Raw genomic sequence first — 54,650 nt, forward strand, 5'->3', positions numbered from 1 at the left:
CGATAATGGCGGGTCACGGTGCCATGCGCCGCTTCGGCCTCGACGATCTTGCCGTCGGGCGTCATCAGCTGGCTGGTCATCAGCCCGAGGCTGCCGAAGCCCTGCGCGACCGTGTCGGACTGCACGTCGCCATCGTAGTTCTTGCAGGCCCAGACGAAGCCGCCGTTCCACTTCATCGCGCAGGCGACCATGTCGTCAATCAGGCGATGTTCATAGGTGATGCCAGCTTCCTTGAACTTGTCCGCGAATTCCTCGTCAAACACCTTCTGGAACAGGATCATGAACTGGCCGTCATACTGCTTCAGGATAGTGTTCTTGGTCGAAAGATACAGCGGCCAGCCCATCGACAGCGCGTAGTTCATCGAGGCTCGGGCAAAGTCGATGATCGACTGGTCGAGGTTGTACATCCCCATGTAGATGCCCGAGGACGGCGCCTTGAACACCTCTTCCTCGATCACGGTGCCGTCCTCGCCCACGAATTTCATCGACAGCGTGCCGGGGCCGGGGAATTTCATGTCCGTGGCGCGATACTGGTCGCCATAGGCGTGGCGGCCGATCACGATGGGCTTGGTCCAGCCCGGCACCAGGCGGGGCACGTTCTTGCAGATGATCGGGGCGCGGAACACGACGCCGCCCAGGATGTTGCGGATCGTGCCGTTGGGGCTGCGCCACATCTTTTTCAGGCCGAATTCCTCGACGCGGGCCTCGTCAGGCGTGATCGTCGCGCATTTCACGCCGACGCCGATTTCCTTGATCTTCTCGGCGGCGTCGACGGTGATCTGGTCATCGGTGCGGTCGCGCTCCTCGATGCCCAGGTCGTAATACAGCAGATCGATGTCGAGATAGGGCAGGATCAGCTTCTTCTTGATGAAGTCCCAGATGATCCGGGTCATCTCGTCGCCGTCGAGCTCGACGACCGGGTTGTCGACTTTTATCTTCGTCATTTGGCCCCTCGTTGTTGGTATCGGGAATCGCGCCTCGCCTGCGTGATAGCCGATTTCCAAGAGTTCGGCCAGAGCGGTATGCGTTGGTATACAGGAGGGTCTGCAAGGGTCCTCTATCGCTGCCAACGGCGCGGGTTCGCCAGAGCCGACCAATGTCTCTGACGGCGCATTCGGCGCATCAGTGGCCCTGTTGCGCGGTTCAGGCCCGATCGCGCCCCAGGTCGGACGCAGGGCGGGTATCCGGCCGGACATGTTCCGGGGACGGGCCGTGCCGGTCGGTGGGTATTCACCGTTTGATAACCCGTTCCGCTCATTCTCCAGACCTATGACGCGCGTGCGACCCTCCGATGCCGTTCTTCTCGGGCTGACGCTGCTTGTGACGGCGGCGACGGTCCCCGTCAGCCTGGTCATGGCCGGACCGGCCGCGTCGGGCCGGCCGGCGCTGGTCGTGGTGCCGCCATGGGGGGCACGGGCCGCGCAGGTGATTGCAGCGGGCCAAGGATACGAGATCGGCCCTTATGTCGCGCCGATTGCGCGCTTCGCGGTGTTGCAGAATCCGCATGCCGCCCGTGCGGCGGGGGCCTGGGCGGTTCTGGATGCAGAGGCGTTGTTGACGCTTTGTGGATTCGAAGGAACTCTTCCATGACAAGCGAAGCTCTTGGTGCCGAACGCGGTGTCTGCAAACTGTCCGAACGCGTGCTGATCTGGATGGCACCGGTTCCGGTCTTGGCCGCGTGGCATGCGGGAAATGCGGTCACGCCGATGCTGGTGATGGCGGTGGCACTGGCCTCTGCCGGGATCGCCGCGCGCCAGATGCGCAGCGCCTTTCGACGCGAGGTGATCGCGACCGGGCTGATCGGCCAGTCGGCGCTTTTTACCGCCGCGATGGCTGGCCATCCTTGGCAGATCGACACGCACATGATGTTCTTCGCGCTGCTCGCGGTGGTCTCTACGATGCGTAGTGTGCCGGCACTGATCCTTGCCTGCGGGGTGACGGCTGTGCATCACCTTTCGCTCAGTTTCCTGATGCCGGCGCTGGTTTATCCCTCGGCGGACCTGGCCGCCAATCTTGCACGCACGACCCTGCATGGCACGATCGTCGTAATCGAGGGGGCGATCCTGACGCTGTCGATGCTGCATGCCCAGCGCCAGCGCCAAGAGTTGGTGACCCACCGGCACGAGGCCGAGACATTGGCGCGCGAGGCCGAGATTGCCAAGCAGGCGGCCGAGCGGGCCGGCGCGGACACCGAAACGGTGGTCCAGACGCTGAGTACGGCGCTTGAAAGGCTAGCGGCGGGTGATCTGCGCTGTGCCATCGACGCGCCTCTGCCGCTTGCGCATGACGCGCTGCGGCGCGATTTCAACACCGCGGTGGCAATGCTGGCCGAAAGCCTGTCCGACGCGGTGGCCGCCGCGTCCGAATTCCACCGCGAGGCGGACGCGATCGCCGAGGCGGCGGGAAATGTCTCGCGCCGGGTCGAGGGCCAGGCCAATGACGTGACCGAGGTGGCGCAGGTGTTGCGCGACCTGACCGCAACGCTCGCCCACACGGCCGATGGCGTCAGCGAGGTCAGCGAAAGCGCGTCGACCGCCTCACGCAGCGCTGCCGAGGCGGCGGCCGTGGTTCGCGACGCGATCGCGGCGATGGCCCTGATCGAGAAAAGTTCGGGCGAGATTTCCTCGATCATCCAGTTGATCGACGACATCTCGTTCCAGACCAACCTGCTGGCTTTGAATGCCGGTGTCGAGGCGGCAAGGGCCGGTGAGGCGGGCAAGGGGTTCGCCGTGGTCGCCTCCGAGGTGCGGGCCCTGGCCCAGAGCACCGGGAACGCGGCGCGCGACATCAAGACGCTGATCCAGACCTCGGCGGGCCATGTCGCCAGCGGGGCGGAACTGGTGATGCGGGCGGGAAGCGCGTTGGAAGGCATCGGCGCCGAGGTCGACCATGCCAGTGCGCGCGTCACCGAAATCGACCGGACCGCGCGGTCGCAGGCCGACGCGTTGTCCGAGATGAACGGGACCGTGCAGCGTATCGACACCAGCCTGCAGGCCAATGCCGCGCTTGCCGAAGAGATGTCGGCGATGGGGGCGCGGATGGCACGCGGGGCGGGTGCGCTTGACGATGCCCTGTCGGGCTTCGGGCTTGGGTCGGCCGGGGCCGTGCCGCGGCGCATATCGGCCTTGGGCTGACCGGGTTCGCCGGGTGCGGTACGCTCGGGACGGAAAGCGGGTCGCAAACGGGCATGGCGGGATCCGGCAGTTGCGTGACAGTGAACTCTGGCCCGCGATCTGCCTCAATCCGCTCTTCGAAAGCAGGGCGTATGTCCGGGGGCGGCTAGTGGCACCCGTGAGGCACCGCAAAGACGTACACCCTTGCGGGCGAGCCGTCGTCCTGTACTGAAAGAGCGTTGAATAATGGCCCGCCCCGGCTTGTCCGGCGTCATGAACATGTTCGGGGTGCGCCAGCGGTCGGTCGGTGCGGCGGCGGAACGCCGCACCGTCGAGGAGGCATAGGGCTAGTCCGTGCGAGGCGCAGCGGTCCCGCCGTCCGGGCTTGGCCCCGGTGCAGGCAGGGCGCGTTCCGCCTGCTTGCGCTCCATCAGTACGCGGCCCCGCCCCAGCGCGCGCCGGATGCGCACTGCGGTCATGAACGCCTCTTGCGTGGTGGGTGAGGATTCTCCGATGGCCTTCGACATCTCGTCGATCAGGCGCTCGTCGCCAAGCTGTTCGGCCGCCTCAATCGCCTCGCGCGCCAGCGCATCGGCAAGATCCTCAAGCAGAGCCATCGGCCGATCCTTTGCTAACGGGTGCCTTCGGTCAGGCGGCGTTGCACATAGCCTGTCACGTGTTCGATCAGCGTGTCCATGTGCGGGTCCTGGAAGAAATGATCGGCGCCCTCGATCTCGTCATGGGTGATCGTTATGCCCTTTTGTTCGTGCAGCTTGTCGACAAGCGCACGGGTATCGGCGGGCGGTGCGACGCGGTCGGCCGACCCGTTGATGATCAGCCCCGACGAGGGGCAGGGCGCGAGGAACGAGAAATCGTACATGTTCGCAGGCGGGCTGACCGACACGAAGCCGGTGATCTCGGGGCGCCGCATCAGCAGTTGCATTCCGATCCAGGCCCCGAAGGAAAAGCCAGCTACCCAGCAATGCTTGGCGTTCTGGTTCATCGACTGCAGGTAGTCGAGGGCCGCAGCGGCATCGGACAGTTCCCCGATGCCTTGATCGTATTCGCCCTGGCTCCGGCCGACACCGCGGAAATTGAACCGCAGCACGGTGAAACCCATCCGGTGAAAGGCGTAATGCAGATTGTAGACGACCCGGTTGTTCATCGTGCCGCCGAATTGCGGATGTGGATGCAACACGATGGCGATCGGTGCGTCCTTGTCCTTCTGGGGGTGGTAACGGCCTTCGAGGCGGCCTTCGGGTCCGGGAAAGATGACCTCGGGCATTTTTGTTCTTCTCGTTCGCGGGGCCCGGTTTCTTGACGAAATCGGTCGGGCTTAATAAGGACAGGGTACCCGGCGCGCGCGGGCCGGAGGGTGCATTTCGAGGTAATGGGCCGTCCGCGCGCCGTCAACCGTTTGCGGGAGTATGGCGATGAAGTTGAGCACCAAGGGCCGCTACGCGATGGTGGCACTGGTCGATTTGGCGTTGGCGCCCGAGGATGCCTTGGTGTCGTTGTCCGAGGTCTCGCGGCGCCAGGACATTTCGCTTCCATATCTCGAGCAGTTGTTCGTCAAGCTCCGGCGCGCGGGGCTTGTCGAGTCCGTGCGTGGGCCGGGTGGGGGGTATCGCCTCGCGCGGCCGGCTTCCGAGATCCGGGTGGTCGACGTGCTGGGCGCGGTCGATGAGACCGTGAGCGCGATGCACAAGGGGGCGGGCGTGTCGGGCGGGCTGTCGGGCAGCCGGGCGCAATCCCTGGCGAACCGGTTGTGGGAGGGGCTCTCGGCCCATGTCTACGTCTTCCTGCACCAGACGCGGTTGTCGGATGTGACGTCCAACGACCTTGCACCGTGCCCGGCAGTGCCGGCGCTGTTCGAGGTGGTGGACGACAGCTAGGGCTTTGCCCCCGTCCACAGATGCGAGGGCCCCGGGGCTATTTCGGGCCAAGAGGAAGGACAGTGCATGGCTGGCCGGGTCTACCTGGACTGGAACGCGACGGCGCCGCTGCGCCCCGAGGCACGGGCGGCGATGATCGCGGCGATGGACGTGGTGGGAAATCCGTCTTCGGTGCACGCCGAGGGCCGGGCCGCGCGGGCGCTGGTGGAAAAGGCCCGCGCGCAGGTTGCCGCGGCGCTTGGGGCCGAGGGCGCGGAGATCGTTTTCACCTCGGGGGCAAGCGAGGCGGCGGCGCTGGCTTGTGCGGGGCGCGGTCTGGAGGCGCCTGATATCGAGCACGATTCGGTCGCGGCCTGGGTCGACCCCTGCCTGCCGGTGGATCGGGATGGCCGGGTCACGGTGCGCGACCCGGGGCGCACGGCGCTGCAACTTGCGAATTCCGAGACCGGCGTGATCCAGGACCTGCCAGCGGGCATTGCGGTCTGCGACATGACCCAGGCGTTCGGCAAACTGCCCGTGGCGTTCAAATGGCTGGGTTGCGACATGGCGTTGGTTTCCGCGCACAAGATCGGCGGGCCGAAGGGCATCGGCGCGCTGGTGATGCGGCCGGGCAGCGAGATCGTCGCGCGAATCCGTGGCGGCGGTCAGGAGAGCGGGCGGCGGGCCGGAACCGAGAACATCGTGGGAATCGCCGGGTTCGGTGCGGCGGCGAGCGCGGCAGCAGGCGACCTTTCCTCTGGAAAATGGCTAGAAATCGAGCAATTTAGAAATATTCTAGAAAATATCGTTGAGGCCGGCGCAAAAGAGACTATTTTTGTCGGGAAAGCTGCGCGAAGGTTGCCCAACACCGCTTGTTTTGCCACTCCGGGTTGGAAGGGCGAAACCCAGGTGATGCAGATGGACCTGGCCGGGTTCGCGATTTCCGCGGGCGCGGCCTGTTCCTCGGGCAAGCTGCGCGCCAGCCGCGTGCTGGTCGCGATGGGCTTGGGTGAGGCAGCGGCCGCGTCGGCGATCCGGGTGTCACTTGGGCCCGGGACGACAGAGGAAGACGTGACGCGCTTTGCCGAGGCATGGGTTTCGGCGGCGGCGAAATTCAGGGCCCGTGCGGGCTGAAAGAAGAAGGGACCGGGGCGCCCGTTGGGGTCCGGCAGGAAAAGGCGGAAGGATCACATGGCTGCTTTGGACAATTCCGATCACGACGAGATCACCGAGGTGCGCGAGGGCGTCGATCGCGAGACCGTGGAAACCGTCCAGTCGATGGCCGGCAAGTACAAGTACGGCTGGGAAACCGAGATCGAGATGGACTATGCGCCGATGGGCCTTACCGAGGACATCGTGCGGCTGATCTCGGCCAAGAACGAAGAACCCGAATGGATGACCGAGTGGCGGTTGGAGGCGTTCCGCCGCTGGCAGAAGATGGAAGAGCCCGACTGGGCGATGATCGACTACCCCGAGATCGACTTCCAGAAACAGTATTACTATGCCCGTCCCAAGAGCATGGAGACCAAGCCGAAGTCGCTGGACGAGGTCGACCCCAAGCTTTTGGAAACCTACCAGAAACTTGGCATCCCGCTGAAGGAGCAGATGATCCTAGCGGGCGTCGAGGGCGCCGAGGACGCGCCCGCCGAGGGCCGCAAGGTCGCTGTCGACGCGGTGTTCGACTCGGTCAGCGTGGGCACCACTTTCAAGAAGGAGTTGGAGAAGGCGGGCGTTATTTTCTGCTCGATTTCCGAGGCGATCCGCGAGCATCCCGAACTGGTCAAGAAATACCTCGGATCGGTCGTTCCGCAGACCGACAATTTCTATGCCACGCTCAACAGCGCGGTCTTCTCCGACGGCTCCTTTGTCTACGTGCCGCCTGGCGTGCGCTGCCCGATGGAGTTGTCGACCTATTTCCGGATCAATGCCGAGAACACCGGCCAGTTCGAGCGTACGCTGATCATCGCCGACAAGGGGGCGCATGTGTCGTACCTGGAAGGCTGCACCGCGCCCCAGCGCGATGTTGCGCAGCTGCACGCCGCGGTGGTGGAAATCGTGATCCTCGACGATGCCGAGGTGAAGTATTCCACCGTCCAGAACTGGTTCCCGGGTGACGAGAACGGCAAGGGCGGCATCTACAACTTCGTCACCAAGCGCGCCGATTGCCGGGGTGCCCGGTCCAAGGTGATGTGGACGCAGGTGGAAACCGGCTCGGCGGTGACGTGGAAATACCCTTCGTGCATCCTGCGCGGCGACGATGCCCAGGGCGAGTTCTACTCGATTGCCATCACCAACAACTGGCAGCAGGCCGATACCGGCACCAAGATGGTGCATCTGGGCAAGAACACGCGAAGCCGGATCGTGTCCAAGGGGATTTCCGCAGGCCACGCCCAGAACACCTATCGCGGTCTGGTCAGCATGCACCCCAAGGCCAAGAACAGCCGAAACTACACCCAGTGCGACAGCTTGCTGATCGGCAGCACCTGCGGGGCGCATACGGTGCCGTATATCGAAGTGCGCAACAATTCCTCGCGGGTCGAGCACGAGGCGACCACGTCCAAGGTGGATGACGACCAGCTGTTCTATTGCCGTTCGCGCGGGATGGACGAGGAAGAGGCCGTTGCGCTGGTGGTGAACGGGTTCTGCAAGGAGGTTCTGCAGGCGCTTCCGATGGAATTCGCCATGGAGGCGCAGCAGTTGGTGGCAATTTCGTTGGAGGGAAGCGTCGGCTGATGGGCTCGTCGTGGTTTGTGCCAAAGACGCATGGCTATGGTGCCTTCCCGGCAAACTGGAAGGGCTGGGCGGCGGTGGCTGTCTTTTCGCTGCTGCTGGGGCTTGTGGCGATTGCGGTTTTCGCCCCGTTGGGGCGGCTGGGTGTGGCGCTGTTCTGGCAGGTGGCGCTGTATTTGCTGCTGACCGCCGTTCTGGCGCTTGGGTTTATCGTGATCGCCCGGCGCAAGACGGGCGGTAACTGGCGCTGGCGCTGGGGTGATGATGACTGAGGAAGATACGATGATCGTGACCACCACTCCTTCGGTCGAGGGCAAGACCATCTCCGCCTATCATGGCGTCGTCGTGGGCGAGGCGATCCTCGGCGCGAACGTTTTCCGGGATATCTTCGCCGGGATCACCGACATCATCGGGGGCCGCTCCGGCGCCTACGAGGCGTCGCTGGGTGAAGCGCGCGAAACCGCTTTGCGCGAACTGGAAGAGCGGGCGCGGGCTGTGGGCGGCAACGCGGTGGTCGGCGTCGACCTCGATTATGAAGTGATCAACAATATGCTGATGGTGTCCGCTTCGGGGACTGCCGTCACTCTCGTGTAAAGGAATAAACATGCTGGAAATCAAAAATCTGCGGGCCTCTCTTGAAGAAGAGGGCAAGGAAATCCTCAAGGGCGTGAACCTGACAATCGAGGCCGGCAAGGTGCATGCGATCATGGGGCCGAACGGCTCGGGCAAGTCGACGCTGTCCTATGTTCTCTCGGGCCGCGACGGCTACGAGGTGACCGAGGGTTCCGTGACGCTCAATGGCGAGGATATCCTCGGGATGGAGGCCGAGGAACGTGCCGCCGCGGGCCTGTTTCTTGCCTTCCAGTACCCGGTAGAAATTCCCGGCGTCGGCAACATGACCTTCCTGCGCACGGCGGTGAACGCTCAACGCAAGGCCCGCGGCCAGGAAGAGATGGACGCGGCGAGCTTTCTGAAGGAGGTGCGCGCCAAGGCCAAGGAGTTGAAGATCGACGCCGAGATGCTGAAGCGGCCGGTTAACGTGGGCTTTTCGGGCGGCGAGAAGAAACGCAACGAGATCCTGCAGATGGCAATGCTCGAACCCAAGGTCTGCATCCTCGACGAGACGGACTCGGGTCTGGATGTCGATGCGATGAAACTTGTGGCCGATGGCGTGAACGCTATGCGCAGTTCCGACCGTGGCTTCCTCGTCATCACTCACTACCAGCGCCTGTTGGACCATATCGTGCCCGACGTCGTGCACATCATGGTGGATGGCAGGATCATCAAGACCGGCGGGCCCGAACTGGCGCTGGAAGTCGAGAAAAGCGGTTATGCCGACCTTATCGGGGAGGCGGCGTGATGGGGCTGCCGCAGGCGAAACTGACCGCGACCGAGGCGCGGCTGGCCGCGCTCGACATGCCGAAGGCGCCGGGCTGGTCCAGTCTTGCGCGGGCCGCGGCGCTGGCCCGAGTGGAATCGATGGGCCTGCCGGGGCGGCGGGATGAATACTGGCGGTTTACGGATCCGGCCGAGCTTTTGGCGCCGGCGCCGGTACCGGCTGCGCTGTTCCGGGGCGAGGACAAGCCCGTTTTCGACGACATGGACCGGGTCAAGCTGGTCTTCGTGGACGGCGTCTTTGATGCGGAAGCCTCGGATGACCCCGCGCTCGCGGGCGTCGAGATCAGCCGGCTGGCCGAGGCGCAGGCGCTGGACATTCACTGGGCCGCCGATCTTTACGGTGTGCTCGAGGCGCGCGCGCAGGAACCGGTCGAACGCCCCTTCGCGGCGCTGAACACCGCCTTTGCGACCGATGGTGTGTTGATCCGCGCCACAGGCCGCGCCGAAAAGCCTGTGAACCTTGTCTACCTTCATCACTCGGAGTCGTCCGACGCGGTGCTGCATCACGTGATCAAGGTCGAGGCGGGGGCCGATCTGACCGTTCTGGAAAACGGTCCGGCGGCGGCGCGCTTCAACAAGGTCATGGAGGTTGACATCGCCGATGGCGGCGCCTTCCACCATGTTCGCGTGCAGGGGCGCGACCACGAACGGCGCGCGGCCACGCATCTCTTTGCCCGGCTCGGGCGTGAAAGCACGTTCAAGTCCTTCACGATGACGGCGAACGGCGCGCTTACGCGCAACGAGTGCATCATCGAGTTGACCGGTGACGATGCGGTGGCCCATGTCGCGGGGGCCTGCGTCGGCGATGGCAGTGATTTCCACCATGATGACACCGTGTTCATCACCCATGACGCCGAACGCTGCGAAAGCCGCCAGGTGTTCAAGAAGGTGCTGAAGAACGGTGCGACGGGTGTCTTCCAGGGCAAGATCCTTGTCCAGCCGGGCGCGCAGAAGACGGATGGCTACCAGATTTCCCAATCGCTATTGCTGGACGAGGACAGCCAGTTTCTTGCCAAGCCGGAACTGGAAATCTATGCCGACGACGTCGCCTGTTCGCATGGATCGACCAGCGGTGCCATCGACGAGACAGCGTTGTTCTACCTACGCTCGCGGGGCGTGCCGCGGTCCGAGGCGGTGGACCTGATGGTGCTGTCGTTCCTGGCCGAGGCGATCGAAGAGATCGAGGCCGAGGCGATCCGAGAAGAGATCACCGAACGGCTTGCCCAATGGCTGGCCCGTCATCGGAGGTAAGATGCCGATCACGCAAGAAATTATCGCGACATGGCGCGGTCCCCGCGCCGCGATGCGCCGCCAGTTGAAAGCGGGCCAGCGCGAGGACCGGGCGCTGGCCTATCTGATGCTGGCCTGCTTCCTGATCTTCGTGGCACAATGGCCGCGCCTCGCACGCGAGGCCTATCTCGACTCCGAGATACCTCTGGAGGCGCGGCTTGGGGCGGCGCTTTTCGGTTGGATGGCGCTTGCGCCGCTTTTCTTCTATGGCATCGCGGCGTTCAGCCACCTCTTCGCCCGGATGATGGGCGGCGAGGGCAGCTATTTCGGCGCGCGTTTGGCGCTGTTCTGGACATTGCTGGCGGTGTCGCCGGCCTGGCTGCTTTACGGGCTTGTGGCGGGGTTCCTCGGCGCGGGCGCCGCGCTCAACCTTGTCGCATCAGTTCTGACGGTTGCCTTCTTCGCGATCTGGATGTTGTCTCTGGCCGAGGCCGAGGCGTTCGGCCGTGCCTGAAAGCCAGAGAAATCACTCCATGCCCCACAGCTTTCCGTCGTTGATCGCGCTTGCGCGCGAGACCCTGAGCAATCCCCGCGGCGGCGCCCGGGCGGTTCTGTCCCTCGGGCTACCCGAGGGCGTGCTGTGGCAGATGCTCGTCGCGATTGTCTCGATCAGCGTGCTGCTGACGCAATTGGGCGAATATCTTGTGCCTGCGCCGATGGACCCGCTGACACCGGTATTCCGCGCGAACCCGCTGCTGACGGCGGTCGTGCAGGGCGGGCTTTTGGTGGTGACGGTCTACGCGATCCATGTGATCGGGCGGCGGTTTGGCGGGCGGGGTGATTTCGCCGGTGCGCTGGCGCTGACCGTGTGGCTGCAGGCGCTGATGGTTGGCCTACAGGTCGTGCAAACCCTGTTCCTGGTGGCCTTGCCGCCGGTGGCAGGCCTGGTCGGGTTGTTCGGAATCGGGCTTTTCTTTTGGCTTCTCAGTCATTTCGTCGCTGAACTTCACGGGTTTTTCTCGGCCATCAAGACCTTTGCCGCGATCATCGCCTCGATGGTCGCCATCATCCTCGGCATGAGCTTGTTCATGTCGATTCTCGGCATCACCTTTGGCGGAGCGCTCAGCGATGTATGACGTGGACAGGATCCGCGCGGATTTCCCGATTCTCTCGCGCAAGGTCAACGGCAAGCCGCTGGTCTATCTGGACAACGGCGCCTCGGCGCAGAAACCCAAGGTGGTGATCGACGCCGTCACCCGTGCCTACACGGAAGAGTACGCGAACGTCCATCGCGGCCTGCACACGCTGTCCAACATCGCGACCGACAAGTACGAGGCCGTGCGGGGCATCGTCGCGCGCTTCCTCGGTGCGCGGGACGAGGACGAGATCGTGTATACCACCGGTGCGACGCAGGGCATCAACCTTGTGTCCTACGCCTGGGCGGCGCCGCGGATGGAACCGGGCGACGAGATCGTCCTGTCGGTCATGGAACACCACGCCAATATCGTGCCGTGGCATTTCCTGCGCGAACGCCAGGGCGTGGTGCTGAAATGGGTCGACGTGGATGGGGCCGGCAACCTCGACCCCCAGGCGGTGGTCGACGCGATCGGGCCGCGCACGAAACTGGTCGCGGTCACCCACATGTCGAACGTGCTGGGCACCGTGGTGGATGTCGCCGCCATCGTGAAGGGCGCGCATGACAAGGGCGTGCCGGTGCTGGTCGATGGCAGCCAGGCCGCGGTCCACATGCCCGTGAATGTCGACGCGATCGGCGCCGATTTCTATGTCATCACCGGGCACAAGCTTTACGGCCCTTCGGCATCGGGGGCGATCCACATCCGCAAGGAGCGTTTGGCCGAGATGCGGCCCTTCATTGGCGGGGGTGACATGATCCGCGAGGTCCACAAGGACGTGGTCACCTATAACGATCCGCCGATGAAGTTCGAGGCCGGCACGCCGGGAATCGTCCAGCAGATCGGGCTTGGCGCGGCGTTGGAATACATGATGGGCGTGGGCATGGATGCGATCTCGGCGCACGAGGCCGATCTGGGATCCTATGCGATGTCTCGGCTCAAGGGGCTCAACTGGCTGCAGGTCCAGGGCCATGCCCCGAAACGGGGTGCCATTTTCTCGTTCACGCTGGAGGGGCCGGCACATGCTCATGACATCTCGACCGTGCTCGACAAGAAGGGCGTGGCGGTGCGTGCGGGCCAACATTGTGCCGGGCCATTGATGGATCACCTTGGCCTGACCGCGACCTGTCGTGCGTCCTTCGGAATGTACAATACCCGGGCCGAGGTCGATACTCTGGTCGACGCGCTGGAACTGTGCCGAGATCTTTTCGCCTGAGGCCAAAGCCAATTCCGCGCCCGGCCCGCAGGTCTTGCCCTTACACGCGCTGCGCGTGACTTCGTCCATCCAGGGTCTTGACGGCCAGGGGACTCGATGATCAGCGCGCGGCGCAACTGGCGGTCAGTCGAACAGGTTGCCCAGGCCCACCAGACGATCGATCGGTGCGAAATCGTCGGTCAGGATCGTCGGGTCTTTAGCGGCCATCAGGCGGGTCACGAAGGCGTCGTCCAGCGGCGCGAAATCGGTCGGCTCCGGCGCCGCAAGGGTCAGCGCGTCGACCGGGCTTTGCGACTGGCCCGCCAGCAGAACGAAGACGCGACGTTCTTCGGGTTCGGGCGGCCGCATCTCGGTCCAGACCTCGACGGACGGAAACACCGTTTTCAGCGTCGCGACCAGCGCGGTCAGCGCCTCCAACCGGTCGACATGGTCGATCACGTTCATCGCATAGATACCGTCGGGCGTCAGCCTGTCGTGTACCAGTTCGAAGAATTCGCGCGTGATCAGGTGTGAGGGGACGGCGATATCGGTAAAGGCATCGCCCACGATCACGTCATAGCGGGTGTCGGGCCTGTCCAGCAGCGCCCGGCGCGCATCCTCGTGCAGAACCGTGGCGCTTGCCGGGTCGAACCAGAAATCGCGCGCGGCGATCCGGGTCACCTCGGGGTCGATCTCGGCCACTGTAATTCCGCCGATGCCCCGCGCCGCCCAGGCCCGCGGAACGGAATAGCTGCCGCCGCCGATGAAGAAAGACCGGAATGGCCGCCCCGCCATCCTCATGCGCGGCAGCCCGTCCAGCATCGCCCCGTGCTGAGTCTGCATACGCAGCGGTTCGTCCCGGGCGGTAATCCCGTGGGCCAGATGATCCAGCACCATCAGCCGCACCGTTCCGGGTCGTTCGGGAGTCATTTCAACGGTTCGTATACAGAAATAATGGCTTTCGCTGTCGCAGATGCGCGGCAATCCAAGGCCGCCCACGGCCAGACCCAGGGCGGTCGCCAGCACCACCAGCATCGGCGTGGCGCGAACTGCCCCAATGCCGGCTAGTTGGAACAACGCGAGCGCGATCATGGCATAGGTCGCGGTCACGGCTGACAGGGTGGCCACCGAGCCCAACCAGGAGATGAACAGGAACCCGGCCAGCAAGGTACCCGCGATCGCTCCGATGGCGCCGGCGGCGAACATTGCGCCCAGCGCATGGCCGGACTGGCCGTCCCTGCGGATCGCGACGACAGCCAAAACCGGGGCAGGGACGCCTGCAAAGAACGACGGTAGGAAGAAGACCAACGCCGTCAGAACCGTGATCGCGGCCAGCGGATCGGGCACACCGTGCAGCACCGGCTCTGCCAGCTGGCGCAAGACAAGCGCCGCCCCCCCGGTGGTCAGCGCCGCGCCCACGATCGCCCAACCGGTGCGCTTCAAGGCGGCCGTGCTGTCGCGTTCGGCGATGCGTCCGCCCCACCAGTGACCGGCGGAAAACCCGGCCAGGACAACCGCGATGATCGATGTCCAGGTATAAAGCGACATGCCGACATAGGGGGCGATCATGCGTCCGGCGACGATCTCGACCACGAGGCTCGCGGCCGAGACGGTCGCCTGCAAGGCGACAAGCAACCAGAGCGGTGCAGATCGGTCGGTTTGGGTCATGGCTGGGCCTGAAAGCGTCCTGTCGCAGCCATTAACGGTTCGCCCGAACCGCCCGGCAAGTGAAATCTCGCGAGGATTTCCGATTGCGGGCACTGATTTGCACGGCTATACCGCGCATGGAAGCACCCGTAGCTCAGCTGGATAGAGCGCTGCCCTCCGAAGGCAGAGGCCACAGGTTCGAATCCTGTCGGGTGCGCCAATAAAATCAATAACTTGACCGCAATGCGGGGCTGACTAAAGCTGATTGGGTAAGCGATGGGTAAGCGAGCGCTAGCGGTAGTTGTCTTGATGACTCGCATTTGCCGCGCCGCAACGTATCCGGGTGATCCACGTTCGTCGGTGGGTCGTGGACGCTGAAATATCGGGAGTCGCCACGCGACCTAGCCTCGATGTGCTGGCGCAGGACTGGCCGGACCGGAAGGGCGCTGCGCTACGCGTTCCTTGGCGAGCCTGTCACGCGCGGTGCATGCCCGGATGCAGACGCGAAGGGCTGACCAAGTTGGGGGTCGGCGACCCAATTCAAGCTGTGCCCCCATCCGCCCTTGCAGCGCCCCGGAGAGCGCGAAGGGGGAGGGGGTCAATCGCGAGGTGGGCGGGGGTAAAATCGCGCCTCACTAGGCAGTGTGTCCACCCTCGTGCGAGCAAGTTCACATTTTTTTCTGTTTTGGTAAGAATGATGCCCAGACACATGGAGATGCCATGAGACGTTTGGCCCTCGTAGCGGTGTTTTCAGCGATCCCGGTTTCAGGTCTCAGTCAATCTGAGCCTGAGCCATTGCCTACGCGCTACCTGTGCGTGAGGTCCGCGACGCCAGACCCTGACGAGATGCCGACGACGGTCCTTGAGATGCTCGACTATGTCAGGCGCCAACTGAGCGCGGCGCGCATTCTTGAATTTAATGGAGCAACGGCGGACTTCGAGCAATCCCTGCCTGCTGACCCCTATCATGTGCAAGCCCGTCACAACGAAGTGTCAATCATGAGCCGTGGGTATCTCATGGACGGGGGACCGCAATGCGCCGCGCATAGCGCCGCAGACCCTTTGCGCGCCTGCAATTGGAGCTTTCGAGAGATCACCGATCAGGACCAGTCGTCCGACAGTGTTCGTCTCGTGTGGGAGACTGCGGTTTTGGATGGAAACACGCTTAAAATCACAAGCATCGTCAGCGGCCAAGTCTCGGACACGGTTGAAGTTTTCGACTGCGAAGAAGCTGATGAGGTTGAGCGCCATCTGAATCGCTGAATGGTGCGGTGCCTTTCTCGCGGGCTCTCGGTGGTGCATCTTGCCCCCATGCCCAACGTTCGCGCGCTCCATACCCCGACACCCCGCATCTCCGCGAAAGTCCGTGCCGCCGTCGAAGCCCGCGTGAGGCAGGGCGCCAGTCTTGCCGAGGCGGCCAAGGCGGCTGGCATGTCCAAGAACGGCTTCCACAAGGCGCTGAAGCGTCCCGCGGTGCAGGACTACATGCAGGAGGTGCAGCGCGCCTTTGTGGCCGAGGTCGAGGCCAGCCGCGCAGTCTACAAGGCGCGGGCCTTGGAGGCGGCGCTAGAGCTCATGCAGAACGCCAAGAGCGAAGCGGTTCGCGCCCGGATGGTCGAGTTCCTGGCCGGTGACGGGAAGGCGCCCCAGGTGGCGGTGCACGTCGATGCCCGGCAGGTTGGTGGTTACGAATATCCGCGACCGGGCGAGCGTGTGGTCGAGATAGCCTCTGCCTCTAACACACTCGCGGAGTGTTCTAAGCACCTGCCCATCCGGCTGCCTTAAGGTCGCTTTGCGCCTCAAAAATCATACGCATGCGACGCTTGTTCTGCACGCGGGCGTGTAGGTAATAAAACGCGCTAGCGGCCAAAGCGCACAATAGGCCCGCACCGTTCGCTGCAGGGAATGCAATCGCCAAGACCATTTCGTTGAGTGTCGTAAGCGCGAGTGCGATGGGAACTGCGGCTGCCTCTTCTAGATATGCTGGCGCCCCCCTTGCGTTCGCCAGTTTCTCCGCTTCGGTATATAGATCATGCGAGGAGAGTTCTGGCGAGAAGCGTGATTCGACCTGCTCTTCAACTTGAGGCTCTGCCTTGCCAACTGGCGTGTCAAACCTCGTGAGCATCTGCGCCACGCCATCCCGCACCCTTATCGCTTCCCGCCTCTTGCTGTCTGAGAGGTTGGGATCGGACAGGATGTCCTCCATGCGCTTGTAGAGACGCTGAAGCCGAATTTGTTGCGGTTTCATTGCTCCTCTCCCCGGGTCCAGACCGCGCGTGTTCTTCGCCTATTCACGCGAGAGACCCTATCACAAAGCGAAGGTTGTCGTGTCGGGGTTTCGAGGGTGCTGTTGTCGCTGGCTTTGATGCCCGATAAAGCCGCGACGGGGCGGCCCATACTATGCGGCGGCGTCCACAAGGCTGCCCAGGCGTCTCCATACGGCGTTCTAACGGAGCCCAAAGCATCGAGAGCGTTGTTCGACGTGCCCAGACATTTATCCCCTGATAATCGAAGTTGACCGAACGGGCACCGCGAGAGGAAGAAGCCGGGAAGCGGAAACGCCCGAAATACAAAGGTCATGCTGACACGGGCTGGTTCGCCAAAGTGGGAAAGAGTGGAGTTCTTCGCGGGCGAGCGACAACGACTTTGCCCCGTGTCGATGCTGTACCCTTCTGATGTTCCGCTGTGGCTTGGGAAAGGGTTCAGCGGGACCCCTTCGGTGCGGTTCTGAGCGCAGCGCTGGTGCTGGCTCTATTTCTCAGCAAACTGCGGGACGTTTCAGCCAAGGCGACGAGCGTGGGTCGCGGTCACGGTGGCCACAGCGAAATGACTTTGGCGGATGAGCGATGCGCGTCGGCGTCCTCGATCACCTCGGGATGGTCAACGGGCCAATCAGGGCCACGGCTCGGGGGGGGCTCCCCTTTAGAGGATTCTCTACTTAATGGGGTTGAATTTGAACCGGTTGAAAAACGACCCCTACAACCCCGAATATCGGCGGTTTCTAAGGGTTGCTTTTTGGCCCTTAGAGGGGAGAAGTCTGTGCGCACTCGAAAGCCCACAATTTCCTGCTTTCCGGTATCGGAATTTGGCCCCCGAACGCGGGTCGTCTCAAGATAACCGCCGAGAACGAGTTCCTTCCGATATTTCTTGTATCTCGCGCGGCCCCACCCGAGGTGGCGGCAAACGTCCTCGATGCGCAACACCCAGGCCGGGTCGTGGCTGGAAAGATAGATGAGCAGAAAACGTGCCTCGCTGGAAAGTTCGTGCTCGTCCAGAAGTTCGCGGGGCACTTTGTGGAAGCCGGGCCTTGCCTTGCGTGTCTTCGTCATCTCCGCCCCCCGCTAGCCACCAAGGCCAGCCAGAGGCGCAAAGCCATTCGCAGGCTGGAGCAACCGCACAGAGACAGCGCACGCCCGTCTGCGGCGCTCTCCGCGCCTCTCAGGGCCATGACGCGCCAGTAGCCATTGCGGCGTTCGAGGCGGTAGTGCCGATCCAATTGCTCGGCCACGAAAGGCGAGATGTCGGACGCTTCGCGGTGATCGCCGCTACCATGGTGTTCGGGGGCGACGTCAGCTATGAAAGGGAAGCCCGGTTTTCCGACAGAGCATCCCCGCCCCGTGCGCCGCGTCGTCGGCGCCGGGGCGTTCTCTTCTTTGGCCATGGCCTCACGCTGCGTCGTTCGTGTGACGCTGGACAGGTCCGAGCGCCTCGGCGGCCCAGGCATCAAGGGCTTCCACAGGATAGACCGTCCGCCGTGCTCCGAACCGCCGGAAGGCCGGTCCTCCACCTGTCGAGCGTTTCTTGGCCAGCGTCTTTGGGCTGATCGGGATACCGTGTCGCTGGCTCAGGTAGAGGGCCGCCAAGTCGGGGGACAGCATAGGCGGCAGCGGCGAGGGAAGGACGGTCGGAATGGGGTTGTTCTCAGTATTCGTCATCTTAGACGACTCCTTTTCAGAGATGTGCGCCTAAGGCTGGGGTGATCGCGCTCCGAGTGGTATGCACACTCGCCGATTGGTCCCGATCCCGCTCTATCTGGGCCTTCGTTTTGCTTTCATAACAAAGACTTCCGCTTCTAGCGGGCTGTCTCCAAGAGCCATTGCGATGTGCTCGGCAACCCGATCGGCAGCGGCGATCAAGACTGAATCAACCCGGCCGATATAGCCCTCGGTCACGCTGCCAGAAGAATGGCCCAAAAGGGCCTTCACGGTTGGAAGGGTCAGGCCCAGCCCGTTGGCCGTGGTCGCGAGGGCATGGCGCAGATGGTGCAGTCCGAAGCCTGTCAGCGCCTCGCGATCTTCCTCGGCAAGTTCGGGGTCGTTGACGATCCGTGCTAACGCTCGCGGCATACCCCCGAAGGAACCACTGCCCGAACGAACGGCGGGAAACACGAAGCCCTTGCCATCGGAGTAGGGCCGCACGCCGCCCAGAAGGTCGGAGACACGTCGCGCCATGGGGCGGGTGCTGTCGCCGGTCTTGGTCGCGGTCAGTCGCAGCGCGCGGTGTTTCTCGTCAACTTCGGACCAGCGCAGTCCAACTGCCTCTCCCGCCCGCATCCCCGTGAGTGCGACAAGTCGGATGATCGCCACCGCCTGCCACGTCTCCCCCTTCGCCTCTGCCAACTGGATCGCGTTTCCGAGGGCAGCATAAAGACGATCAGGATCATTCACGGAACGGCGCCCGTCCTTGGGAAGGCGGACCCCTAGGGCCGGGTTTGCGTCGATCACGCCCTGCTCTACGGCATAGGTGAGGATTGCGGAAAGCAACCCGGTTGTCCGCTTCGCCGTGCCCTGTCCGCCTTCGACAATGGCTCGGCCCCGCGGCTTGCCCGTCAGGACGTCCGCGGCGGTCTTGCCCGTCTTTACAGCAGCGAAAAAGGCGGCAACGTCCTTTCGGGAGAGGTCGCGCACCGGTTTCTTGGCTAGAAGAGGCAGAATGTGTCGTTCGATCCGCCCACGATCCGTGGCGATGGTGCTTTCGGATTTCGGCGCCCCACGTCGGGTAATGAGATTCCCGGTCTCGACGGCTTGCATGTAGTCCGCGCAGAGGTCCGCCACGGTCCAGGCATTGCGGATAGCATCACGTTCTGCACGCGGATCGCCCCCGAGGCGCACGCGGGCGAGTTCCTTGCGCGCAGCCGTCCGGGCTTCGTCCACCGTTAGGACCGGAAAGCGGCCCAAGGTGACGCGCTTCGATCTTCCGACAGCGTCCCGATACTGGATGACGAAGCTGCGTGTGTCGGGCGCCTTCACTCTCAGTCCGAAGCCCGGAAGGTCGGTGTCCCAGATGAACAGGTCCGCATTGTCGGTCTCGGCCTTGCTGACAAGCCGTGTCGTGATCTTGGCTTTTGGCATAGGGTGCCCCTTTTGAAAGAGGGTAAGCGTAAGGTAAGCATGGGTAAGCAAGCTCGGGCGCGCTTTAGTAACGACTAGAGTACGGCGTTTGCCATAAAATACAAGCTAAAACGGCACTATAGTATGAATAGGGCGGGATCAGAAATGATGGGGAATACCTTGTGTTCTGCCCTCCGAAGGCAGAGGCCAGAGGTTCGAATCCTCTCGGGTGCGCCAGCGTATTCTTGGCCTTCGTAGAAGCAAATTCCGTGTGGACCCGTTGCGAAAATCGGCAGCCGGGGACGAATTGGCACGGGCGACAGCGACGGGACGAGGTTTGGCGGTTATTGGTGAAAGGGCGGCTCCAGGTCAGCCAAGCCCTGAACCCTGCCAATTCGCGTGATCCGGCGTGTGGTGATGACGGGCCCTGTTGGGGTGTGCCCGTGGTGTCTCACCGCATCAGCACCACCGGGACTTTGCATGACCGGATCATCTCGGTCGTGGTCGAACCTATGACCATCGTGCGGATCCGCGAGTGCCCATAGGCGCCCATCACGAGCAGATCGACTGTGCCGCCCTCGACCATCTGGGCCAGTGCCTTTTCGGGCGCGCCCTTCAGCACTTTGATTTCTGCTTCGTGGCCGCCGGCCTGCAGGGTGGCACGCGCATTCTCAAGTGCCTTGCGCAATTCGGCCGTACCCTGGCCGGCCGTGGCCACCGTGACCTTGAGACCGGCAAAAAGCGGGTCACGCGCCACGTAATCGACCGCTTTCATGGACGATACGCCGCCGTCATATGCGATCAGCACGCGTTCGATGGGCCGAAACGCGCGGTTCGCGACGAACACGGGTTTGTGGCTGGCGCGTACGATCCGTTCGAAATTCGATCCCAGATGCGCTGCGGCATTTCCGGCGGCTTCGCCGCGCTTGCCGATCACGATCATGTCGGCGATCGCTTCCTTGGCCTCGACAGTGGCGACGATGTCATCGTTTCGCAGTCGAGTTATGACCTCGTCGACGCCGTCGGCCTCGATCAGCGCCTTGGCGTCTTCGAGGATCGCTCGGCCTTGCGCCTGGGCCAGCTTGGCGTGTTGCTCGTCCAGCGCGCTGAGTTGTTCCATCAGCTTGGATCGCGCGCCCAGTTTGATCGAGCCCGACAGGTCACGCCGGCCGGGCGTGCGGCGCGGATCGAGCACATGGTACAGTTTGACCTGCGCGCCCGTGCGCCTGGCGATCCAGGCGGCGTGGTGGCAAACGCTTTCCGAATAGGCCGACCCATCGACCAGTGCCATCAGGATTCCCGACATCTCTTGCCCCCTCAGTGGCCCAGCAATTCATCAATCGCGCCCGGCTTGTCGTGTACGGCCAGCTTGTCGACGATTGTTTCGGATGCGGCGTTCATGCCCTTTATCTCGACCTCGGCGCCCTCGCGGCGGAACTTGAGCACGGCCATGTCCAGCGCCGCAACGGACGAAACGTCCCAGATATGGGCGCGGCTGACGTCGATGGTGACGCGCTCCAGCGCCTCCTTGAAGTCGAACGCCTTCATGAAGTCCTCGGTCGAGGCAAAGAAAAGCTGGCCTTCGACGGTGTAGGTCCGGGTGCGCCCATCGGGCGAGATCTCGGAGGTGACGCGGAATAGCTGTGCGATCTTGCCCGCGAAAAAGATGCCCGACAGCAATACGCCGACCAGCACCCCGATAGCGAGGTTGTGCGTGTAGACCACGAAGAAAACCGTCGCGAGCATCACGACGGACGAGGACCGGGGGTGATCGCGCAGGTTCCGTATCGACGACCACGAGAATGTCCCGATCGAGACCATGATCATGATCGCCACCAGCGCGGGCATCGGGATCTGGCCGACCAGGTCGCCCAGCACCACGATCAGGAATAGCAGCATCGCGCCCGCGGTGAAGGTCGACAGTCGCCCGCGGCCGCCGGATTTCACGTTGATCATGGATTGGCCGATCATCGCGCAGCCCGCCATCCCGCCGATGAAGCCGGTGCAGGTGTTCGCGATGCCCTGTCCGATGCATTCCTGATTGCGGTTGCTGGGCGTGTCGGTCAGGTCGTCGACGATGGTTTGCGTCATCAGGCTTTCCAAAAGTCCAACCGTGGCCACGCCGATGGAATAGGGCAGGATGATTTGTAGTGTTTCCAGCGTCAGAGGGATGTCGGGGATCAGGAACACCGGCAACGTGTCGGGTAGTTCGCCCATGTCGCTGACCGTGCGCACGTCCAGTCCCAGTGCCATCGTCACCGCGCTGAGCACGATGATCGTGACCAGCGGCGAGGGCACCGCCGTCGTCAGAAGCGGAAACAGGTAGATGATCGCAAGCCCCGCCGCGACCATGACATAGGTGATCCAGCTCACGCCGATCAGTTCAGGCACCTGGGCCAGGAAGATCAGGATCGCCAGCGCGTTCACGAACCCGGTGATCACCGACCGCGAGACGAACCGCATCAACGCCCCCAGCCGCGCCAGTCCCGCGCCGATCTGGATCAGCCCCGCCAGCACAGTCGCGGCCAGCAGGTATTGCAGCCCATGTTCCTTGACCAGCGTCACCATCAGGACCGCGGTCGCCGCCGTCGCCGCCGAGATCATACCGGGTCGCCCGCCGGTGATTGCCACGATCACCGCGATCGAAAACGAGGCGTACAGCCCCACCTTGGGGTCGACGCCGGCGATGATGGAGAAGGCGATCGCCTCGGGGATCAGCGCCAGCGCCACCACCAGCCCGGCGAGGATGTCGCCGCGGATATTGCCGACCCACTGGTCGCGATAGGCATGGATTGCGTTCATAGGTCACCCCGATGGCGGCGCGTCTAGGGCGATCCGCGGCAGACGCGGAGCACGCGTGCTGATGTTGGTTTTCCGGAAGAATGGCGGCGAAAGGCACCACCCGGCAATGCGCCGGGCCCGGGCGAGTCGCGCCTTGGATACAGAAAAACCAGCCGTTGGAAAACGATCAATACAGCGCAGGTCGTGCGCGCTGCCTCGATCGTAACGGGGCTCGGCCAGCCCGAATTGCGGGGTCCGCGACCTCCGGCAAATAAACGGTCAGGGTGCGGAAACAGGCCGCAGTCTGGCCGTTCGGTCAGTGGACTCCGCGTTGCTCGAATGCCCCGCGCCCGGGGGCGGTCACTGCCGCTGTCGAATTGATTATCCGAGGTGCACAGGTTCAGGTGGCCATCCCCTTGCGCGGCATGCTGCGGAACCGTCGGGCCGCAGGCAGAGACGGCTTATTTTTTGTGCACAAAGGGCCATGCAGGCGCCGTCATCGGGGTCGAAAGCTGTGCATAACGTCACATCGTCGTCATCCATCGGTGTTAGCCCTTGGTCTTGACATACCCTTCATGTTGCGGGGCTTGCCAGGCGGGAAACGCCATATATAGTTAAAGTCATGCAGGGGCGGGCGCGTCCCGCTCCGAGGTCGGGACAGGCGGACGGAGCGGAGGCCGAGTCAGAGATGGATGGCGATTTCAGGACCAGTTTTGTCCGCGAACCGGGCAGCCTCAGGCATCATCCTGCGCTTGTGCTGAACGCCGATTACCGCCCTCTTTCCTACTACCCTTTGTCGCTTTGGCCCTGGCAAGAGGCTGTAAAGGCTGCGTTCCTTGACAGGGTCGATATCGTGGCCGAGTACGACAAGGTCGTGCGCAGCCCCTCGATGGAAATCCGAATACCTTCGGTGGTGGTTCTGAAGGATTATGTCCGACCGCAGAAGCGCGTGGCCTTCACGCGCTTCAATCTTTTTTTGCGGGATGAATTCACCTGCCAGTATTGCGGGACAAGGGGCGATCTGACTTTCGATCATGTCGTGCCGCGCGCCGCGGGCGGAATCACGAGCTGGGAAAATGTCGTCGCGGCCTGTGCGCATTGCAATCTCAAGAAGGGGTCGAAAAGCCTGCGCCAGGCGGGTATGAGTCTGCGTCGAGCGCCGCGGCGGCCGGGTGCCGAGGAACTGCGGAACACCGGGCGAAAATTCCCACCAAACCACCTGCACGAGACCTGGCTCGACTTTCTGTACTGGGACGCCGAACTGGAGGCCTGAGGCAGCGGGATTGTTGCGCCGCAGTCCGGGCGTGGTAGACAGGACAGGGTCGGGGGAAACGCCCCGGTTGGCGTTCCGGCGAGGGCATCCATGGTATCACGCGTTATCCCGGTCGATCCTTTCGACCTTGTGATTTTCGGTGCGACCGGCGATCTGGCCACGCGCAAGATCCTGCCCGGGCTTTACCGGCGTGACCTGGCGGGCCAGTTGCCCGAGGCGGCGCGTATCATCGGCGCGGCCCGCTCGGAGTTCGACGACGGCGCCTGGCGCAGCGAGGTGCGCGCCGCCATTACAGAACACGTGCCCGCGGACCGGGTCCACGCCGCTGCGCTGGATCGTTTCATGGCAAGGCTTTCCTATGTCCGTGTCGATGCCACTGGTGAAGACGGCTGGCAGGAACTGGCGCAAAAGATGCGGCCGGGCATGGTGCATGCCTTTTATTTCTCGGTCGGACCCGGGCTTTTCGGCGATCTGGCCCATCGCCTGCACCGCCACGGCATGAACAGCGACGGCTGCCGGATCGTGGTGGAAAAGCCCTTTGGTCATGATCTCGCTTCGGCGCGTGCACTGAATGCGACACTGGCCGCCCATTTCGACGAACAGCAGATCTATCGCATCGATCACTACCTCGGGAAAGAGACGGTCCAGAACCTGATGGCGGTGCGCTTCGGCAACATGCTGTTCGAGCCGCTTTGGAACGCACAATACGTGGATCACATCCAGATCACGGTGGCCGAAGCCGTGGGCGTGGCAGGGCGCGGTGGGTATTACGACAAGTCCGGCGCGATGCGGGACATGGTTCAGAACCACATGATGCAGCTTCTGTGCCTGATCGCAATGGAGCCGCCCTATGCCTTCGAGCCCGACGCCGTGCGCGACGAAAAGCTCAAGGTGATCCGCGCTCTAGACCCGGTAGCGCCGGCCGACATCGTGCGCGGGCAATACGGCGCGGGGAACGGCCATGCCAGCTATGTTGACGATGTCGACAATCCGAAGAGCTTCACCGAGAGTTATATCGCGCTCAAGGCGCACGTCTCGTCGTGGCGCTGGAAGGGCACGCCGTTCTACCTGCGCACCGGCAAGCGGTTGCGTGCGCGCACCTCGGAAATCGCCATCACCTTCAAGGACCCGCCGCATTCTATCTTTGGCGAGCAGGAGGGGCAGCGGTCGAATGCATTGGTGATCCGGTTGCAGCCGAACGAGGGGATCAAGCTCAAGGTGACGATCAAGGAGCCCGGTCCGGGCGGCATGCGTCTGATCGAGGTTCCTCTGGACATGTCCTTCGCCGAGGCGCTGGGGCCGGGAGCCGAGGATATTCCCGACGCTTATGAGCGCCTGATCATGGACGTGATCCGCGGCAACCAGACGCTGTTCATGCGTGGCGACGAGGTCGAAGCTGCCTGGGCCTGGACCGATCCGATCGTGGCGGCCTGGCAGGCGCGCGGCGACCGCCCGCAACCCTATGATCCGGGTAGTTCCGGACCCGAGGATGCACTGATGCTGATGCATCGCGACGGGCGGCGCTGGCGCGAGGTTCGGCCATGAAGCTGGTGACCTACCCTGATATCGAAATGATGATGATCGACCTGGCAAACGTGCTGGCGGGAGAGATCAACAACCAGCTGTTTCATGCCGAAAAGATGACCATGGCGCTGCCTGGTGGTTCGACCCCGGGACCGCTGTACGATGACCTGTGTGGAACGTCGCTCGACTGGGACCGGGTGCGGGTCATGCCCACGGACGAACGATTGGTGCCCCGTGACCACCCACGTTCGAACGAGGGGATGTTGAAGGCGCGTCTTCTGATGGGCAAGGCCGCGGCGGCCCGGTTCATCGGTCTTCGGCCCGGTGCCGATGGCATGGCCGGGCTGACCGACAGGGTGAACCGTGCACTGCCGCTAGATATCCTTGTGCTGGGGATGGGAGCGGACATGCACATCGCCTCGCTGTTTCCCGGTGCGCCCGAGTTGGAGGCGGCGCTTCGCCCGGATGCGCCCCCGGTTATGGAGATCACCGCACCCGGCCAGCCGGAGCGGCGGATCACGCTGACCGCGCGGGTGCTGCGCGATGCGATGTCCACCCATATCCTGATCACCGGCGCAGAAAAGCGCGCGGCACTGGAACGGGCGGCAGAACTGAACGACCCGCACCTGGCGCCGGTCGCGACCGTTCTCAAATCGGCCACGGTCCACTGGGCGGAGTAGGGTGCGCATGGAAGAAATCTGGAGGCGTCTTGACGCCAAGGCACGCGCAGTGGCCGAACGCCCGATTGCCGCGCTGTTCGAAGACCCATCGCGTGCCGGGTCGTTTAGCGCCCGCATGGGCGACATGCTGTTGGATTTCTCAAAGACGAATATCGATGCGGAAGCCCTTGAACTATTGATCGACCTTGCCGATGCAGCCGGCGTGGCAGCGTGCCGCGAGGCGATGTTCTCGGGCGAGAAGATCAACGAGACCGAAGGGCGCGCGGTGCTGCACACCGCACTGCGCAATCCGAGCGCGTCGATCGCGGTGGACGGTGTTGATGTGATGCCCGGGGTCCGCAGGACGCTTGCGCGGATGCGCGACTTTGCCGATGCCGTGCGCGGGGGTGCGTTCGTGGGGCAGGGCGGGCCGATCACCGATGTGGTGAATATCGGCATCGGTGGATCCGACCTTGGCCCGGCGATGGCGTGCCTTGCGCTGGCCCCCTACCATGACGGGCCGCGCTGTCATTTCGTCTCGAACGTGGACGCGGCGCATATCGCCGACACGCTGAATGGGCTGGACCCGGAAACGACGCTGGTGATCGTGGCTTCCAAGACCTTCACCACCGTCGAGACGATGACCAATGCGCGCACCGCGCGCGACTGGATGGCGGGCCGGGTGAAAGACCCGGCCGCGCAGTTTGCGGCGCTGTCCTCGGCGACCGATCGGACCTCGGAATTCGGGATCGCACCCGGGCGTGTTTTCGGATTCGAAGATTGGGTCGGCGGACGCTATTCGATCTGGGGGCCGATCGGACTGTCCCTGACGATTGCGATCGGACCCGAGCGGTTCGATGCGTTCCTAGGCGGCGGTGCCGCGATGGACGCGCATTTCCGCGTCGCACCGTTTCGCCAGAACCTGCCCGTCCTGCTGGCACTGGTCGGGATATGGCATGCACAGGTGTTGGGCCATGCCACACGGGCCGTGCTGCCCTATGACCAGCGTCTCGCCCGGCTGCCGGCCTATCTCCAGCAGCTCGAGATGGAATCGAACGGCAAGGGCGTCACGATGGATGGAACCCCCGCGACACGCCCGACCGGCCCCGTGGTCTGGGGGGAGCCCGGGACCAATGGTCAGCACGCTTTTTACCAGCTTTTGCATCAGGGTACGCAGGTTGTCCCCTGCGAATTCCTGGTGGCGGCGCGTGGTCACGAGCCGCAGCTCGCCCACCACCATCGCCTGCTTCTGGCAAACGCGTTGGCCCAGTCAAAGGCTCTGATGCGTGGGCGCAGCTTGGAAGAGGCGCGCGCGCTGGCCGAGACCGCCGGCTTCCGGGGCAAGGAACTGGATCGCCAAGCCCGCCATCGGGTCTTTCCCGGCAATCGTCCGTCGACGACACTGATCTATCCGCAGCTCACGCCGGCCGTTCTGGGCCGGATCGTCGCGCTTTACGAACACCGGGTTTTCACCGAGGGGGTGATTCTGGGTATCAATTCCTTTGACCAGTGGGGCGTGGAACTGGGAAAGGAACTGGCGACGTCGTTGGCACCGGTTCTGGATGGCGCCCCCATTCCCGAGGAACTGGATGGATCGACGCGGGCGCTTCTTCGCTTTGTTGCCGAGCATGACTAACCGCACGTTGTGTAAGCGGCGCGGAAGACTTCGTTAAGGATTGGCGGCTAAGGTTCTCCCCGTTACCGGAGTGATGAACATATGGCAATCTGTCGAGAATGTGGAAAGGTCCTCGGGCTGTTCGGAACCAAGGCCGACGCCCTGTGCGAAAACTGCGCGCTGGTCCTTGAGGCTGAACAGATGTTCCAGGAAATTAAGGCGCTCGAAGAACAGGGAAAGTCCCGCGACGAGATCGCCGCGACTGTCTGGAAACGGCGCACCGGCACCGAAGACGCCTAGCTGTTCGGCGTGCCGAAAAAGTTGTCGGCAAATCAGCCGTAAGACGGGATGCGTCGTCCCGGTCTATTCGGGTCTGCGCCACGGGTGTGTGTGCCTATCGTCTGTTCGATGCACGGAAGGCCCCTCTCGGAAAATGACTTCGTGACACCGGTTCGTGGGTGCGGCTCTACGCCGACAGACAGGGTTGATAAGCGCAAGTTTATGGGTGTCGTTGCCCTTGGGATGGTTTTATCCTGTCCGGCTTGAACCGACCGCAATCGGGGAACGGATATCGCCAAACCAAAGCGCCTTGCATCTGAACGCCGATAGCACCTGATTGGCCTGCTGCCGGTTTCGTGGACACGAGGATAAGATCGTGACCAAGGAACTGGAGAGTGGACATAACGAGACGGAAGTTCAGCCGCGAGTTCAGGATCGAGGCGGTAAAGCTGGTGACGGAGCGGGGCGTGACGGTGGCCCAGGCCTGCCGGGATCGGGAACTTGCCGAGAGCGTATTGCGGCGATGGATGCGGGAGGCAGCCGAGGCACCAGCCTCGGCGTTTCCCGGGAACGGCCAGCAGTGCGCCGAACTGGCCGAGATCGCGTCGCTGAAGAAAGAGGTTGCCAAGCTCAAGGCGGAGCGTGACATCCTAAAAAAGGCCGCGGTCTTCTTCGCGCGGGAAGCGACATGAGCTTCGTTTTCGTCGCGAGGCATCGGCACATCTGGCCGGTCAGCTGGATGTGCGAGGTGCTGGGTGTCTCCCGGTCGGGCTTCCACGCCTGGCTTAAACGACCGATCAGCGACCGGGCGGCCTATTATGCGAAGCTCGTCAGGGCCATCGACAAGAGTTTCCGGGCCAGCGATCGCACTTACGGGGCCCGCCGTGTCTGGCGCGACGTGCTCGAAGACGGGCTGTCCTGCGGACTCCACCGGATCGAGCGGTTGATGCGGGAGAATGCCATGAGAGCACGGCCCAGGTGGCGCGGGAAGCCCAAGGATGATGGCGAACGGTCAGTCATCGCCGACAACATCCTCGCCCGCGATTTCGAGGCCGACCGTCCAAACCAGAAATGGCTGGCCGACTTCACCGATATCTGGACCGCCGAGGGCTGGCTGTATGTCGCGGTCGTGCTGTATCCGGTCTCGCGGCGCATTGTTGGCTGGTCCATGAAGGCGGATCGCGATGCCGCGCTGGTCATGGATGCGCCGATGATGGCGGTCTGGCGGCGCAGCAAGGCTGACACCCTGCTTCATCATTCGGACCAGGGCTCGCAATACACCAGCGGGCAGTTCCAGCGCCTGCTACTCGACCACGGCATCACCTGCTCGACGAGCCGGGCCGGCAACGTCCGGGAAAACTCGGCGATGGAGAGCTTCCTCTTATCGATGAAAACCGAGCGGACCGCACGCAAGGTATACTGGACCCGCGATACCGCCCGTGCCGATGTCTTTGATTACATCGAGCGTCTCTACAATCCGAAGCGACGCCATTCCAAGCTGGGCTACCTAAGCCCCATGGCGTTCGAGGCCAGAGCTATGAAAACTTAACCCGCTGTCTACGAAACCGGCAGCAGACCAGATCGCCGAAATACCCGTAAAGCGATGGAGCGGGTGAAGGGAATCGAACCCTCGTCTTAAGCTTGGGAAGCTCCTGCTCTACCATTGAGCTACACCCGCCCGGGCTGTTGGGGACGTAGACAAAGCGCGGGCGCGCGTCAAGTCCTGTCCCCTATGACCGGTCCGTTTACGGACGTTGCCACCCTACCGAGAAACTGGCGGGACCGATCCGTACGGATGAAATTCGCTCCGCTTGCTCCCGGTCCGACACAGGCTAACTGCGCCGTCGCCGCCGTCTGGCACCGTCGGTGGCGCCGGTGTTGAAGTCCACCTTTGGAAGAGGCGCGATCTTGGCAAGCTCCAGGAAGGGATCTGTTGCGTGGGGGAGGGCGTTCGCGGCAACGAAATGCTCCTGGAATCGCGGCTCGACGGCAGTCTCGATTTTCTCGATTCGACGTACATTCGCTTCGACCAGCGCCCGCGCCGCGCGCGAACACAGGGCAATCCGCGCCCCTGTTCCTGCGGCATTACCGGCCGATCGAACGCGGTCCAGCGGCACATCCGGGATCATGCCCAGAACCATCGCGTGCAGCGGGCTGATATGTGCCCCGAAGGCGCCTGCCAGTACCACGCGGTCGATGTGATCCACGCCCATTCGGTCCATCAGCAGCCGCGCCCCGGCGTAGAGTGCGGATTTCGCAAGCTGGATCGCGCGGATATCGCCCTGCGTCACCTTGATCAACGGCCCGCTGGTCGCGCGCCCATCATGAAGAACAAAGGCGTGGGTGCGGCCTTCGGGAATGCAGCGTGCCGTGCCCGTCGCCTCGGACGAGCCGATCAGCCCCGAGCCGTCGACCAATCCGGCCATGCGCATTTCGGCCACCGCCTCGATGATGCCCGAGCCGCAGATGCCCGTCACCTTGCCCGCCGCTTCGGCGAAGCCCGCCTCGTCAGACCACAGGTCGCAGCCAATCACCCGATAGCGCGGCTCCTTGGTCGCGGGGTCGATCCGCACCCGTTCGATTGCCCCCGGGGCCGCGCGCTGGCCGGAACTGATTTGCGCCCCTTCGAAGGCGGGACCGGTGGGCGATGAGCAGGCCAGCACCCGGGTCCGGTCGCCCAACAGCATCTCTGCGTTGGTTCCCACATCGACGATCAGCACCAGGTCATCGGATTTCTCCGGCGCTTCGGACAGCGCCACCGCGGCGGCGTCCGCGCCGACATGACCTGCGATCAGCGGCAGGACATAGGCCCGTGCCGCCGGGTTGATCGTTGTCAGCCCCAGATCGGCCGCGTCCAGCGCCAGTGCGTCCGAGGTCGCGAGGGCAAAGGGGGCCTGGCCCAGTTCCACGGGGTCGATACCGAGGGCCAGGTGGTGCATGACCGGGTTGCAGACCAGGGTCGCCTCGACAATGAGGCGAGGGTCGATCGCGGCATCTTCCGCGATACCCTTCGCAAGGTCCCCCAATGCGCTGCGCACCGCTGTCGTCATATCGACCGCGCCGCACGGATTCATCATCGCGTAGGAGACCCTACTCATAAGGTCCTCGCCGAAGCGGATTTGCGGGTTCATTACCCCCGCGGAGGCGCGCACCTCGCCAGTGGTCAGGTCGGCCAGGTGCGCCGCGATGGTGGTCGATCCAAGGTCGATCGCCAGCCCGTAGAGCGGTCCCTCGAAAAAGCCGGGCCAGACATCCAGGATGCGCGGCGTTGCGTCGAGATGACCCTGGTGCAGCGCGACTGTGACCTGCCAGCCGCCCTTTCGCAGTGTCTGTTGCAGACGGCCGAGAACCGGCAGCGATGCGACTGCGGGTGGCGTATCCCATTGCGCGGCAAGCGCTGTGTTCAAGCGTTCCAAATCGCCCGAGGGTGCGTGCATGTCGGGTTCGGCGACTTCGACCATCAAAAGGCGGGTGGCCGGATCCATTTCGACCGCGCGTACCTCGGCGGCCTTGCGCACGACCTGGCGGTGCAATTGGCTTTCGGGCGGCACGTCAAGCACCACATCGCCCAGGATCCGCGCCTGGCAGCCCAGCCGCCGCCCCGGTTTCAACCCTCGCTTTTCATCATAGCGACGCTCGACGGCATTGACCGGCGACAGCGCATCGTGTCCCACGGTGACGCCGTGCTTGGGAAAGGAGCCATAGGCCGGGGCCACCTGGCATTTCGAACAGATGCCGCGTCCGCCGCAGACGCTGTCGAGATCGACGCCGAGGCGGCGCGCGGCCTCGAGCACGGGCGTACCCACGGGTACGCGTCCCCGCTTGCCCGAGGGCGTGAAGATCACCAGCGGATCGGTATCGGCCATGTCGTCCCCGAATTCGTTGTTCTAGCGGCCCATCCGCCGGAAGCTGCCGCGTACATCGTCGGGCCCCGCGCCCAGCCAGCCGGCGAAGACCCGCGCAAGGTGGTTCGTGATGCGCACCTTCTGGGTCTGCCCCGCGCGTTCAGCGGCCAGCGCGTCCTCTCCGGTATAGGCCACCAGATCGGCGCGGATCGCCTCGGGCCCGGCCAGAACTTCGCCGGTGCGGGCATCGGTGACACGCGCGACGAAGGCAATGTCATGCACGCCCGATTGTGACAGGCGCAGCCGCGCGGTGTCGGACAAGGCATGGAACCGCGTTACCTCGACACTCAGCCGCACCGCGCGGCGGCCCCGCAGGCCGGCGGCGCCGCGCTGAGCAGCCTGTTTGACAATGGCCGCGACCTGGGCGCGTCGGTCACCGGGGACATCGCCGCGCCATACGATATCTGCAACCGGAGCATAGACGTTCTCTTCGGAGATGGTCAGGGTTTCGGGCACAGTGACGCTGACCGTGCTGACCCTCCAGCCGCGCGATACCTCGGGCGAGATCGCGTCGGAATAGTCGGTCGCCCATGTGCCGACACAGCCCGTTGTCAGCGCGCAAAGCAAACCTGTGAAAAACTGTCTCTTGCCGAGGGCCATGAGTCGTCTCCTTCTACTCGCACCGAACCTTCATGCCTAGGCCGGCCCCCACCTGGCGCAGGCAGAATAGCGCATCGGTGCCGCGCATGACAGGGGCAGGGCAGAGGGGCGGCGGTTTCGTGGCGCCCCGGTCTCAACCCCGACGGCGCCGGCGTCCGCCTCGACCGCCGCCCGCCTCGGCCGCGGCCTTGGAGGCTTCGGCGAAGGGCATGCCCTCTGCCACCGCATCCAGAACCCGGGAAAAGGCGATCCAAGCACTTCCGTTCGGGTCGTGGTTCATGAGGAAGTTTGCGGCGCGCACCGCCTCCATCTCGACGGGCCGGATCGGGTTCATGATCGCCGACGTCATGCCCGCGCCGATCGCCATCGGCAGGAAGGCCGCATTGATCCCGTGACGATGCGGCAGTCCGAACGAGATGTTGGACGCCCCGCAAGTGGTGTTGACGCCCAACTCATCCCGCAGGCGGCGCACCAAGGCAAACACCTGTTGGCCCGCGCTGGCCATCGCGCCCACTGGCATCACCAGCGGGTCGACCACGATGTCGTGGGCCGGGATGCCGAAATCGGCGGCGCGCTGCACGATCTTCTGGGCAACCGCAAAGCGCACGTCGGGATCTTCGGAAATGCCGGTGTCGTCATTTGAAATCGCTACCACCGGCACGTTGTATTTCTTGACAAGCGGCAGGACACGTTCCAGCCGCTCTTCCTCGCCCGTGACGGAGTTCAGAAGCGGGCGCCCCTCGGCCGCCTCCAGCCCCGCCTCCAGCGCGCCCGGAACCGACGAGTCGATGCACAACGGCACATCGACCAGCCCCTGCACCAGCTCGATCATCGAGCGCATCAGGGGCGGTTCGGTCTCGTTCGGGTTGGGGTTGGAGTTGTAGACCACGCCTGCGTTCACATCCAGAACCATCGCCCCGCAGGCGACCTGTTCCAGCGCGTCCTTTTCCACGGTCGAGAAATCTCCGGCTTCCAGTTCGGCGGCAAGTTTCTTGCGGCCAGTGGGATTGATGCGCTCGCCGATCACGCAGAACGGTTCGTCGAAGCCGATCACGACGGTCTTGGACTTGGACTCGATGACGGTACGGGTCATGGGGTTCCTCAGGGTTGCGGGGTGGGGGCCAGCCCCTTTTCGGCCAGCCAGGCCGCGTTCGTGTTTATCCCGCCAAGCGGGAAGAAATGCACGCCCTCGATCGGGAAATCCGCGGGGCGGCGGGTGGCGGCCTGTGCCAGATCGCTCAGGAACTCGTCGGGCGTGAAGGGCAGCACCAGCTTGGAAACGTCGCGTGCGCGGCGCTGCAGCACCTTGAGCGAGGGGCCGACGCCGCAGGAGATGGCGAACTTGACAAGAGTTTGCAACTTCGCCGGGCCCGCCACGCCGATATGGATCGGCATCTCGATACCCTCGGCCCGCAGCCGATCGGCCCAGGCGATCACCGGAACGGCCTCGAAGGCGAACTGGGTAACGATCGACATCTGTGCATCGGTGCGTTCGGCAAATGCCTGTTTCCAGCGCAGGGCCTCCATCACCAGACGGTCCGACCCGTCCGGGTCGATGTCGCGCGAGCCCTCGGGGTGGCCAGCCACGTGCAGCCGTTCGAACCCGGCCTTGTCAAAAAGCCCTGTTTCAAGGAGTTGCATCGAGGAATGGAATGTGCCCCGCGACTGGGTGATGCCACCGGCCAGAACCAGTGCCTGCCTGACGTCGGCCTCGCCGCGATAGCGCGCGATCCAGTCGGCCAGCGTCGCCGTGTCCGGAATGGACCGGGCCGGGAAATGCGGCATCGGCTCGAACCCTTCGGCGCGCAGTCGGGCGGCGGTGGAAACCATGTCGTCGATCGGCGTGCCGTCGAGATGGGCGATGTAGACCCGGGTGCCGGCGGGCAGCAGGGCACGGAAATCCGCAATCTTCTCGGCCGTGCGCGGCATCACCTCGATCGAGTAGCCCCGGACGAAGTCCGCGAACACGCCGGGCGTGGCTCCGATCGCATCCCGTTTTTTGAAGTTTAGAAGGCCCATTGCCGTCTCCCAAAGCCTGTTCACGCGGTTTCCCATCCGGAAGAGTCGACCAGGGCCCCGAGACGCGCGTTGTCGTATTCCGCGTCAATGCGGGCGGCTTCGGCCTCGGCCACTGCTGCCGGGTCGCCCTCGCGGGAGACCGGGACAGCGCGCCGCCACTCGGCGAGGTATGCGTCGGTGTCCCGTGCCCCCACCCTCATCGCGCAGCGGTCGATCGCCTGTTCGAACCGTTCCGGCAGGATGCGTTTTTCGGCCTTGCGGCCCTTGCCCACGATCACCTGAGCGGGAATGTCGCGCCAATAGACGATGGTGAGCTCGGGCATCTGATTCCCCTTCTTCCGTACCCGCTTGTAATCCGGCGTATTGTCGCGACGACGCCGGTTTTCGACGTGCTGCGCGTGGCGAGCGACCTTGTTCTTGGGTGTAGTCCTGTACAGAGCACGCGGCCAGCGCGCGGGCCTATCGAATTTCTCAACATGATTATGAGTCGCCAACGCCAGTGCCCGTAATCGGTGCCGTGCCGTGCACAATCGGGGGGGGCTGTCGCTTTCGGTTGCCCCGTGCGGTTGGAATTAACCGTCTCCTACCGAAATCTTGGCCATTTCGCGGCAATTGGGGCAAACCCAAGGCATCGCGGCGTGCGTGGGGGCGACGTTGCGGGGGCATAGCCGGTTGGGGCTTTGTCCCGGGGACGGGTCGGCCGGGCACGTGGGGGCGCCGGGCCGGCCCTTTGGGGGCTGGCAGATGCGACGAAAAACAAAGACGGCGGCGATCGCGTTCTGCGCGTTGTTGGTGATGGCCGGGGCGCCGGAATCGACGTCATGGTCATGGAGAGACGCGCAAGAATCGACAGTCGACAAACGCCAGCCCGAAACTGAGGCTGGGATGTCTTCAGGTCGGCTTTACAACGCGGTGTTCGCTGCGCGGGCGCGCGAGATCTGTCTTCTTCCAGGGGGCGGGCTGTGCCTGCCGGCCTCTGGCGGGATGTGTTTGGCCGTGCCTGAGAGCCCGGAAATCGGATGCGTCCAGCCGGTAGCAGGGGACCAAGCCGGGGCGACCGAGCCGAGGCCGATGGACCTGCTCCTCGCGGCTCCCTGGCGGGGCGGTCCACCCAACGATCGGCTGGGGTGGGTGTTTCCCCAACTGGGGGTGGGTTCGATCCTTGAGGTGGGCGATTTGACAGGCGGTGGAGGGGGCCCGAACGTCCGCTCTGCACTGCCAGGGTCCATGTCTCTGTTTGCGGTTGCGCCCGGTGGGTCAGGCGGGGGCGATGAGCCCACTGTTACCGAAACCCTCACTGTCACGGACGCACCGGCCCAGGTCCCTCTGCCGCCAAGCCTGCCTCTTGGGCTTGCCGGGATCGGCGCGCTGGGGCTGTTGCGTTGCTGGCGGCGCTGATCTTCGTTGCAAGGCCGACGCTGCCGGGATAGCTTGGGGATAACTCGATCTGGAGGGCGGTTCCATGGCGCCCAGGCGTCCCAAGGGTGCGGGCGCGTTCCCCAAGGTGGTTGCAACCCCCGCACCAGCCCCGCCGGATCCGGCCTCGCTCTACGCGGCGCTCGATCTCGGCACGAATAGTTGCCGCATGCTGATTGCCCAGCCCAAGGGCAGCCAGTTTCATGTGGTCGACAGCTTTTCCAAATCGGTGCAGCTCGGCACCGGGCTTGAATCCTCGGGGCGTCTAAGTCGCGCTTCAATGGCGCGTACGGTGCAGGCGTTGCGCATCTGCAAGGGCAAGCTGGAAAAGCATCAGGTCGCGCGGATGCGGCTGGTCGCGACCGAGGCCTGCCGACGCGCCACCAATGCGCGGGAGTTCATCGGCTTCGTTCGTCGGGAAACCGGGCTGGACCTCGAGATCATCGAACCAGAGGAAGAAGCGCGCCTCGCGGTCGTGTCCTGTGCGCCGCTGGTGTCCACCCGGACCGAGCAACTCTTGGTCGTCGATATCGGCGGGGGGTCGACCGAACTGGTCTGGATCGACCTGTCGGCGGTGCCGCGCACCGAGCGGCCCCGCGCGATCATGCGGTTGCATGGCGGGTTTCACATGCCCGACAGCCCGTTTCCTGCGGCGCGCGTCGTGGACTGGATTTCGGTGCCGTTGGGGGTGGCGACACTGAAGGAACAGTTCGACGATGTCGAGGACGACCACGCCCGTTTTGCTCTGATGAGTTGGTTCTTCGAAGAAAACCTGGCCGATTTCTCTCCCTACAGCGCCGAGCAGGTGACAGAAGGGTTCCAGATCATCGGAACGTCCGGCACGGTGACCACGGTCGCGGCAAGCCACCTGGGACTGCGCCGCTATGACAGGACCAAGGTGGACGGGCTGCGGATGACCTCGACCCAGATCGACCAGGTAATCCGGACCTATCTGTATCTCGGGCCCGAAGGCCGGCGGGCCGATCCGAGGATCGGACGCGATCGGCATGCACTGATCATGTCGGGGGCGGCAATCCTGCAGGCGCTGATGCGGGTTTGGCCGACCGACAGGCTGTCGGTTGCGGATCGCGGTCTGCGCGAGGGTCTTTTATATGCGCAGATGTCGGCCGATGGCGTGTTGGAGGACGGCCCGTTCTGAGGCGCGCCGTTTCGACCTTGTGTCCAGGACCCGCCGCCGTATTTGGATATTTGTGACCAGAAGAAGCAGAAAGGCTGCGCGGACGGCGTAGGGGCAGGCATGGCGGAAAAACGGGGATCGAGCGGGCGCGGGCAGCGCGATCTGAAGGTCAAGGTCAAAACGGCGCGAGGACGGCGGCTGTCCTCCACGCGCTGGTTGGAGCGACAGCTGAATGACCCTTACGTCAAGCGCGCGAAGGCCGAGGGCTATCGCGGGCGCGCGGCATTCAAGATCCTAGAGCTGGACGACAAGTTCCGCTTCCTGGTGCCGGGCGCCAGAGTGGTCGATCTGGGCTGTGCGCCGGGCGGCTGGTGCCAGGTGGCGGTCCGGCGGGTGAACGCGTTGGGCGAAAAGCCGGGCAAGGCGGTGGGGCGGGTTCTTGGCGTCGATCTGCAAGAGGTCGAACCGGTACCGGGCGCCGAGATCCACCAGTTGGATTTCCTCGAAGACGGCGCGGACGACAAGGTCAAGGCGTGGTTGGGTGGCAAAGCAGACGTGGTGATGAGCGACATGGCCGCGGCCAGTTCGGGACACAAGCAGACCGACCATTTGCGCATCGTGGCACTGTGCGAAGCGGCGGCGGAGCTGGCCTTTGATGTGCTGGAGGAGGGTGGGACATTCGTCGCCAAGGTTCTGGCCGGTGGCGCCGAGGGCGGCCTGCAGGCGATCTTGAAGCAGCGCTTTGACAAGGTGGCGAACGTCAAGCCACCCGCCAGCCGGTCTGAAAGTTCCGAGAAATTCGTGGTGGCAACAGGGTTTCGCGGCTGATCGATTGCGGCGTCAGGTAAACTTTCGGAAAAAGCCGGTTCTATTGAACATCTCGTCCAGCGCCTCCATTCGGCCGTGGGTCTCTCTCCAGCAGCGTTCCTGTACAGCGGCGATCACGGTCTCCACCATGAGCAGTGTCGTTACCGACGAGTCCCAGGCCGAAGGCACCACAGTCCGGCTGACCAGAGCTGTGCGTGCCAGCCGGTGCACGGGCGAGCGCCACTGATCGGTGAACAGCACGATCTCTACGCCCTTCTCAGAGGCCATCTCGGCCAACCGAAGCGTCGCGTTTTCATATCGGCGCACGTCGAAGATCACCAGCACGTCGCCCGCGTCGATATCGAGAAGCGAATGCGCCCAGGCGTTCTGTTGGCCTTGGAGCGGTACGATGCCAGGGCGCACCATTTGAAGATGCAGTGAAAGATAATCTGCCAGCGTGCGCGTGATCCGTCCACCCGCGACATGGACCCGGCGTGCGGGATCGGCCAGCAGGTCACAGACCGCATCGAACTGTGCGGGGTCCACGTGGGCCAGGCTTTGACGGATATTGCCGATCACCGCCTCGGTGAATCGATTCAGGATGTGGGCGCCGGGTGCGCCCTCGGCCCAGGTCTCGCGACGGGCAATGGGCCCCGAGATTTTTGCCTCGAGTTCGCTGCGCAGGGCGGCCTGGAACTCGGCATAGCCCTTGAACCCCAGTTTCTGGACCATGCGTGCAACCGTGGGGGTTGAGACGTCGGCCGCCTGCGCGACCTGAGTGATCGAGCCGAGTCCGGAAATCGGGTACGCTGCCAGGATCGAATCCGCCAGCTGCCGCTCGGCGCGGGTCAGGTCGTCCAGCCGGGCTTGCAGCCGATCGGCGATGGTCTGGTATGGATCAGACACGAAAGCGGCCCTCCTTTGCATAATATAGCGTCAGGTGACTCGCGCCTGAAGAGAAATTTTCAGGAAAGGAATTGACAGCCGTGCAGGCGGTGAAGAACTCTGTTCAGTATGCGCAGGGAGTAACGCATGACCGCAACACCGCCGGACGGAACGGGCGCTGCCCCCTTGGTCGAAAATGCGGCCGGCCGTGGCCGGGTTGTGCTCTTATGCGATCACGCGTCGAATGCGATCCCGCACGAGTTCGAGGGGCTCGGTCTTGCGCCCGGCGATGAAGAAAGCCACGCTGCCTGGGATCCGGGGGCACTTTCTCTGGCGCGGTCGATGGCGCGTTTGCTCGACGCGCCGCTTGTGGCCGCGACGGTATCGCGGTTGGTTCATGACGTGAACAGGCCCGCAGCTTCGCCCGAGGCGATGCCCGTGCGCACGGAATCGATCGCCATTCCCGGCAACGTCGACCTGACCGAAGCGCAGCGAGCCGAACGCGCCCGTCGCTACTACGATCCGTTCCACGCCACGGTCGAGGCCACGCTGTCTGCGCAGCCAGCCGAGGTTGCCTTGATTACCGTTCACAGTTTCACCCCGATCTGGCACGGTGTTCGACGCGACGTCGAGATCGGCATACTACACGACCGGGACAGCCGCCTCGCCGATGCGATGCTGGCGTTGGCCGCAGGCAGAACCAGCCATCGCGTGGCGCGAAACGAACCCTATGGACCCGCGGACGGCGTCACACATACACTGAACCGGCACGGGGACGCGAAGGGGCGCCTGAACGTCATGCTGGAAATCCGCAACGACCTGATCGCGGACGACGCCGGGCAGGCGCGCATGGGAATTCTTTTGGCAGATATCGTGAACGAGGCTCTGGGTCGGCTCGGGCAGGGGGCCGCGGCATGACCGGTTTCATGCGTGCCTATGTTCGGATCGTGGACGGGGTGAATTACCGCATCGGCCGGGTGATGATGTATGGCATCTTCGTGATGATGGGGATCCTGTTATGGTCCTCGATTTCAAAGACCTTTTTTCTGCCCTCGCTCTGGACCCTGGAAATGGCGCAGTTTGCGCTTGTCGCCTATTACATCATGGGTGGGCCCTATTCGATCCAGCTGGGGTCGAACGTACGGATGGACCTGTTCTACGGTCGTTGGTCGGTGACGGAACGGGCCTGGGTCGACGCCTTTACGGTGTTGTTCCTGATCTTCTTTCTCGGCGTACTTCTGTATGGCGGCATCGACAGCCTGATCTATTCCCTGCAATACACCGAGCGCAGCCCCACTGCCTGGCGACCGCTCATTTGGCCGATCAAGTCGATCATGTGCCTTGGGTTTTTCCTTATGCTCCTTCAGGCCATATCCGAGCTGTTCAAGGACATCGCGCATATCAAGGACATTGAGATCTGAGCCATGTCCTATGAAATGATCGCCATCCTGATGTTCGCATCCATGATGCTGATGCTCATGACCGGGCAAAGGGTATTCGGCGCCATCGGGGCGGTGGCCGCGGTGGCCGCCTTGGCGCTGTGGGGGACGGGGGGCTCGGTGATCCCGTTCTCGGCGGCGATGAAGCTGATGAAATGGTATCCGCTGCTGACCCTGCCGATGTTCATCTTCATGGGCTACGTGCTGTCAGAATCGAAGATCGCGGACGACCTGTATCGCATGTTCCATGTCTGGATGGGGCCGGTGCCGGGCGGGCTTGCGATCGGGACCATCGGGCTGATGGTGCTGATCTCGGCGATGAACGGGCTTTCGGTGGCGGGCATGGCCATCGGGGCGACCATCGCGCTGCCGGAACTGCTGAAGCGCGGCTACGACAAGAAGATGGTGACGGGCGTGATCCAGGCGGGGTCATCGCTGGGGATCCTCGTGCCGCCCTCGGTGGTGCTGGTGCTTTACGCCATGATCGCGCGCCAGCCGGTGGGCCAGCTCTGGCTGGCGGGGGTGCTGCCGGGGCTGATGATGGCCGCCATGTTCATCGCCTATATCTACATCCGCTGCCGCCTGAACCCCGCGCTCGGCCCCGCCCTCGGTCCCGAGGAACGCGAGCAGATCACCATGGCTGAAAAGCTGCGCCTGCTCAGCGCGGGGCTCTTGCCCATCGGCATCTTCGCCGCGATGATGGTGCCCTTCGTCAATGGCTGGACCTCGCTCGTCGAAAGCTCGGCCATCGGCGCGCTGACCGCCTTCCTGGCGGCCGTGCTCAAGGGCCGGATGACGCGCGCGGTGTTCGAAACCTCGGTGCGCCAGACGCTCGCCATCTCCTGCATGTTCATGTGGATCATCCTCGCCGCCATGGCCTTCGGCGCGGTGTTCGACGGGCTGGGCGCGGTCAGGGCCATCGACAACCTCTTCACCGAGCAACTGGGCCTCGACCCGTGGATGATCCTCATCCTGATGCAGCTCAGCTTTCTCTTGATGGGCACCTTCCTCGACGACACGGCCATGCTGGTGATCGTCGCGCCGCTTTACGTGCCGCTGGTCAAGGTGCTGGGGTTCGACCTGATCTGGTATGGCGTGCTCTACACGATCACCACCCAGATCGCCTACATGACGCCGCCCTTCGGCTACAACCTCTTCCTGATGAAGGCGATGGCGCCGAAGGAAATCGGCCTGCGCGACATCTATTCGTCCATCGTGCCCTTCGTCGGGGTGATGCTGCTGGCGCTGGCCATCGTCATGGCCTTCCCCGGCATCGCGCTGTGGCTGCCGCACTATGTCTACGGATTGTAACCAGAGCCCCGGAAAGGGGCCGGAAACCGGGGGACACCCCGCCAACAAGGAGAGAGAGATGACCACCAGACGCAAGTTCCTCGCCACTGCGGGCGTCGGCGCGGCCGCGGGCCTCGCCGCCCCCGCCGTCCACGCCCAGTCCACCATCAAGTGGCGGATGCAGACCTATGCGGGCGCGGCCCTCGCCGAACACGTGGTGAAGCCCGCCATCGACAGCTTCAACAAGATCGCCGGCGACGAGATGCAGATCGAACTGTATTTCGCCGACCAGTTGGTGCCCACCGGGGAACTTTTCCGCGCCATGCAGATGGGCACCATCGACGCGGTGCAGTCCGATGACGACTCGATGGCCTCGCCCACCGAAGTCACCGTGTTCGGCGGCTATTTCCCCTTCGCCTCGCGCTACTCGCTCGATGTGCCGGTGCTGTTCAACCAGTATGGCCTGAACGAGATCTGGGACGCCGAATATTCCAAGGTCGGCGTGAAACACATTTCGGCGGGCGCCTGGGATCCCTGCCATTTCGCCACCAAGGACCCGATCAACAGCCTCGCCGACCTCAAGGGCAAGCGCGTCTTCACCTTCCCCACCGCGGGCCGCTTCTTGGCGCAGTTCGGCGTCGTGCCCGTCACCCTCCCGTGGGAGGATATAGAGGTCGCCGTGCAGACCGGCGAACTTGACGGCATCGCCTGGTCGGGCATCACCGAGGATTACACCGTCGGCTGGGCCGACGTGACCAACTACTTCCTGACGAACAACATTTCGGGCGCCTGGATCGGCCATTTCTTCGCCAACCAGGACCGCTGGAACGAGGTGCCGGAACGGCTTCAGGAACTGCTGAAGGTCTGCATGGAACAGTCGCACTACTACCGCCAGTGGTGGTATTGGGGCGGCGAGGCCAGCTTGCGCGTCAATGGCGACAAGATGCAGCTCACCTCGATCCCCGACGAGGAATGGGACCAGGTCGAGGCCGCCGCCCAGAAATTCTGGGACGAGATCGCCGCCGAGTCCGAGACCAAGGCCCGCGTCGTCGAGATCTTCAAGCAGTATAACGCCGACATGGCCAAGGCCGGCCGGCCCTACCGCTACGGCAAGGCGTAACCGCGTCGGGGCGTCCCGCCCGGGGCGCCCCATTGACCCCAAGACCACGAGGCCCCGATGCCCGGCAACCTGACCCTCGACGCCCTGACCGAACTGGTCGAACAGGGCGAGATCGACACCGTCACCATGGCCCAGATCGACATGCAGGGCCGGCTGATGGGCAAGCGCTTCCATGCGCGCCACTTCCTAGATGCGGGCGTGCATGAAACCCATTCCTGCAACTACCTGCTGACCGTCGACCAGGAGATGGAGCCGGTGCCGGGCTTCAAGTCCGCAAGCTGGGCGCAGGGCTACGGCGACTACATGATGAAGCCGGACCTCTCGACCCTGCGCCTTGCCCCCTGGGCGCCCGGATCGGCGCTGGTGATCTGCGACACGCTCGATCACCACGGGGACCACCCCATCGCCGTCGCGCCCCGGTCTGTTCTCAAGGCCCAGCTTGCCCGGCTGGCGGACAAGGGCATGGTGTCCAAGACCGCGTCCGAGCTTGAATTCTACGTGTTCCGCGAAAGCTTCGACCAGGTCCATGACAGCGGCTACCGCGCCCTGACGCCGACCAGCCCCTATAACGAGGATTACCACATCCTGACCACCGCCCGCGAAGAGGGCTTGATGCGTGCCGTCAGGAACGACCTCTATGCTGCTGGAATCCTGGTGGAAAACTCGAAGGGCGAAGCCTGGGCCGGGCAGCAAGAGATCAACGTGAAATACTCCGACGCACTCGACAGCGCGGATATCCACACCATCACCAAGCACGCGGTCAAGGAAATCGCGCTTGCGCAAGGCACCGCCGTCACCTTCATGGCGAAATATGCCGATGCGCCCGCCGGGTCCTCCTGCCACGTCCACCAGTCGCTGTGGTCCACGGACGGCACGCCGCTTTTCCTCGATGAGAACGACCCCCACGGCATGTCCGACACGATGCGGTCCTACGTGGCGGGCCTTCTGAAATACGCCTCCGACTTCACCCTGTTCCTCGCCCCCAACATCAACAGCTACAAGCGCTACGTCGCGGGCACCTTCGCGCCCACCAAGGCCGTCTGGTCGCGCGACAACCGCACCGCGGGCTACCGCCTCGTGGGCGAGAACACCAAGGCCATCCGCATCGAGAACCGCGTGGGCGGGGCCGACCTCAACCCCTATCTCGCCTATGCCGCCCAGATCGCGGCGGGGCTTGCGGGCATCGAGGAAGGGCTGGACCTGGAACCCGAATTCCGCGGCGACGCCTATACCGGCGAGGGCATCCGCGAGATCCCCAAGACCCTGCGCGACGCCCTTGCGGCCGCCGACGAATCCGCCATGCTGCGCGCGGCTTTCGGCGACGATGTGATCGACCATTACGTTCACGCCGCGCGCTGGGAGCAATCCGAATACGACCGCCGCGTCACCGATTGGGAACTGGCGCGCGGCTTCGAAAGGTCCTGACATGACGGAAAGTCTGAAGTGCATCTCTCCCGTCGACGGGAGCGTCTATGCCGAGCGTGTGCTGCTGACCGGCGAAGAGGCCCGCGCCGCCGTGGCCCGCGCCCGTGCCGCGCAACCCGAATGGGCCGCGCGCCCTCTGGCCGAACGGGCCGAGATCGTGCGCCGCGCCGTCGCCATCATCGGCGAGGCCAATGACGAGATCGTGCCGGAACTCGCCTGGCAGATGGGCCGCCCGGTCCGCTATGGCGGCGAATTCCGCGGCTTTCAGGAACGCGCGCTTTACATGGCCGACATCGCCGAAGAGGCGCTGGCCGATATCGCCGTCGAGAACAGCCCCGGCTTCACCCGCTACATTCGCCGCGTGCCGCATGGGCTGGTGCTGGTCGTGGCGCCTTGGAACTACCCCTACATGACTGCGATCAACACCGTCGCGCCCGCGCTGATCGCCGGGAACGCGGTGATGCTGAAACATGCAAGCCAGACGCCCTTGGTCGGCGAACGCATCATCTGCGCCCTGCGCGACGCAGGCGTGCCCGACGACGTGGCCCAGAACGTGTTCCTGAGCCACGACACCACCTCCGCCCTGATCTCGGCCGGCGCCTTCGATTTCGTGAACTTCACCGGCTCCGTGGGCGGCGGCAAGGCCATCGAACGCGCCGCCGCGGGCACCTTCACCGGGCTGGGGCTGGAACTTGGCGGCAAGGATCCGGGCTATGTCATGGAGGATGCGGACCTGGACGCCGCCGCCGATGGCCTGATGGACGGGGCGATGTTCAATTCCGGCCAGTGCTGCTGCGGGATCGAGCGGATCTATGTGCAGGAAACCGTCTATGACGACTTCGTGCAGAAATGCGTGGATATCGTTTCCAAGGCGAAACTCGGCAACCCGCTTAACCCAGACACCACCATGGGCCCGATGGCGCAGACCCGCTTCGCCGACCTGGTCCGCGCGCAAACCTCCGAGGCGATCGAGGCGGGCGCCAGGGCCCTGATCGACCCTACGCTCTTCCCCGAGGATGGCGGCGCCTACCTGATGCCCCAGATCCTCGTCGACGTGAGCCATTCCATGCGCGTCATGCGCGAGGAAAGCTTCGGCCCCGTGGTCGGCATCATGCGCGTCAAGGACGACGCGGAAGCCATTGCGATGATGAACGATTCCGAGTTCGGTCTGACCGCCTCACTCTGGACCGTCGATCCCGACCGCGCGCGCCGGGTGGGCGATGCCATCGAGACCGGCACGGTGTTCATGAACCGCTGCGACTACCTCGACCCGGCGCTCTGCTGGACCGGGTGCAAGAACACCGGCCGCGGCGCGGGGCTGTCGGTGCTGGGCTACCACGCGCTGACCCGACCGAAATCCTACCACTTCAAGAAGGTTTGAGTGATGAACCTCACCGCCAACTGGTCCTACCCCACCACCGTCCGCTTCGGGGCAGGGCGTATCTCGGAACTGCCCGAGGCCTGCATCGCGGCCGGTATCCGCAAGCCGCTGCTCGTCACCGACCGCGGCCTTGCGCAACTGCCGATCACGCAACAGGCGCTGGAGGTCCTCGACAAGGCGGGGCTGGGCCGCGCGATCTTCTCGGAAGTCGACCCCAACCCCACCGAGAAGAACCTCGAAGCGGGCCTTGCCGTCTACCGCGCGGGCGGCCATGACGGGGTGATCGCCTTTGGCGGCGGCTCCGGGCTCGACCTCGGCAAATGCGTGGCCTTCATGGCCGGGCAATCACGGCCCGTCTGGGATTTCGAGGATGTGGGCGACTGGTGGACCCGCGCCGATGCCGACGCCATCGCCCCCATCGTTGCCGTGCCCACGACTGCCGGCACGGGGTCCGAGGTGGGCCGGGCGGGCGTCCTGACCAACAGTGAAACCCACGAGAAAAAGATCATCTTCCACCCCAAGATGCTGCCCGCGGTGGTGATCTGCGACCCTGAACTGACCGTCGGCATGCCCCCCGCGATCACCGCAGGCACCGGCATGGACGCCTTCGCGCATTGTCTCGAGGCCTATTCCTCGCCCTTCTATCACCCGATGAGCCAGGGCATCGCGCTGGAAGGCATGCGGCTTGTGAAAGAAAACCTGTTACGTGCTTACAACGACGGTAGCGATATCGAGGCACGCGCGCAGATGATGTCGGCGGCCGCGATGGGGGCGGTGGCGTTCCAGAAGGGGCTGGGCGCTATCCACGCGCTGTCCCACCCGATCGGCGCGCATTTCGGAACCCATCACGGCACGACGAATGCCGTCGTCATGCCCGCCGTGTTGCGGTTCAACCGCCCGGCCATCGAAGATCGGATCGCACGCGCTGCGGCCTATCTTGGTATCCCGGGCGGGTTCGACGGCTTCTATGACTTTTTTGGGAAACTGAACGCGGAACTGGGCATTCCGGCTGACCTGACGGCGCTCGGGGTGACCGATCCTGATCTGGACGTGCTGGTCGCTTCGGCATTGGCCGATCCCAGCGCCGGTGGCAACCCGGTGGAACTGACCGCCGAGAACACGCGCAAGCTCTTCGAGGAGTGCCTTTAGGGAACGGGCTTTGGGGCGCGCGCGCGCACGGCGTGCGCCCCTAGCTGCGCCAGTCCAGCAGCCGCCGCTCTGCCCAGCCGATGGCCGAACTGGTCGCCACGCCCAGCGCCGACAGGATTACCACCCCCGCGAAAAGCCGCTCCAGGTCGTAAAGCGATCCGGCCTGCAGGATATAGGAGCCGATCCCGTATTCCGCGCCCAGCATCTCTGCTGCGACCAGCAAGATGATCCCGATGGCAAGACTGACCCTTAGGCCAGACAGGATGCCGGGTAAGGCCCCGGGCATCACTATCTTGCGCACGATCGACGCCCAGGACAGGCCAAAGCTTTGCCCCATGCGGATCAGCGTCCGGTCGACATTGTCGACCGCGCCATAGGTCGCGACCACCGTAGGGGTGAAGGTGCCCAGCGCGATCAGTGCATATTTGGACCCCTCGTCGATGCCGAACCAGATCACGAACAGCGGCAGCAGCGCGATCTTGGGGATTGGAAAAAGGGCTGCGATCAGCGGAATCAGCCCCGCACGGATCAGGCTGAACAGCCCGATCAGAACGCCCACGCCAATGCCGGCGCTGATCCCCAGCGCCGCGCCCACGACCAACCGGCTGAGCGAGGGGGCGAGATGGGTCCAGAGCATCCCGGAATGTGCAAGGTTCAACAGCGTCGCGCCGACATCAGAAGGGCGGGGCAGGGTAAGCGACGAGATCCAGCCTGTGCGGGTGCCCCACTCGGCCAGTGCGATCAATAGGACGAAGACGGCAAGCCCCACGCCACGGACGCGGCCGGGCCGGAAGCCGCCGCCGCGGAACGGGACCGGGCGCCCGGCGTCAGCCATGCTGCAACTCCATATCTGCGGCAGCCGCCTGGTCGCGCATCAGTTTCCAGAGCCGTGCCTTGTGTGCCTCGAGCACAGGGTCGCCGTCGCACCGTGCCTCCAGCGGCATGTCGATCTCGACGATCTCGCGGATCATGCCCGGCCGGCGCGACAGCACTACGATCCGGTGGCCGAGCCGCACCGCCTCGGCCAGGTTGTGTGTGACATAGACCGCGGTGAACGGGGCCCGCGTCCAGAGCGTTACGAGGTCATCCATCAAGAGTTCGCGCGTCTGCGCATCCAGAGCCGACAGCGGTTCGTCCATCAGCATCACCGCGGGATTGACCGCCAGCGCGCGGGCGATGGCCACGCGCTGTTTCATGCCGCCGGACAACTGCCGCGGCCAAGCGGCGCGGAACTCGGACAGCTTGGTGCGCGTCAGCACGTCTGAAATGAGTTCGGCCTTCTGCGCACGGCTCAGCGGGTGATCCTCCAGAGCCAGCGAGATGTTCCCTTCAACAGATCGCCACGGCAGCAACGCGAAATCCTGAAATACGAAGGTCAGCGGGTTCAGGCAGCCTTCGGGCGGGGCGCCACGATGCAGGACCGTACCAGAAGAAGGCATTTCCAGCCCGCCGATCATCCGCAGCAGCGTGGATTTCCCACAGCCTGACGGCCCGACGATGCACAGGATACGCCCGCCCGGGATGTCGAGCGAGATGTCACGCAGCACCTCGACGGTGCCATAGCGATGGGAAACGCTGGAAACGGTAAGGTCCATGGGGTAGGAGCCGGGTCAGGATGCGGCCCGGCGTCAACTCAGACGATGGGAACGTATGACGGGTCGACCAGCGTCTCGGCGGTGATCGAGTCCTTGATCAGCCCCTCGGCCTTGAACCAGCCGAGCTGGTCCTCGACCGAACCCATGTTCAGTGCCGCATCCTTGTTGATCCGCATCGCGCCGTTGACGATGCCGGGCTTGGCGGCCTCGTACGCCTTGTCAGTGTAGACGTATTTGTGGATCAGCCGCACCATCTCTTCGGCGGCCTCGTCGCCCGCGGTCCGGTCCACCAGCGCCGCGTTGAAATCGTCGGCACCCCTGGCGAAGGCGCGCAGGAAGGCCTGGGTCTTCTCGCGTTCGCCCGCGGCGGTCGAAGCCGAGGTGAAGACGGTCGTGACCTGATAGTCGGGGATGTAGTCGGCCACGTTCCCGATGATCTGCACCGCGCCTGCGGCCGCCAGCGGCTTGGCGATGTGGGGTACGATCGTCCAGGCGTCGATCTGCCCGGATTTCAGCGCGCCGATTACCGCGGGCACCTTTTGCAGCGGCTTGTAGGTCAGGGTGGCGCCTTCGGCAGCGGCGATCTTCGCGCCCATGTAGTGGAACGAGGACCCCGCTTGTGTGATGCCGAAGCTCTTGCCGTCGAGCCCGGCCGGGCTGGTAAGCCCGGCCTCATAGGCGGCGTTCGATGCCAGGATCTTCTGCCCGTCGATGCCCTTCTCTTCGGACAGCGCACCGCCGATCACCTTGGTTGCGCCCTTTTCGGCCAGCGAGATCAGCCCGCCCGAGATCGCCGTCACGGCGTAATCGGCGTCACCCGAGGCGATGGCAACGGCCATTGGCTGGGCGGCCTGGAAGAACTTGAACTCCACGTCCAAGCCTTCTGCGGCGAAATAACCGCGCTCGTAGGCGACGAAACTTGCGGCATGGCTGGTGAAGCGCAGCGCACCGACGGTCAGTTTCGTCTGCGCCAGCGCCGGGCGGGCCATCAGCGGCAGGGTGGCGGCGGCGCCCATGGCGCCAAGTGCGCCGCGGCGGGTGAAATCTGTCATGGCTTTCCTCCTTGGCAGCGTTCGCCTTTTGCGGCGCAGCTTTTCAGACAGCGCGGGGGAAGGGAAGGGGAAAGGGCGCCGTGTTCAGGGGATCAGCACCGTAGCCCCGGTCGTCGCGCGCCCTTCCAGCGCGCGGTGCGCTTCGGCGGTTTCGGCCAGCGGCCAGGTCTGGCCCACGCGGGGCGTCAGGGTGGCCGCCTCGATAGCGTCGAACAGTTCGACGGCGCGGGTGCGCAGTTCGGCCGCATCCGCGATGAAGTCGAACAACACGGGGCGTGTGGCAGACAGGCTACCCTTGGCGAGGTCGGAGATACGGAACGCGTCCAATGTTCCCGAGGATTGCCCGAAATTGACGAACATTCCCCGTTTTTTCAGGCAGGCGAGAGAACCGCGCCAGGTGTCGCGCCCGACGCTGTCATAGACCGCGTCGACGCCCTCACCATCGGTCGCGTCCATGACGGAGGACACGAAATCGTCCGCGCGATAGTCGATCACCCGGTCAAAGCCATGCGCTCGGGCCAGCCCGACCTTCTCGGACACGCCGGCGGTGCCGATGGCCCGCACGCCGCGCGCCGCGAGCCATTGCCCCAACAACAGGCCCACACCGCCGGCCGCTGCGTGGACCAGCACGGTTTGACCCTCGCGAACCGCGAAGCTGTCATTGATTAGGTAATGCGCGGTCAGCCCCTTGAGCATGACACTGGCGGCGATCTCGTCGGGCACGCCATCGGGCAGCTTGACCAGACGGTCGGCGGGGATCGTGCGCGCGGTGCAACAGGCGCCGTTCGGCGTGGTATAGGCCACACGGTCTCCGGCTGCGAATCCTTCCACGCCTGAACCCAGCGCCTCGACGATCCCCGCGGCCTCTCCGCCAGGGATCAGGATATCGCCCGGCCAGGGATAGAGGCCCGAGCGGAAATAGGTGTCGATGAAGTTCAACCCAACGGCGGTATGGCGCACCAGCACCTCGCCGTCGTCGGGGGCGTGAACGGGCCACTCCACCCAGTCCAGAACTTCGGGGCCGCCGGGCTCGCGGGCGATGATCGCGTGGTCCATTGGTTATGCCTTGAATTCGGGATCGACCGGCACCTGCAACGCGGTCACCAGGGCATTGGTGGTCGCGGCCAACCCTACCACCGCAAGCAGATCCTCGTACTGCGCGTCGGTCATGCCCTTTGCGCGCGCGGAGGCGGTGTGGGAATGGACGCAATATTCGCAGCCGTTCGCAATCGAGACCGCCATGTAGAGCATCTCTTTTACCAACGGATCCAAGGCGCTTTCGCGTGCCATCACCTGTTTGACCTGGGCCCAGGTCGATTCCAGCACGGCAGGCTGGTTGGCGAGCGCGCGCCAGACATTGTTGACGAAGTCGGTCTTGCGGGTGGCGCGGATGTCGTCGAACACCGCCTTGACGCACGGGTCCGCCTCGGCCTCCGCGTCGGTCCAGATTTTCACCGTGGCCATGGGGCCTCCTTGGTGCGTGGGTTGTGCCCCGGGGATACTGGCGCGCGCGCCGTCACGCCAGCGCGAAGATGCGCGCGGGGCCGCCGGTGCCGCCCTTGACCTTGGGTGCACCGACCACCAGCGTGGCGCCTGTCGCGGGCAACTGGTCAAGATTGGCGATGCACTCGATCCCGTAGCGGCCCGCGGGCAGCCAGGCGTAGTGCGTGGCGAAATCGGCCGAAGGCCCGTGGTCGAGCGACAGCGTGTCCACCGCCATGGCGACCGCGTTGGTCTCTTCCAGAAGCATCTGCGTCGCCTCGATGTGGAAGCCGGGAAAATGCAGGCCTCCGGGCCGTGCTGGGTCGGCGCCACGGAAGCCCAGTGTGCCGACCTTGGCCGCCCAGCCCGAGTTCATCGCCACGCAGGCTCCGTCGGGGATCGGCCCATGTGCCGCGATCCAAGCCTTCAGGTCGTCCGGCGTCACCTGGGTGTCGCGGTCCTCGGCGGCGCGTGCGCGAATGTCCAGGATACAAAGCGGGCAGACGAGGCTTTCCACCGGGATTTCGTCCACCGAGGCGCCGTCGGCCGAAAAGTGCAGCGGCGCGTCGATATGGGTGCCCGTGTGCTCGTTCACTGTCAGCGAGTACAGGTTGTAGCCGTTGGCGGCGAAGTCGAACTGCTTGTCATAGGCGATTCCGGGCGAGCCCCCGAAGGTAGGGAAGTCCACGGACAGGGTGTGTGTCATGTCGGTGACCGCCGAAGCCCCCTGCGCCAGCGCTGCTGGCGCGCTGGCCACGCCGCCGACCATGGCAGCCGCCGCCGTTGTCGTCCCGCCCTTGAAAAAGCTGCGCCGCGACAGCATCCGGCCCTTTATGGCATTCATCACGCAGATATCGCACATATGTCCCACTCCCTGCTGGACGGGCCGGTCTGGTGCCGGTCCCGGATCAGCCTATCGGGCTGCGGCATTCTGTCAATTCGGTCGGTGAACATGGTCCGTCGCCAACGACTTGACCGGTTGCTTTTCGACTGTTTCTCGGCGCCTTGCCGTGGAAAGATGTGCATCAAGGAGATTCCGATGGGCAAGACGATCTACATCCTTAACGGGCCAAACCTGAACCTGCTGGGAAAACGTGAACCCGATATCTACGGCCACGAAACGCTTGCCGATGTCGAAAGGGTTTGCGCGACGGTCGCGGGCGAAAACGGGCATGCCGTACGCCTGTTTCAGTCGAACCACGAGGGCGAGATCATCGATAGCATCCAGCGTGCGCGCGACGAGGCGGCGGCGATCGTGATCAACCCTGCGGCCTTCACCCATACGTCGGTCGCCATCCTAGATGCGCTGAACACCTTCGAGGGGCCGGTAATCGAGGTGCATATCTCGAACATCCACAAGCGCGAGGCGTTTCGACATCACTCCTATGTCTCGCTCAGGGCGGACGGCGTGATCGCGGGTTGCGGGGTCGAGGGCTATGCGCTGGCCGTGCGCCGAATCTGTTCGCTGCTCGGATAGAGCCGCGACTTCGCACCATCCCATCGGTCTCGGGCAAAGCGCGCAGAAAGTGGCGGAGAGACAGGGATTCGAACCCTGGGAACCCGTGAAGGCTCAACGGTTTTCGAGACCGCCCCGTTCGACCACTCCGGCACCTCTCCGCAGCCCGTGGCCTTGTGGGACGGTGATCTAGTGCGAACCGCAGGGGCTTGCAACCGTTTTTCCGGGCGGGCGGCGTTTCGCCCGTATTCCCACGGCCGCAGTTGGATTCCATCCGTTTCGGCATTACTTCTTAAAACGTTCAGCCATGCCGGATATCCCCGATGCGACGCCTGTTAGCCCTGCCCGTTGTGTTCCTTCTCAGCCTTGCGCTTCCCGCCAAAGCCGACTCGGCGGCGCGGCTTGACGCGTTGATGGGTGCGCTTGGGGTTCAGGACCTTGTTGGCATCATGCGGGAAGAGGGCATGGAATATGGCGACGAACTCGAGGAAGAGATGTTCCCTGGCCGGGGCGGCGACCGCTGGGACGCGGCGGTTGCACGCATCTATGACGGGGGGCGGATGACCCAGGACCTGCGCGGCGCCCTCGAGCGGGAACTGACCGACAGTGATCTCGATTCGTTGATCGCGTTCTTCACTTCCAAGACCGGCGCACGGATCGTCTCTCTGGAGCTTTCCGCAAGGCGTGCACTCCTCGACCCCGAGGTTGAAGAGGCGAGCATGGAGCGGCTGGAAGAAATGCAGGCCGACGATGAACCGCGGCTTGATCTGATTGAACGCTTTGTCGAGGCCAACAACCTTGTAGAGGCCAACGTCACTGGTGCGCTGAACTCGAACCTCGCGTTCTACATGGGGCTGGCCGATGGGCGCGCCTTCGATTTCGAGCTGACCGAGGAACAGATGCTGGCCGATGTCTGGGGCCAGGAGCCGGACATCCGCGACGAGACGCGCGAATGGCTTTTCTCGTATCTCGCGATGGCCTACGCGCCTTTGGCGGACGAAACGCTGGAGGATTACATCACGCTGTCGGAAACGCCCGAAGGCAACGCGCTGAACGCGGCGCTTTTCGCGGGATTCGACGTGGCTTTTACCCGGATTTCTCGTGAGCTGGGACTGGCGGCAGCGCAGTTCATCGCGGGGCAGGACATCTGAGCGTCCGGACTGGGTGCAGGCCTTGACTTGTGAGAGAAAATCGAAGATACGCACGTTTCCGGCCCCGTGGTATCGCTTCGGGGCCGTCAATATTGACACCGCCCCGGCCGGGGGCGCGCTGTCCGGAGGCGCGATTTCGCGGAAACGCCACCCAGTGGGTGGGGCCACAGGACGCGGCAGACAAGAAGGAAACGGCCCATGTTCGCGGTCCTCAAGACCGGTGGCAAGCAGTACAAGGTCCAGTCGGGCGATGTGCTGCGCGTAGAAAAGCTCGCTGCCGATGCTGGCGAGACGGTTCAATTTAACGATATCCTGATGGTCGGCGGGATCGTCGGAACGCCGACGGTCGCGGGTGCGGCCGTACAGGCCGAGGTGATCGACCAGATCAAGGGTGACAAGGTCATCCACTTCGTCAAGCGCCGCCGCAAGCACAGCTCGAAGCGGACCAAGGGGCATCGTCAGCAGTTGACCCTTCTTCGGATCACCGAGATCCTGGAAAAGGGCGGCGAGGCGACTGGCGTGAAAGCAGCGTTGGGCGCGGGAAGTGTCTCGGCTGCTGCGGTGGTCGCCGCGGAGCCGAAAAAGGGTTCGGCAAAGAAGGCCGTGGCGAAATCCGCCGCGAAAAAGTCTGGCGGTGGTAATGATTTGAAACAGTTGTCGGGCGTGGGGCCGGCGTTGGAAAAGAAACTGCACGAGGCCGGGGTCACCAGCTTTGCGCAGATCGCCGCTTGGACCGATGCGGACATCGCCGAAATGGACGAAAAGCTTTCGTTCAAGGGCCGGATCGAGCGTGAAGGCTGGGTCGAGCAGGCCAAGAAACTGGCCGACGGCTAAGCGAGAGGAGAAAGAGAATGGCACACAAGAAAGCAGGCGGCTCCTCGCGCAACGGGCGCGACTCGGCGGGTCGTCGCCTTGGCGTCAAGATTTACGGTGGCCAGCGGGCCATCTCGGGCAATATCATCGTCCGTCAGCGCGGCACCAAGTTCTGGCCGGGCGAAGGCGTGGGCATGGGCCGCGATCACACCATCTTCGCGACCTGCGAGGGCGCCGTGACCTTCCATAAGGGTCTCAAGGGGCGGACCTTCATTTCCGTGCTTCCGGTAGCCGAGGCCGCAGAATAAGCCGACAGCTCGAAGGTAATGAAAAATTCGGGTGGGGGATCGGCATGGCGCCGGTCCCCCAGTTCGTATTGCGGAACAGAATTGGAACGCACGCATGGGCGTCGAAACGGCTTCCTTTCTGGTGTTTGCAGCCAGCCAGGTCGGCACACCGGGCCCGGCGAACATGGCCCTGATGACCACCGGGGCGAGGTTCGGCCTGCGCGGTGCGCTGCCGTTCGTGGCCGGTGTGGCGCTCGGCAAACAGTTCGTGATCTGGCCGGTCGGTTTTGGACTGATGGGGCTGGCGGCCCGCTATCCGATGGTCTTCGAAGGGCTGAAATGGGTCTCGGCCACCTATATATGTTGGCTCGCGTGGCGCGTGGCCAACAGGCGACTGTCGCTTGGTGTCGCCGAGGGGCGGGTTCCCGGTTTTGCCGCCGGGCTTATCGTCCATCCGCT

At 64.1% G+C, this 54,650-nt stretch carries 56 protein-coding genes and 3 tRNA genes (2 of these 59 only partly in view); 35 read left to right on the top strand and 24 right to left on the bottom strand.

Features of this window, described 5'->3' with window-relative positions:
• Window positions 1–944 carry the 5' portion of an NADP-dependent isocitrate dehydrogenase gene (locus tag EV662_RS10485; RefSeq protein WP_132462119.1) on the bottom strand. Its footprint begins 268 nt before the window's first position, so 944 of the gene's 1,212 nt are visible here — the first part of the coding sequence; its start codon is at window positions 942–944; its stop codon lies off the left edge, out of view.
• Window positions 945–1,278: 334 nt separating this feature from the next.
• Here EV662_RS10485 and EV662_RS19535 point away from each other — a divergent pair, with 334 nt between their 5' ends.
• Together EV662_RS19535 and EV662_RS10490 are read left to right on the top strand one after the other, a co-directional pair.
• Window positions 1,279–1,590 carry a hypothetical protein gene (locus tag EV662_RS19535; protein WP_165915578.1) on the top strand — a complete coding sequence of 104 codons (312 nt, stop codon included), beginning with the start codon at window positions 1,279–1,281 and terminating at the stop codon, window positions 1,588–1,590.
• Window positions 1,587–3,134 (top strand): methyl-accepting chemotaxis protein, encoded by a 1,548-nt coding sequence (locus EV662_RS10490; protein ID WP_165915579.1) that lies wholly within the window; start codon window positions 1,587–1,589, stop codon window positions 3,132–3,134. The genes EV662_RS19535 and EV662_RS10490 overlap by 4 nt, the downstream gene beginning before the upstream one ends.
• Window positions 3,135–3,460: 326 nt before the next feature.
• On the opposite strand, the gene EV662_RS10495 is transcribed toward EV662_RS10490, so the two are convergent.
• Window positions 3,461–3,730, bottom strand: a complete 270-nt coding sequence (locus EV662_RS10495) for a hypothetical protein (RefSeq protein ID WP_207903611.1) — start codon at window positions 3,728–3,730, stop codon at window positions 3,461–3,463.
• 14 nt (window positions 3,731–3,744) lie between these two features.
• Window positions 3,745–4,398 carry an alpha/beta hydrolase gene (locus EV662_RS10500; RefSeq protein ID WP_132462121.1) on the bottom strand — a complete coding sequence of 218 codons (654 nt, stop codon included), beginning with the start codon at window positions 4,396–4,398 and terminating at the stop codon, window positions 3,745–3,747.
• A 148-nt stretch (window positions 4,399–4,546) separates the two neighbouring features.
• On the opposite strand from EV662_RS10500, the gene iscR reads away from it, so the two are divergent.
• The 10 genes from iscR (at window position 4,547) to EV662_RS10550 (ending at window position 12,694) form a co-directional block, all read left to right on the top strand.
• Window positions 4,547–5,008: a Fe-S cluster assembly transcriptional regulator IscR gene (gene iscR, locus EV662_RS10505; RefSeq protein ID WP_132462122.1), complete on the top strand. Its 462-nt coding sequence runs from the start codon at window positions 4,547–4,549 to the stop codon at window positions 5,006–5,008.
• Between the two features lie 66 nt (window positions 5,009–5,074).
• The gene (locus EV662_RS10510; protein ID WP_132462123.1) at window positions 5,075–6,121 is read left to right on the top strand and encodes a cysteine desulfurase family protein; all 1,047 of its coding nucleotides are present in this window, start codon (window positions 5,075–5,077) and stop codon (window positions 6,119–6,121) included.
• 57 nt (window positions 6,122–6,178) lie between these two features.
• Complete coding sequence (gene sufB / locus EV662_RS10515) at window positions 6,179–7,720, top strand: Fe-S cluster assembly protein SufB (RefSeq protein ID WP_132462124.1); 1,542 nt, start codon at window positions 6,179–6,181, stop codon at window positions 7,718–7,720.
• Window positions 7,720–7,989 carry a hypothetical protein gene (locus tag EV662_RS10520; RefSeq protein WP_132462125.1) on the top strand — a complete coding sequence of 90 codons (270 nt, stop codon included), beginning with the start codon at window positions 7,720–7,722 and terminating at the stop codon, window positions 7,987–7,989. The genes sufB and EV662_RS10520 overlap by 1 nt, the downstream gene beginning before the upstream one ends.
• A 10-nt stretch (window positions 7,990–7,999) precedes the next feature.
• On the top strand, window positions 8,000–8,311 hold the full coding sequence (locus tag EV662_RS10525) for a heavy metal-binding domain-containing protein (RefSeq protein ID WP_132462126.1): 312 nt from the start codon (window positions 8,000–8,002) through the stop codon (window positions 8,309–8,311).
• Window positions 8,312–8,321: 10 nt separating this feature from the next.
• Window positions 8,322–9,077, top strand: coding sequence for a Fe-S cluster assembly ATPase SufC (gene sufC, locus EV662_RS10530; protein ID WP_132462127.1), 756 nt, complete (start codon window positions 8,322–8,324; stop codon window positions 9,075–9,077).
• Window positions 9,077–10,366, top strand: coding sequence for a Fe-S cluster assembly protein SufD (gene sufD / locus EV662_RS10535; protein ID WP_132462128.1), 1,290 nt, complete (start codon window positions 9,077–9,079; stop codon window positions 10,364–10,366). The genes sufC and sufD overlap by 1 nt, the downstream gene beginning before the upstream one ends.
• A gap of 1 nt (window position 10,367) precedes the next feature.
• Window positions 10,368–10,859: a YIP1 family protein gene (locus EV662_RS10540; RefSeq protein WP_132462129.1), complete on the top strand. Its 492-nt coding sequence runs from the start codon at window positions 10,368–10,370 to the stop codon at window positions 10,857–10,859.
• Complete coding sequence (locus EV662_RS10545; protein ID WP_132462130.1) at window positions 10,852–11,481, top strand: Yip1 family protein; 630 nt, start codon at window positions 10,852–10,854, stop codon at window positions 11,479–11,481. The genes EV662_RS10540 and EV662_RS10545 overlap by 8 nt, the downstream gene beginning before the upstream one ends.
• Window positions 11,474–12,694, top strand: coding sequence for a cysteine desulfurase (locus EV662_RS10550; protein ID WP_132462131.1), 1,221 nt, complete (start codon window positions 11,474–11,476; stop codon window positions 12,692–12,694). The genes EV662_RS10545 and EV662_RS10550 overlap by 8 nt, the downstream gene beginning before the upstream one ends.
• 123 nt (window positions 12,695–12,817) lie before the next feature.
• Here EV662_RS10550 and EV662_RS10555 read toward each other — a convergent pair whose 3' ends face one another.
• Window positions 12,818–14,341, bottom strand: coding sequence for a fused MFS/spermidine synthase (locus EV662_RS10555; protein ID WP_132462132.1), 1,524 nt, complete (start codon window positions 14,339–14,341; stop codon window positions 12,818–12,820).
• 122 nt (window positions 14,342–14,463) lie between these two features.
• Here EV662_RS10555 and EV662_RS10560 point away from each other — a divergent pair.
• From EV662_RS10560 to EV662_RS10570, 3 genes are all read left to right on the top strand, one after another.
• A tRNA-Arg gene (locus tag EV662_RS10560) sits at window positions 14,464–14,540 on the top strand.
• A gap of 500 nt (window positions 14,541–15,040) precedes the next feature.
• Window positions 15,041–15,583, top strand: coding sequence for a hypothetical protein (locus EV662_RS10565; protein WP_132462133.1), 543 nt, complete (start codon window positions 15,041–15,043; stop codon window positions 15,581–15,583).
• A 168-nt stretch (window positions 15,584–15,751) separates the two neighbouring features.
• Entirely contained in the window at window positions 15,752–16,105 is a 354-nt protein-coding gene (locus EV662_RS10570; RefSeq protein ID WP_132462134.1) for a hypothetical protein, read from the top strand.
• On the opposite strand, the gene EV662_RS10575 is transcribed toward EV662_RS10570, so the two are convergent.
• The 6 genes from EV662_RS10575 to EV662_RS10600 form a co-directional block, all read right to left on the bottom strand.
• Complete coding sequence (locus EV662_RS10575; protein WP_132462135.1) at window positions 16,077–16,568, bottom strand: hypothetical protein; 492 nt, start codon at window positions 16,566–16,568, stop codon at window positions 16,077–16,079. The two genes, EV662_RS10570 and EV662_RS10575, sit on opposite strands and share 29 nt — an antisense overlap.
• A gap of 559 nt (window positions 16,569–17,127) precedes the next feature.
• Entirely contained in the window at window positions 17,128–17,649 is a 522-nt protein-coding gene (locus tag EV662_RS10580) for a hypothetical protein (protein ID WP_132462136.1), read from the bottom strand.
• A gap of 336 nt (window positions 17,650–17,985) precedes the next feature.
• Window positions 17,986–18,255 (bottom strand): helix-turn-helix transcriptional regulator, encoded by a 270-nt coding sequence (locus tag EV662_RS10585; RefSeq protein WP_207903612.1) that lies wholly within the window; start codon window positions 18,253–18,255, stop codon window positions 17,986–17,988.
• A gap of 93 nt (window positions 18,256–18,348) precedes the next feature.
• Window positions 18,349–19,671: a tyrosine-type recombinase/integrase gene (locus EV662_RS10590; RefSeq protein ID WP_132462137.1), complete on the bottom strand. Its 1,323-nt coding sequence runs from the start codon at window positions 19,669–19,671 to the stop codon at window positions 18,349–18,351.
• A gap of 430 nt (window positions 19,672–20,101) precedes the next feature.
• Window positions 20,102–20,956 carry a universal stress protein gene (locus EV662_RS10595; protein ID WP_132462138.1) on the bottom strand — a complete coding sequence of 285 codons (855 nt, stop codon included), beginning with the start codon at window positions 20,954–20,956 and terminating at the stop codon, window positions 20,102–20,104.
• 11 nt (window positions 20,957–20,967) lie between these two features.
• Window positions 20,968–22,452, bottom strand: a complete 1,485-nt coding sequence (locus tag EV662_RS10600) for a SulP family inorganic anion transporter (protein WP_132462139.1) — start codon at window positions 22,450–22,452, stop codon at window positions 20,968–20,970.
• A gap of 667 nt (window positions 22,453–23,119) precedes the next feature.
• Here EV662_RS10600 and EV662_RS10605 point away from each other — a divergent pair.
• The 6 genes from EV662_RS10605 (at window position 23,120) to EV662_RS10630 (ending at window position 29,330) form a co-directional block, all read left to right on the top strand.
• Window positions 23,120–23,704 (top strand): HNH endonuclease, encoded by a 585-nt coding sequence (locus tag EV662_RS10605; protein ID WP_132462140.1) that lies wholly within the window; start codon window positions 23,120–23,122, stop codon window positions 23,702–23,704.
• Between the two features lie 90 nt (window positions 23,705–23,794).
• Window positions 23,795–25,249 carry a glucose-6-phosphate dehydrogenase gene (gene zwf / locus EV662_RS10610; protein ID WP_132462141.1) on the top strand — a complete coding sequence of 485 codons (1,455 nt, stop codon included), beginning with the start codon at window positions 23,795–23,797 and terminating at the stop codon, window positions 25,247–25,249.
• Window positions 25,246–25,908, top strand: coding sequence for a 6-phosphogluconolactonase (gene pgl, locus EV662_RS10615; protein WP_132462142.1), 663 nt, complete (start codon window positions 25,246–25,248; stop codon window positions 25,906–25,908). The genes zwf and pgl overlap by 4 nt, the downstream gene beginning before the upstream one ends.
• A gap of 7 nt (window positions 25,909–25,915) precedes the next feature.
• A complete protein-coding gene (gene pgi / locus EV662_RS10620; RefSeq protein WP_132462143.1) occupies window positions 25,916–27,523 on the top strand; it encodes a glucose-6-phosphate isomerase in 1,608 nt (535 codons plus the stop codon).
• 81 nt (window positions 27,524–27,604) lie between these two features.
• Window positions 27,605–27,802: a hypothetical protein gene (locus tag EV662_RS10625; RefSeq protein ID WP_132462144.1), complete on the top strand. Its 198-nt coding sequence runs from the start codon at window positions 27,605–27,607 to the stop codon at window positions 27,800–27,802.
• 380 nt (window positions 27,803–28,182) lie between these two features.
• Window positions 28,183–29,330 (top strand): IS3 family transposase gene (locus EV662_RS10630; protein ID WP_132462318.1). Its coding sequence is split into 2 segments (ribosomal slippage): window positions 28,183–28,432 and window positions 28,432–29,330, totalling 1,149 coding nucleotides; the frame shifts between segments, so codons are not numbered across the junction.
• A gap of 55 nt (window positions 29,331–29,385) precedes the next feature.
• Here EV662_RS10630 and EV662_RS10635 read toward each other — a convergent pair.
• From EV662_RS10635 to EV662_RS10660, 6 genes are all read right to left on the bottom strand, one after another.
• A tRNA-Gly gene (locus EV662_RS10635) sits at window positions 29,386–29,459 on the bottom strand.
• 154 nt (window positions 29,460–29,613) lie between these two features.
• On the bottom strand, window positions 29,614–31,647 hold the full coding sequence (locus EV662_RS10640) for an ASKHA domain-containing protein (RefSeq protein ID WP_132462145.1): 2,034 nt from the start codon (window positions 31,645–31,647) through the stop codon (window positions 29,614–29,616).
• A 21-nt stretch (window positions 31,648–31,668) separates the two neighbouring features.
• Window positions 31,669–32,286, bottom strand: a complete 618-nt coding sequence (locus EV662_RS10645) for a DUF6778 family protein (protein ID WP_132462146.1) — start codon at window positions 32,284–32,286, stop codon at window positions 31,669–31,671.
• Window positions 32,287–32,419: 133 nt separating this feature from the next.
• Window positions 32,420–33,379 carry a methyltetrahydrofolate cobalamin methyltransferase gene (locus tag EV662_RS10650; RefSeq protein ID WP_132462147.1) on the bottom strand — a complete coding sequence of 320 codons (960 nt, stop codon included), beginning with the start codon at window positions 33,377–33,379 and terminating at the stop codon, window positions 32,420–32,422.
• Window positions 33,380–33,387: 8 nt separating this feature from the next.
• Window positions 33,388–34,305 (bottom strand): methylenetetrahydrofolate reductase, encoded by a 918-nt coding sequence (locus EV662_RS10655; protein WP_132462148.1) that lies wholly within the window; start codon window positions 34,303–34,305, stop codon window positions 33,388–33,390.
• A 20-nt stretch (window positions 34,306–34,325) separates the two neighbouring features.
• Window positions 34,326–34,628, bottom strand: a complete 303-nt coding sequence (locus EV662_RS10660; RefSeq protein ID WP_132462149.1) for a virulence factor — start codon at window positions 34,626–34,628, stop codon at window positions 34,326–34,328.
• A gap of 1,139 nt (window positions 34,629–35,767) precedes the next feature.
• Here EV662_RS10660 and EV662_RS10665 point away from each other — a divergent pair.
• Together EV662_RS10665 and EV662_RS10670 are read left to right on the top strand one after the other, a co-directional pair.
• Window positions 35,768–36,880 carry a Ppx/GppA phosphatase family protein gene (locus EV662_RS10665; protein ID WP_132462150.1) on the top strand — a complete coding sequence of 371 codons (1,113 nt, stop codon included), beginning with the start codon at window positions 35,768–35,770 and terminating at the stop codon, window positions 36,878–36,880.
• Window positions 36,881–36,979: 99 nt separating this feature from the next.
• Entirely contained in the window at window positions 36,980–37,687 is a 708-nt protein-coding gene (locus EV662_RS10670; protein WP_132462151.1) for an RlmE family RNA methyltransferase, read from the top strand.
• Window positions 37,688–37,699: 12 nt separating this feature from the next.
• Here EV662_RS10670 and EV662_RS10675 read toward each other — a convergent pair whose 3' ends face one another.
• On the bottom strand, window positions 37,700–38,572 hold the full coding sequence (locus EV662_RS10675) for a MurR/RpiR family transcriptional regulator (RefSeq protein WP_132462152.1): 873 nt from the start codon (window positions 38,570–38,572) through the stop codon (window positions 37,700–37,702).
• Between the two features lie 126 nt (window positions 38,573–38,698).
• Here EV662_RS10675 and EV662_RS10680 point away from each other — a divergent pair, with 126 nt between their 5' ends.
• From EV662_RS10680 to EV662_RS10710, 7 genes are read left to right on the top strand one after another with little or no spacing between them, the layout of a single operon-like run.
• Window positions 38,699–39,469, top strand: coding sequence for an N-formylglutamate amidohydrolase (locus EV662_RS10680; protein ID WP_132462153.1), 771 nt, complete (start codon window positions 38,699–38,701; stop codon window positions 39,467–39,469).
• On the top strand, window positions 39,466–39,972 hold the full coding sequence (locus EV662_RS10685) for a TRAP transporter small permease subunit (RefSeq protein WP_132462154.1): 507 nt from the start codon (window positions 39,466–39,468) through the stop codon (window positions 39,970–39,972). Before EV662_RS10680 ends, EV662_RS10685 begins: the two co-directional genes overlap by 4 nt.
• A 3-nt stretch (window positions 39,973–39,975) precedes the next feature.
• Entirely contained in the window at window positions 39,976–41,301 is a 1,326-nt protein-coding gene (locus tag EV662_RS10690) for a TRAP transporter large permease (RefSeq protein WP_132462155.1), read from the top strand.
• Between the two features lie 58 nt (window positions 41,302–41,359).
• Window positions 41,360–42,400, top strand: a complete 1,041-nt coding sequence (locus EV662_RS10695; protein ID WP_132462156.1) for a TRAP transporter substrate-binding protein — start codon at window positions 41,360–41,362, stop codon at window positions 42,398–42,400.
• 57 nt (window positions 42,401–42,457) lie between these two features.
• Entirely contained in the window at window positions 42,458–43,825 is a 1,368-nt protein-coding gene (locus EV662_RS10700) for a glutamine synthetase family protein (protein WP_132462157.1), read from the top strand.
• Window position 43,826: 1 nt separating this feature from the next.
• A complete protein-coding gene (locus tag EV662_RS10705) occupies window positions 43,827–45,206 on the top strand; it encodes an aldehyde dehydrogenase family protein (RefSeq protein WP_132462158.1) in 1,380 nt (459 codons plus the stop codon).
• A gap of 3 nt (window positions 45,207–45,209) precedes the next feature.
• Window positions 45,210–46,355, top strand: a complete 1,146-nt coding sequence (locus EV662_RS10710) for an iron-containing alcohol dehydrogenase (protein ID WP_132462159.1) — start codon at window positions 45,210–45,212, stop codon at window positions 46,353–46,355.
• Window positions 46,356–46,395: 40 nt separating this feature from the next.
• Here the strand turns inward: EV662_RS10710 and EV662_RS10715 are convergent, their stop codons facing one another.
• The 6 genes from EV662_RS10715 to EV662_RS10740 form a co-directional block, all read right to left on the bottom strand.
• Window positions 46,396–47,190 carry an ABC transporter permease gene (locus tag EV662_RS10715; protein WP_132462160.1) on the bottom strand — a complete coding sequence of 265 codons (795 nt, stop codon included), beginning with the start codon at window positions 47,188–47,190 and terminating at the stop codon, window positions 46,396–46,398.
• The gene (locus tag EV662_RS10720; protein WP_132462161.1) at window positions 47,183–47,950 is read right to left on the bottom strand and encodes an ABC transporter ATP-binding protein; all 768 of its coding nucleotides are present in this window, start codon (window positions 47,948–47,950) and stop codon (window positions 47,183–47,185) included. Before EV662_RS10720 ends, EV662_RS10715 begins: the two co-directional genes overlap by 8 nt.
• A gap of 38 nt (window positions 47,951–47,988) precedes the next feature.
• The gene (locus EV662_RS10725; protein ID WP_132462162.1) at window positions 47,989–49,002 is read right to left on the bottom strand and encodes an ABC transporter substrate-binding protein; all 1,014 of its coding nucleotides are present in this window, start codon (window positions 49,000–49,002) and stop codon (window positions 47,989–47,991) included.
• Window positions 49,003–49,086: 84 nt separating this feature from the next.
• The gene (locus EV662_RS10730; protein ID WP_132462163.1) at window positions 49,087–50,058 is read right to left on the bottom strand and encodes a quinone oxidoreductase family protein; all 972 of its coding nucleotides are present in this window, start codon (window positions 50,056–50,058) and stop codon (window positions 49,087–49,089) included.
• A 3-nt stretch (window positions 50,059–50,061) separates the two neighbouring features.
• Window positions 50,062–50,466 carry a carboxymuconolactone decarboxylase family protein gene (locus EV662_RS10735; RefSeq protein ID WP_132462164.1) on the bottom strand — a complete coding sequence of 135 codons (405 nt, stop codon included), beginning with the start codon at window positions 50,464–50,466 and terminating at the stop codon, window positions 50,062–50,064.
• A gap of 52 nt (window positions 50,467–50,518) precedes the next feature.
• Window positions 50,519–51,346 (bottom strand): cyclase family protein, encoded by an 828-nt coding sequence (locus EV662_RS10740; protein ID WP_132462165.1) that lies wholly within the window; start codon window positions 51,344–51,346, stop codon window positions 50,519–50,521.
• Between the two features lie 177 nt (window positions 51,347–51,523).
• Between EV662_RS10740 and aroQ the strand changes: the two genes are divergently transcribed.
• On the top strand, window positions 51,524–51,961 hold the full coding sequence (aroQ, locus tag EV662_RS10745; protein WP_132462166.1) for a type II 3-dehydroquinate dehydratase: 438 nt from the start codon (window positions 51,524–51,526) through the stop codon (window positions 51,959–51,961).
• A 50-nt stretch (window positions 51,962–52,011) separates the two neighbouring features.
• On the opposite strand, the gene EV662_RS10750 is transcribed toward aroQ, so the two are convergent.
• A tRNA-Ser gene (locus EV662_RS10750) sits at window positions 52,012–52,101 on the bottom strand.
• Window positions 52,102–52,263: 162 nt separating this feature from the next.
• Here EV662_RS10750 and EV662_RS10755 point away from each other — a divergent pair.
• The 4 genes from EV662_RS10755 to EV662_RS10770 all read left to right on the top strand — a co-directional run.
• Window positions 52,264–53,091: a DUF2059 domain-containing protein gene (locus tag EV662_RS10755; protein ID WP_132462167.1), complete on the top strand. Its 828-nt coding sequence runs from the start codon at window positions 52,264–52,266 to the stop codon at window positions 53,089–53,091.
• A 198-nt stretch (window positions 53,092–53,289) separates the two neighbouring features.
• A complete protein-coding gene (locus EV662_RS10760; protein ID WP_132462168.1) occupies window positions 53,290–53,925 on the top strand; it encodes a 50S ribosomal protein L21 in 636 nt (211 codons plus the stop codon).
• A gap of 17 nt (window positions 53,926–53,942) precedes the next feature.
• Entirely contained in the window at window positions 53,943–54,212 is a 270-nt protein-coding gene (gene rpmA / locus EV662_RS10765) for a 50S ribosomal protein L27 (RefSeq protein ID WP_132462169.1), read from the top strand.
• Between the two features lie 94 nt (window positions 54,213–54,306).
• Window positions 54,307–54,650, top strand: partial view of a LysE family translocator gene (locus EV662_RS10770; protein WP_132462170.1) — the 5' portion only. The gene runs 262 nt beyond the window's last position; the window shows 344 of its 606 coding nt (coding positions 1–344); the start codon lies at window positions 54,307–54,309; the stop codon falls past the right edge of the window.

It is taken from the genome of Rhodovulum marinum, from assembly GCF_004343075.1.
Taxonomy (GTDB): Bacteria; Pseudomonadota; Alphaproteobacteria; order Rhodobacterales; family Rhodobacteraceae; genus Rhodovulum; species Rhodovulum marinum.

What these genes read in the sequence shown, in the direction of transcription:
- EV662_RS10605 (WP_132462140.1), top strand. Translation starts at nt 23,120, where the DNA reads ATGGATGGCGATTTCAGGACCAGTTTTGTCCGCGAACCGGGCAGCCTC.
- EV662_RS10540 (WP_132462129.1), top strand. Translation starts at nt 10,368, where the DNA reads ATGCCGATCACGCAAGAAATTATCGCGACATGGCGCGGTCCCCGCGCC.
- EV662_RS10565 (WP_132462133.1), top strand. Translation starts at nt 15,041, where the DNA reads ATGAGACGTTTGGCCCTCGTAGCGGTGTTTTCAGCGATCCCGGTTTCA.
- EV662_RS10490 (WP_165915579.1), top strand. Translation starts at nt 1,587, where the DNA reads ATGACAAGCGAAGCTCTTGGTGCCGAACGCGGTGTCTGCAAACTGTCC.
- EV662_RS10555 (WP_132462132.1), bottom strand. Translation starts at nt 14,341, where the DNA reads ATGACCCAAACCGACCGATCTGCACCGCTCTGGTTGCTTGTCGCCTTG.
- EV662_RS10725 (WP_132462162.1), bottom strand. Translation starts at nt 49,002, where the DNA reads ATGACAGATTTCACCCGCCGCGGCGCACTTGGCGCCATGGGCGCCGCC.
- EV662_RS10685 (WP_132462154.1), top strand. Translation starts at nt 39,466, where the DNA reads ATGACCGGTTTCATGCGTGCCTATGTTCGGATCGTGGACGGGGTGAAT.
- EV662_RS10645 (WP_132462146.1), bottom strand. Translation starts at nt 32,286, where the DNA reads ATGGCCCTCGGCAAGAGACAGTTTTTCACAGGTTTGCTTTGCGCGCTG.
- EV662_RS10520 (WP_132462125.1), top strand. Translation starts at nt 7,720, where the DNA reads ATGGGCTCGTCGTGGTTTGTGCCAAAGACGCATGGCTATGGTGCCTTC.
- EV662_RS10495 (WP_207903611.1), bottom strand. Translation starts at nt 3,730, where the DNA reads ATGGCTCTGCTTGAGGATCTTGCCGATGCGCTGGCGCGCGAGGCGATT.
- EV662_RS10510 (WP_132462123.1), top strand. Translation starts at nt 5,075, where the DNA reads ATGGCTGGCCGGGTCTACCTGGACTGGAACGCGACGGCGCCGCTGCGC.
- EV662_RS10665 (WP_132462150.1), top strand. Translation starts at nt 35,768, where the DNA reads ATGGCGCCCAGGCGTCCCAAGGGTGCGGGCGCGTTCCCCAAGGTGGTT.
- aroQ (WP_132462166.1), top strand. Translation starts at nt 51,524, where the DNA reads ATGGGCAAGACGATCTACATCCTTAACGGGCCAAACCTGAACCTGCTG.
- EV662_RS10715 (WP_132462160.1), bottom strand. Translation starts at nt 47,190, where the DNA reads ATGGCTGACGCCGGGCGCCCGGTCCCGTTCCGCGGCGGCGGCTTCCGG.
- sufD (WP_132462128.1), top strand. Translation starts at nt 9,077, where the DNA reads ATGGGGCTGCCGCAGGCGAAACTGACCGCGACCGAGGCGCGGCTGGCC.
- EV662_RS10735 (WP_132462164.1), bottom strand. Translation starts at nt 50,466, where the DNA reads ATGGCCACGGTGAAAATCTGGACCGACGCGGAGGCCGAGGCGGACCCG.
- EV662_RS10550 (WP_132462131.1), top strand. Translation starts at nt 11,474, where the DNA reads ATGTATGACGTGGACAGGATCCGCGCGGATTTCCCGATTCTCTCGCGC.
- EV662_RS10730 (WP_132462163.1), bottom strand. Translation starts at nt 50,058, where the DNA reads ATGGACCACGCGATCATCGCCCGCGAGCCCGGCGGCCCCGAAGTTCTG.
- EV662_RS10760 (WP_132462168.1), top strand. Translation starts at nt 53,290, where the DNA reads ATGTTCGCGGTCCTCAAGACCGGTGGCAAGCAGTACAAGGTCCAGTCG.
- EV662_RS10595 (WP_132462138.1), bottom strand. Translation starts at nt 20,956, where the DNA reads ATGTCGGGAATCCTGATGGCACTGGTCGATGGGTCGGCCTATTCGGAA.
- EV662_RS10710 (WP_132462159.1), top strand. Translation starts at nt 45,210, where the DNA reads ATGAACCTCACCGCCAACTGGTCCTACCCCACCACCGTCCGCTTCGGG.
- EV662_RS10705 (WP_132462158.1), top strand. Translation starts at nt 43,827, where the DNA reads ATGACGGAAAGTCTGAAGTGCATCTCTCCCGTCGACGGGAGCGTCTAT.
- EV662_RS10590 (WP_132462137.1), bottom strand. Translation starts at nt 19,671, where the DNA reads ATGCCAAAAGCCAAGATCACGACACGGCTTGTCAGCAAGGCCGAGACC.
- EV662_RS10700 (WP_132462157.1), top strand. Translation starts at nt 42,458, where the DNA reads ATGCCCGGCAACCTGACCCTCGACGCCCTGACCGAACTGGTCGAACAG.
- rpmA (WP_132462169.1), top strand. Translation starts at nt 53,943, where the DNA reads ATGGCACACAAGAAAGCAGGCGGCTCCTCGCGCAACGGGCGCGACTCG.
- EV662_RS10575 (WP_132462135.1), bottom strand. Translation starts at nt 16,568, where the DNA reads ATGAAACCGCAACAAATTCGGCTTCAGCGTCTCTACAAGCGCATGGAG.
- sufB (WP_132462124.1), top strand. Translation starts at nt 6,179, where the DNA reads ATGGCTGCTTTGGACAATTCCGATCACGACGAGATCACCGAGGTGCGC.
- EV662_RS10740 (WP_132462165.1), bottom strand. Translation starts at nt 51,346, where the DNA reads ATGTGCGATATCTGCGTGATGAATGCCATAAAGGGCCGGATGCTGTCG.
- EV662_RS10570 (WP_132462134.1), top strand. Translation starts at nt 15,752, where the DNA reads ATGTCCAAGAACGGCTTCCACAAGGCGCTGAAGCGTCCCGCGGTGCAG.
- EV662_RS10670 (WP_132462151.1), top strand. Translation starts at nt 36,980, where the DNA reads ATGGCGGAAAAACGGGGATCGAGCGGGCGCGGGCAGCGCGATCTGAAG.
- iscR (WP_132462122.1), top strand. Translation starts at nt 4,547, where the DNA reads ATGAAGTTGAGCACCAAGGGCCGCTACGCGATGGTGGCACTGGTCGAT.
- EV662_RS10660 (WP_132462149.1), bottom strand. Translation starts at nt 34,628, where the DNA reads ATGCCCGAGCTCACCATCGTCTATTGGCGCGACATTCCCGCTCAGGTG.
- EV662_RS10655 (WP_132462148.1), bottom strand. Translation starts at nt 34,305, where the DNA reads ATGGGCCTTCTAAACTTCAAAAAACGGGATGCGATCGGAGCCACGCCC.
- EV662_RS10720 (WP_132462161.1), bottom strand. Translation starts at nt 47,950, where the DNA reads ATGGACCTTACCGTTTCCAGCGTTTCCCATCGCTATGGCACCGTCGAG.
- EV662_RS10600 (WP_132462139.1), bottom strand. Translation starts at nt 22,452, where the DNA reads ATGAACGCAATCCATGCCTATCGCGACCAGTGGGTCGGCAATATCCGC.
- EV662_RS10680 (WP_132462153.1), top strand. Translation starts at nt 38,699, where the DNA reads ATGACCGCAACACCGCCGGACGGAACGGGCGCTGCCCCCTTGGTCGAA.
- pgi (WP_132462143.1), top strand. Translation starts at nt 25,916, where the DNA reads ATGGAAGAAATCTGGAGGCGTCTTGACGCCAAGGCACGCGCAGTGGCC.
- EV662_RS10690 (WP_132462155.1), top strand. Translation starts at nt 39,976, where the DNA reads ATGTCCTATGAAATGATCGCCATCCTGATGTTCGCATCCATGATGCTG.
- EV662_RS10695 (WP_132462156.1), top strand. Translation starts at nt 41,360, where the DNA reads ATGACCACCAGACGCAAGTTCCTCGCCACTGCGGGCGTCGGCGCGGCC.
- EV662_RS10585 (WP_207903612.1), bottom strand. Translation starts at nt 18,255, where the DNA reads ATGACGAATACTGAGAACAACCCCATTCCGACCGTCCTTCCCTCGCCG.
- EV662_RS10625 (WP_132462144.1), top strand. Translation starts at nt 27,605, where the DNA reads ATGGCAATCTGTCGAGAATGTGGAAAGGTCCTCGGGCTGTTCGGAACC.
- EV662_RS10640 (WP_132462145.1), bottom strand. Translation starts at nt 31,647, where the DNA reads ATGGCCGATACCGATCCGCTGGTGATCTTCACGCCCTCGGGCAAGCGG.
- zwf (WP_132462141.1), top strand. Translation starts at nt 23,795, where the DNA reads ATGGTATCACGCGTTATCCCGGTCGATCCTTTCGACCTTGTGATTTTC.
- sufC (WP_132462127.1), top strand. Translation starts at nt 8,322, where the DNA reads ATGCTGGAAATCAAAAATCTGCGGGCCTCTCTTGAAGAAGAGGGCAAG.
- EV662_RS10580 (WP_132462136.1), bottom strand. Translation starts at nt 17,649, where the DNA reads ATGACGAAGACACGCAAGGCAAGGCCCGGCTTCCACAAAGTGCCCCGC.
- EV662_RS10755 (WP_132462167.1), top strand. Translation starts at nt 52,264, where the DNA reads ATGCGACGCCTGTTAGCCCTGCCCGTTGTGTTCCTTCTCAGCCTTGCG.
- EV662_RS10500 (WP_132462121.1), bottom strand. Translation starts at nt 4,398, where the DNA reads ATGCCCGAGGTCATCTTTCCCGGACCCGAAGGCCGCCTCGAAGGCCGT.
- pgl (WP_132462142.1), top strand. Translation starts at nt 25,246, where the DNA reads ATGAAGCTGGTGACCTACCCTGATATCGAAATGATGATGATCGACCTG.
- EV662_RS10525 (WP_132462126.1), top strand. Translation starts at nt 8,000, where the DNA reads ATGATCGTGACCACCACTCCTTCGGTCGAGGGCAAGACCATCTCCGCC.
- EV662_RS10650 (WP_132462147.1), bottom strand. Translation starts at nt 33,379, where the DNA reads ATGACCCGTACCGTCATCGAGTCCAAGTCCAAGACCGTCGTGATCGGC.